48 protein-coding genes and 1 riboswitch (1 of these 49 only partly in view) are annotated in these 57,671 nt (G+C 57.9%); of the genes, 15 read left to right on the top strand and 33 right to left on the bottom strand.

The window, feature by feature from the left end; all coding sequences use genetic code 11:
* The 5 genes from ACO6BQ_RS00475 to ACO6BQ_RS00455 all read left to right on the top strand — a co-directional run.
* Positions 1-2,748, top strand: the 3' portion of a protein-coding gene (locus tag ACO6BQ_RS00475; protein WP_489118595.1) for a TonB-dependent receptor plug domain-containing protein. The gene continues 2,043 nt to the left of window position 1, outside the view; only the last 2,748 of its 4,791 coding nucleotides appear in the window; the start codon falls outside the window, past its left edge; the stop codon is at positions 2,746-2,748.
* 750 nt (positions 2,749-3,498) lie between these two features.
* Positions 3,499-4,431 (top strand): NAD(P)/FAD-dependent oxidoreductase, encoded by a 933-nt coding sequence (locus tag ACO6BQ_RS00470; RefSeq protein WP_489118593.1) that lies wholly within the window; start codon positions 3,499-3,501, stop codon positions 4,429-4,431.
* Positions 4,432-4,612: 181 nt separating this feature from the next.
* Positions 4,613-4,843, top strand: coding sequence for a glutaredoxin family protein (locus ACO6BQ_RS00465; RefSeq protein WP_315451576.1), 231 nt, complete (start codon positions 4,613-4,615; stop codon positions 4,841-4,843).
* A 10-nt stretch (positions 4,844-4,853) separates the two neighbouring features.
* On the top strand, positions 4,854-5,090 hold the full coding sequence (locus ACO6BQ_RS00460; protein ID WP_489118590.1) for a glutaredoxin domain-containing protein: 237 nt from the start codon (positions 4,854-4,856) through the stop codon (positions 5,088-5,090).
* 151 nt (positions 5,091-5,241) lie between these two features.
* Positions 5,242-6,633, top strand: coding sequence for a GntP family permease (locus tag ACO6BQ_RS00455; protein WP_489118588.1), 1,392 nt, complete (start codon positions 5,242-5,244; stop codon positions 6,631-6,633).
* Positions 6,634-6,744: 111 nt separating this feature from the next.
* On the opposite strand, the gene ACO6BQ_RS00450 is transcribed toward ACO6BQ_RS00455, so the two are convergent.
* The gene (locus ACO6BQ_RS00450; RefSeq protein ID WP_489118586.1) at positions 6,745-8,004 is read right to left on the bottom strand and encodes a diaminopimelate decarboxylase family protein; all 1,260 of its coding nucleotides are present in this window, start codon (positions 8,002-8,004) and stop codon (positions 6,745-6,747) included.
* Between the two features lie 154 nt (positions 8,005-8,158).
* Between ACO6BQ_RS00450 and ACO6BQ_RS00445 the strand changes: the two genes are divergently transcribed.
* The 6 genes from ACO6BQ_RS00445 (at position 8,159) to ACO6BQ_RS00420 (ending at position 13,703) form a co-directional block, all read left to right on the top strand.
* Positions 8,159-9,331, top strand: a complete 1,173-nt coding sequence (locus ACO6BQ_RS00445) for an ABC transporter substrate-binding protein (RefSeq protein WP_489118584.1) — start codon at positions 8,159-8,161, stop codon at positions 9,329-9,331.
* A gap of 71 nt (positions 9,332-9,402) precedes the next feature.
* Positions 9,403-10,287: a branched-chain amino acid ABC transporter permease gene (locus ACO6BQ_RS00440; protein WP_185981018.1), complete on the top strand. Its 885-nt coding sequence runs from the start codon at positions 9,403-9,405 to the stop codon at positions 10,285-10,287.
* Positions 10,288-10,299: 12 nt separating this feature from the next.
* Positions 10,300-11,250, top strand: a complete 951-nt coding sequence (locus ACO6BQ_RS00435; protein ID WP_489118582.1) for a branched-chain amino acid ABC transporter permease — start codon at positions 10,300-10,302, stop codon at positions 11,248-11,250.
* Positions 11,250-12,020 carry an ABC transporter ATP-binding protein gene (locus ACO6BQ_RS00430; protein WP_489118580.1) on the top strand — a complete coding sequence of 257 codons (771 nt, stop codon included), beginning with the start codon at positions 11,250-11,252 and terminating at the stop codon, positions 12,018-12,020. The genes ACO6BQ_RS00435 and ACO6BQ_RS00430 overlap by 1 nt, the downstream gene beginning before the upstream one ends.
* A gap of 1 nt (position 12,021) precedes the next feature.
* Entirely contained in the window at positions 12,022-12,759 is a 738-nt protein-coding gene (locus tag ACO6BQ_RS00425; RefSeq protein ID WP_489118578.1) for an ABC transporter ATP-binding protein, read from the top strand.
* A 299-nt stretch (positions 12,760-13,058) separates the two neighbouring features.
* Positions 13,059-13,703, top strand: a complete 645-nt coding sequence (locus tag ACO6BQ_RS00420) for a CBS domain-containing protein (protein ID WP_489118576.1) — start codon at positions 13,059-13,061, stop codon at positions 13,701-13,703.
* Between the two features lie 68 nt (positions 13,704-13,771).
* Here the strand turns inward: ACO6BQ_RS00420 and ACO6BQ_RS00415 are convergent, their stop codons facing one another.
* Positions 13,772-14,818: an FAD:protein FMN transferase gene (locus ACO6BQ_RS00415; protein ID WP_489118574.1), complete on the bottom strand. Its 1,047-nt coding sequence runs from the start codon at positions 14,816-14,818 to the stop codon at positions 13,772-13,774.
* A gap of 33 nt (positions 14,819-14,851) precedes the next feature.
* On the opposite strand from ACO6BQ_RS00415, the gene ACO6BQ_RS00410 reads away from it, so the two are divergent.
* From ACO6BQ_RS00410 to ACO6BQ_RS00400, 3 genes are all read left to right on the top strand, one after another.
* Complete coding sequence (locus ACO6BQ_RS00410; protein WP_489118571.1) at positions 14,852-15,238, top strand: GtrA family protein; 387 nt, start codon at positions 14,852-14,854, stop codon at positions 15,236-15,238.
* 447 nt (positions 15,239-15,685) lie between these two features.
* Positions 15,686-16,453, top strand: coding sequence for a DeoR/GlpR family DNA-binding transcription regulator (locus ACO6BQ_RS00405; protein ID WP_489118569.1), 768 nt, complete (start codon positions 15,686-15,688; stop codon positions 16,451-16,453).
* Positions 16,454-16,556: 103 nt separating this feature from the next.
* Positions 16,557-17,444: a radical SAM protein gene (locus ACO6BQ_RS00400; RefSeq protein WP_489118567.1), complete on the top strand. Its 888-nt coding sequence runs from the start codon at positions 16,557-16,559 to the stop codon at positions 17,442-17,444.
* A gap of 252 nt (positions 17,445-17,696) precedes the next feature.
* Here the strand turns inward: ACO6BQ_RS00400 and ACO6BQ_RS00395 are convergent, their stop codons facing one another.
* From ACO6BQ_RS00395 to thiC, 30 genes are all read right to left on the bottom strand, one after another.
* Positions 17,697-20,363 carry a cation-translocating P-type ATPase gene (locus ACO6BQ_RS00395; protein ID WP_489118565.1) on the bottom strand — a complete coding sequence of 889 codons (2,667 nt, stop codon included), beginning with the start codon at positions 20,361-20,363 and terminating at the stop codon, positions 17,697-17,699.
* An 18-nt stretch (positions 20,364-20,381) separates the two neighbouring features.
* Positions 20,382-21,674, bottom strand: a complete 1,293-nt coding sequence (locus ACO6BQ_RS00390; RefSeq protein WP_489118563.1) for a PepSY-associated TM helix domain-containing protein — start codon at positions 21,672-21,674, stop codon at positions 20,382-20,384.
* 122 nt (positions 21,675-21,796) lie between these two features.
* The gene (gene hpf / locus ACO6BQ_RS00385; RefSeq protein WP_489118561.1) at positions 21,797-22,342 is read right to left on the bottom strand and encodes a ribosome hibernation-promoting factor, HPF/YfiA family; all 546 of its coding nucleotides are present in this window, start codon (positions 22,340-22,342) and stop codon (positions 21,797-21,799) included.
* Between the two features lie 511 nt (positions 22,343-22,853).
* Complete coding sequence (locus ACO6BQ_RS00380; protein WP_489118559.1) at positions 22,854-23,054, bottom strand: cold shock domain-containing protein; 201 nt, start codon at positions 23,052-23,054, stop codon at positions 22,854-22,856.
* Between the two features lie 149 nt (positions 23,055-23,203).
* Positions 23,204-25,942 (bottom strand): glycosyltransferase, encoded by a 2,739-nt coding sequence (locus ACO6BQ_RS00375; protein WP_489118557.1) that lies wholly within the window; start codon positions 25,940-25,942, stop codon positions 23,204-23,206.
* Positions 25,939-26,829: a tetratricopeptide repeat protein gene (locus ACO6BQ_RS00370; protein ID WP_489118555.1), complete on the bottom strand. Its 891-nt coding sequence runs from the start codon at positions 26,827-26,829 to the stop codon at positions 25,939-25,941. Before ACO6BQ_RS00370 ends, ACO6BQ_RS00375 begins: the two co-directional genes overlap by 4 nt.
* The gene (locus ACO6BQ_RS00365; RefSeq protein ID WP_489118554.1) at positions 26,816-28,309 is read right to left on the bottom strand and encodes an O-linked N-acetylglucosamine transferase, SPINDLY family protein; all 1,494 of its coding nucleotides are present in this window, start codon (positions 28,307-28,309) and stop codon (positions 26,816-26,818) included. The genes ACO6BQ_RS00370 and ACO6BQ_RS00365 overlap by 14 nt, the downstream gene beginning before the upstream one ends.
* A complete protein-coding gene (locus ACO6BQ_RS00360; protein ID WP_489118552.1) occupies positions 28,266-30,983 on the bottom strand; it encodes an O-linked N-acetylglucosamine transferase family protein in 2,718 nt (905 codons plus the stop codon). Before ACO6BQ_RS00360 ends, ACO6BQ_RS00365 begins: the two co-directional genes overlap by 44 nt.
* 58 nt (positions 30,984-31,041) lie before the next feature.
* Positions 31,042-32,694, bottom strand: coding sequence for an O-linked N-acetylglucosamine transferase, SPINDLY family protein (locus tag ACO6BQ_RS00355; protein WP_489118550.1), 1,653 nt, complete (start codon positions 32,692-32,694; stop codon positions 31,042-31,044).
* On the bottom strand, positions 32,691-34,169 hold the full coding sequence (locus ACO6BQ_RS00350; protein ID WP_489118548.1) for a glycosyltransferase family 2 protein: 1,479 nt from the start codon (positions 34,167-34,169) through the stop codon (positions 32,691-32,693). The genes ACO6BQ_RS00355 and ACO6BQ_RS00350 overlap by 4 nt, the downstream gene beginning before the upstream one ends.
* On the bottom strand, positions 34,166-38,098 hold the full coding sequence (locus tag ACO6BQ_RS00345) for a tetratricopeptide repeat-containing glycosyltransferase (protein WP_489118546.1): 3,933 nt from the start codon (positions 38,096-38,098) through the stop codon (positions 34,166-34,168). The genes ACO6BQ_RS00350 and ACO6BQ_RS00345 overlap by 4 nt, the downstream gene beginning before the upstream one ends.
* 127 nt (positions 38,099-38,225) lie before the next feature.
* The gene (locus ACO6BQ_RS00340) at positions 38,226-39,554 is read right to left on the bottom strand and encodes a flagellin N-terminal helical domain-containing protein (protein WP_489118544.1); all 1,329 of its coding nucleotides are present in this window, start codon (positions 39,552-39,554) and stop codon (positions 38,226-38,228) included.
* A gap of 269 nt (positions 39,555-39,823) precedes the next feature.
* A complete protein-coding gene (locus ACO6BQ_RS00335) occupies positions 39,824-40,168 on the bottom strand; it encodes a flagellar protein FliT (protein ID WP_489118542.1) in 345 nt (114 codons plus the stop codon).
* Entirely contained in the window at positions 40,158-40,574 is a 417-nt protein-coding gene (fliS, locus tag ACO6BQ_RS00330) for a flagellar export chaperone FliS (protein WP_489118540.1), read from the bottom strand. Before fliS ends, ACO6BQ_RS00335 begins: the two co-directional genes overlap by 11 nt.
* Before the next feature lie 18 nt (positions 40,575-40,592).
* Complete coding sequence (gene fliD, locus ACO6BQ_RS00325) at positions 40,593-42,233, bottom strand: flagellar filament capping protein FliD (protein WP_489118538.1); 1,641 nt, start codon at positions 42,231-42,233, stop codon at positions 40,593-40,595.
* 21 nt (positions 42,234-42,254) lie between these two features.
* Positions 42,255-42,692 (bottom strand): flagellar protein FlaG, encoded by a 438-nt coding sequence (locus tag ACO6BQ_RS00320; protein WP_489118536.1) that lies wholly within the window; start codon positions 42,690-42,692, stop codon positions 42,255-42,257.
* A gap of 71 nt (positions 42,693-42,763) precedes the next feature.
* Positions 42,764-42,982: a carbon storage regulator CsrA gene (csrA, locus tag ACO6BQ_RS00315; RefSeq protein ID WP_489118534.1), complete on the bottom strand. Its 219-nt coding sequence runs from the start codon at positions 42,980-42,982 to the stop codon at positions 42,764-42,766.
* Positions 42,982-43,428: a flagellar assembly protein FliW gene (gene fliW, locus ACO6BQ_RS00310; RefSeq protein WP_489118532.1), complete on the bottom strand. Its 447-nt coding sequence runs from the start codon at positions 43,426-43,428 to the stop codon at positions 42,982-42,984. The genes csrA and fliW overlap by 1 nt, the downstream gene beginning before the upstream one ends.
* A 12-nt stretch (positions 43,429-43,440) precedes the next feature.
* On the bottom strand, positions 43,441-44,025 hold the full coding sequence (locus tag ACO6BQ_RS00305; RefSeq protein ID WP_489118530.1) for a DUF6470 family protein: 585 nt from the start codon (positions 44,023-44,025) through the stop codon (positions 43,441-43,443).
* 41 nt (positions 44,026-44,066) lie between these two features.
* Complete coding sequence (locus tag ACO6BQ_RS00300; protein WP_489118528.1) at positions 44,067-45,413, bottom strand: flagellin; 1,347 nt, start codon at positions 45,411-45,413, stop codon at positions 44,067-44,069.
* Positions 45,414-45,423: 10 nt separating this feature from the next.
* On the bottom strand, positions 45,424-47,154 hold the full coding sequence (flgK, locus tag ACO6BQ_RS00295) for a flagellar hook-associated protein FlgK (RefSeq protein WP_489118526.1): 1,731 nt from the start codon (positions 47,152-47,154) through the stop codon (positions 45,424-45,426).
* A 46-nt stretch (positions 47,155-47,200) separates the two neighbouring features.
* Positions 47,201-47,692, bottom strand: coding sequence for a hypothetical protein (locus tag ACO6BQ_RS00290; protein ID WP_489118524.1), 492 nt, complete (start codon positions 47,690-47,692; stop codon positions 47,201-47,203).
* Positions 47,693-47,698: 6 nt separating this feature from the next.
* The gene (locus ACO6BQ_RS00285) at positions 47,699-48,187 is read right to left on the bottom strand and encodes a flagellar protein FlgN (RefSeq protein WP_489118522.1); all 489 of its coding nucleotides are present in this window, start codon (positions 48,185-48,187) and stop codon (positions 47,699-47,701) included.
* A 15-nt stretch (positions 48,188-48,202) separates the two neighbouring features.
* Positions 48,203-48,484 carry a flagellar biosynthesis anti-sigma factor FlgM gene (gene flgM, locus ACO6BQ_RS00280; RefSeq protein ID WP_489118520.1) on the bottom strand — a complete coding sequence of 94 codons (282 nt, stop codon included), beginning with the start codon at positions 48,482-48,484 and terminating at the stop codon, positions 48,203-48,205.
* Between the two features lie 115 nt (positions 48,485-48,599).
* Positions 48,600-49,019: a flagellar protein gene (locus tag ACO6BQ_RS00275; RefSeq protein ID WP_489118518.1), complete on the bottom strand. Its 420-nt coding sequence runs from the start codon at positions 49,017-49,019 to the stop codon at positions 48,600-48,602.
* 129 nt (positions 49,020-49,148) lie between these two features.
* Positions 49,149-51,260 carry a heavy metal translocating P-type ATPase gene (locus ACO6BQ_RS00270; protein WP_489118516.1) on the bottom strand — a complete coding sequence of 704 codons (2,112 nt, stop codon included), beginning with the start codon at positions 51,258-51,260 and terminating at the stop codon, positions 49,149-49,151.
* Complete coding sequence (locus ACO6BQ_RS00265) at positions 51,257-51,976, bottom strand: HMA2 domain-containing protein (protein WP_489118514.1); 720 nt, start codon at positions 51,974-51,976, stop codon at positions 51,257-51,259. Before ACO6BQ_RS00265 ends, ACO6BQ_RS00270 begins: the two co-directional genes overlap by 4 nt.
* Positions 51,973-52,284, bottom strand: a complete 312-nt coding sequence (locus ACO6BQ_RS00260) for an HMA2 domain-containing protein (RefSeq protein ID WP_489118512.1) — start codon at positions 52,282-52,284, stop codon at positions 51,973-51,975. The genes ACO6BQ_RS00265 and ACO6BQ_RS00260 overlap by 4 nt, the downstream gene beginning before the upstream one ends.
* A gap of 140 nt (positions 52,285-52,424) precedes the next feature.
* A complete protein-coding gene (locus ACO6BQ_RS00255; protein ID WP_006693097.1) occupies positions 52,425-52,625 on the bottom strand; it encodes a hypothetical protein in 201 nt (66 codons plus the stop codon).
* 286 nt (positions 52,626-52,911) lie between these two features.
* Positions 52,912-54,216 carry a phosphomethylpyrimidine synthase ThiC gene (thiC, locus tag ACO6BQ_RS00250; protein WP_489118509.1) on the bottom strand — a complete coding sequence of 435 codons (1,305 nt, stop codon included), beginning with the start codon at positions 54,214-54,216 and terminating at the stop codon, positions 52,912-52,914.
* A 53-nt stretch (positions 54,217-54,269) separates the two neighbouring features.
* Positions 54,270-54,364: riboswitch (TPP riboswitch) on the bottom strand.
* A 250-nt stretch (positions 54,365-54,614) separates the two neighbouring features.
* Between thiC and ACO6BQ_RS00245 the strand changes: the two genes are divergently transcribed.
* Entirely contained in the window at positions 54,615-55,748 is a 1,134-nt protein-coding gene (locus tag ACO6BQ_RS00245; RefSeq protein ID WP_489118507.1) for a YibE/F family protein, read from the top strand.
* Between the two features lie 62 nt (positions 55,749-55,810).
* Here ACO6BQ_RS00245 and ACO6BQ_RS00240 read toward each other — a convergent pair whose 3' ends face one another.
* Positions 55,811-57,631, bottom strand: coding sequence for a glycosyltransferase (locus ACO6BQ_RS00240; RefSeq protein ID WP_489118505.1), 1,821 nt, complete (start codon positions 57,629-57,631; stop codon positions 55,811-55,813).
* Positions 57,632-57,671 lie beyond the last annotated feature (40 nt).

The following is a 57,671-nucleotide window of genomic DNA, read 5'->3' as shown; positions in this document are numbered from 1 at the left end:
AAAACCACCATGCGGCTGAATCTTTTCCGCAATACGATTCGCAACTACATGACCACCTACTACACGGGCTACAACATTGACTTCCACCCGAATCTCAAGACGGCGGAGAAGCTCGGCTATCCGCCCGATATGCTGTACAGTTTCAAGAACATCGGCAAGGCGCAGATTACAGGTCTAGAGATGGAGGTTAAGCAGAGATTCGACAAGCATTGGTCGGGCAAGCTCGGCTATACCTACCTGCATGCCATCAACAAGAGCGATCCGAACATGCCGCGCCAGCTCCTCGACAAGCCGAAGCACAAGGTCGACATCGGCATCGACTACGAAAACAAAGCCAGCGGATTCCGTGCATCTCTGTGGGGTGACTACTACATCCACATGCTCGACAGCAATTCTGTCACGGGCAATGCAAACTACATGACGATGGACAGCGATATGCAGGGCGGCTATATCTTCGAGAACAAGTATGCACAGCCGGGCGCACAGCGTTACCAGCGTAAGACATTCGGCATCTGGAACCTCATGCTGCAGCAAAAGTTCGGCGAGGATGCAATGGCATACATCGGCGTTGACAACATCTTCAATCATCGCGATGATGACCGCGCACAGCAGGCGCGCGTCTACCGCCTCGGCGTCAACTTCAAGTTCGGTCCGGACAGCAACACGCAGCCAAAGCCGCCGCTCACAGAGGAGGAAAAGGCGGCGCGTGCGGCACGCAATGAAGAGGCGGCGACAGAGTTCTTCGCACAGTCCATTGGAAGCTATGCGAAGAACTCTATCGAGGCATTCCTCAGCCCCATCTTTGACACAAAGAAAGAGCAAGGGATTCGCTTCCTCGGCGACTATGCGATGGAGTGGGATGCACACGGCGGTACGAATCGCCCGCCCCTCAAGATGACGGACAACTCCTCGGTCGGCTCTGCCGAGCGAAATATGCGAGACAGCGCTGACCACGGCTTCTCACAGCGGTTACGCCTCGGCGTGGATGCTCGTCTGAACGAGCACCTGAATGCCACCATCCTTGCTTCTGCATCAGGTAAGGACGGTGTGGATACGCGGACAACGACTTCCACCTCGCATGGCCTCAACAACCTCAGGATCAACAACCTGGACGTAACCTATCACGAGGGATCGTTTGACATCTCCCTCGGGCGTCTGCAGGAACGCATGGGCGTCACGGGTTACTACTTCGGCAAGGACTTCGACGGGATCCGCGCCGCATGGACAAACGACCGCACGCAGGTGCGCCTCGGCTACGGTACGTTCAAACACAGCACGGGTATATCGGACTCCGCCTACACCCATGCGACGCACGCCGTCTTCTACCGCCCGCCGACCATCGCCGAGTTCATCGGACTGAACCGCTCGCTCTTCGGAAGCACGTTTGATACCCCCGCCCCTGTCGCCGACGCAAACGAAAACATGAACTTCTACCAGCAGCTGACGGCGGCAAAGGAACGCGGCGCGAGCGTCGCGGAGCAGGCAGCCATCGTGAAGCGGATGTACGACATCGCGACTGCCGCATACGGCGATGCTCTGCTGCGAAAGAACGAGCAGGACGATGCCGAGCGTATGCAAATGAACGCCCCCGCTGCTGTCAACTATCAGTACCTCGATGCGAGCAACACGCTTCAGACAGGAATCATCGGCTCCTTTGACACGCTCGTCTGGGGATTCGACCATCCGGAAGACAAGGAAAACTTCTACATGACGATGGCGGACTATCCGGGCGTCCTCGATGGCGACGGCTCCGCGGCGCTACAGAAATGGTGGACGGCAAACAAGACAAAAGTCATGACGATGTACGAAAGCATCGCCAAGGCGAATGCCGGCACCGGCGCGACAAATATCACGCTCACCACATCCGAGAACGACGTTTACAATGCACTGTTCAACGACAACTTTGTCAGTGAAACAACGGACGATGCGCTCCCGGGAGCATACAACTACCCGAAATCCATCACATCGTTCTTCAATGCACTTGGCAAGCGTCTGTACTGGACAGAGTACGCAAGCGCCCTGCCCCGCGACGCTCTTGCAAAATATACCGGAACCCCCATCCGCGAAGAGGGAACCGTCCTGCAGAGTGACCGTATTCCTGCCCTCGAAAGAGCGTTCTTTGTGCAGACGAAGCACGCACTCACCCCGAATGTCGGCCTCTCCCTCTGGTATCTCGGTTCGACGGGCAACCGGACATTCCACGCGGACTACGCCAACGGTACAAGCAACGACTCCTATGCGTTCGACAAGCTTGCGAGCGTTATCGGTGTCGGCGCACGCTGGAAGATCGGCAGCAATGCCGCTGTTTCGTTTGACTATGGACAGAACCGCACAAACTTTGCGCGGCACATGAACGGTCACACAATCTACGAGCATATATCCGGAACAGATCGATTCAATATCAAGGGGCACGCAAACGGCGGCACACCACATTTCTGGACAATACGCTTTGACATTGGCCGAAGCGATATGGATGTCAAGGGAAGCTGGAACGTATTTGCTGACTACAAGCATTTCGAGCATGGATCCTTCTTCGGCGGAAACGGCACGGGCTACCTCCCGGATCGCTACCTCGACGGCATCCGCAGCTTCAGTTTTGGTGCAGGCTACGTCCCTGTAAAAAACCTCTTGGTGGAACTATTCTACACGTTTGATGCAAAGGGCATTAACACACGTGATACCCTGTATGGAAGCGAACACTTCTCGCTTGGCAACTACACAAGTATGCGCCTCACCTACCGGTTCTAAGAAAAACTTTCCGCACTCCATATTTCGCTGAAAATTTTTCTCAAAAACCTATTGATTTTCACTCTCAGATGTGCTATATTTTATTCAGGCTTTCGTTAGGGAATGTCCTCGGATGTTTCCAAAGCTCTCCTAAAATATAATACACAGCAAAGATAGTCCACAGTGGAGTGTGGGCTATTTTTGTGTGCGCTAGGATAAAACAGACCAAAAAAAACCGCCCACAGCGTCCAAACTGTTGCGGATTACTTTCCCAAAAATATGAAAATCTGACCGTTTTTTATGATACAACGCATCATAGCAAAAGCCAAGCACTCGTGCTATAATGCTTATAGCGTTGCCGTGTGTAGCAAGCTATGCGGTAGGCGGTCAATCATAGCCCTAGCGGGAGGTGATTGTCTATGAACGAAACAAATGTAACACTTTTGTTGTTCATCGTTCTAGTGCTACTTTTGACAAAAAAGTAACCCGCCCATAGCGTCCAAACTGTGGCGGGATTACTTTTCCCAAAATATAAAGGGCTGACCGTATATCACGGCAACGCTTTTTCTGTTGATATTATAACGCGAATTTGTCTCCGCGTCAATTATGAAGTACTGTTATAACAAAGAATAATTTCTTTTTGCGAGATACTATCCAAGTATTGACATCTGTGTTATAATAAATCAAAAGGTCAATATGACTACAAAGGTTTCAGACAGATATGTATTCCCCCCGCTCCCCGATGAGCGGGCAATCAAAGGAGATGAATCTATGGCAAAGGAACATATTCAAAAGGATGTTGTCATCATCGGTGCGGGCATGGCTGGGCTGACCGCTGCACTCTACGCCGGGCGCATGAACCTCCGCACGCTTGTCCTTGAGAACTCGCTCGTCGGCGGACAGATTGCGACGGCGGCGGACATTGAGAACTACCCGGGCTACGAGCGTGTGAGTGGGATGGAGCTGATCGGGACGCTCGAAAAGCAGGCGACGAATTTCGGTGCGGAGATTGACGAGTTTGACCGCATCGAACGCGTTGACCTCCGGAGCACGCCGAAGATTGTCGAGACGGAGACGTACATCTACGAAACGCCCGTCATCATCATCGCGTCGGGCATGAACCGCCGCAAGCTGCCGCTGCCGCAGGAGCCGCACTACTTCAATCGCGGCGTGCACTACTGCGAGCTGTGCGACGGGCACACGTATCAGGACAAGGTGATCTCGGTGATGGGCGGCGGCAATGCGGCGGTGGATGCGGCGAACTTCCTCACGAAGTACGCATCGCATCTCTACCTCATCCACCGCTCGCAGCTGCGTGCGGACAAGTCCTCGCAGGATGCACTCTATGCGAATCCGAAGGTGACGGTCATGCTTGAGACGGAAATCACGCATCTGAACGGTGAGGATCGGCTCACGTCCGTTGACCTCCTGCACAAGGACACAGGCAAAAAGGAGACGCTGCCCGTGGACAGCATCTTCGTCAACATCGGAGTTCTCCCGAATACCGACCTCTTTGTGGGGCAGCTTGCGCTCACGGGGACGGGCTACATTGCAGCGGACGAGAACTGCCGCACGGAGATCCCGGGGGTCTTTGTCGCGGGCGATATCCGCGTGAAGGAGATCCACCAGCTGACGACCGCCGCCGCCGACGGTACGACTGCCGCGCTCCACGCGGAGAAGTATCTTGCAGGTTTGAAGAAATAATGAGGGGCGCCCCTTCCACCATGCTGCGCACGGTCCCCCTCCCCCGCTGTGGCAGGGGAGGCTTTCGAAAACGGCATATTAGCTTCCCCCGTCGCTACGGGGGAAGTGGCGAACGCAGTGAGCCGATAGGGGCGTTCAGAAGTAACGAACTATTCGATACAAACAACAAGGAGGAAATCCCATGATTCAGGTTTTTTCGTTCGACGCGTGCCCGTGGTGTACGAAGGCAAAGAAGTATCTCGACAAGAAGGGCGTCGCCTACACGGTGCGCGACATTGAGAAGGAGCCCGCCGCCTACGATGATCTCGTAAAGCTCACGGGCGAGGGCGCGTGCCCCGTTATCCTCGCGGACAGCGGCGAGTATGTGCGCGGCTTCGACCAGCCCGCCATTGACCGTCTCATCGGCGCATAAGGAGACAGCTATGGTAAAGGTCTACTCCATCACGGTCTGCCCATGGTGTGTCAAGGTCAAGAAATACCTCAAATATCGCGGTATCCCCTACGAGGAGTTCAACATCGAGCAGGACGAGGCTGCGCGTGAGGAGTGCCGCCGTCTTTCGGGCGATACCATCGTCCCTGTCACCACGGCTGACGGCAAGGATTTCGCACTCAGCTATGACCGTGAGAAGTTGGACAGGATTCTCGGGATTACAAAGTAATTTGATACAAAACGGATGCAGGATACTGCATCTGTTTTTTTATGTTCCTGCTTGCGAAAATTTTTGAATGGCATTAAAATAGCAGTGCAGGGACGTTTTGTTTAGAGGGGCGGCATGGGATTGCCAAGCCCCGATGCAAGGAGGTTTTGACATGACAGGATTACCGCTTATCCTCGCGTTTTGGCTGGCGATCGTCATCATGATCGTCATGATTTCAAAGCTGCGCATCCATCCGTTCATCTCCATCATGTTGGTCTCGCTCGGTCTGGGTCTGGTCGCAGGAATTCCGCTCATCGACCATAGGCTCGCGGACGGCACAGTGCAGCACGGGCTTGCCACCGTCATCGGACAGGGATTCTCAGGGACGTTCACGAGCATCGGCATCGTCATCATCCTCGGCGCAATGATCGGCACGGTGCTCGAAAAGACGGGCGGCGCGCTCAAGCTCGCGGACATGATGATCCGCCTCGTGGGCAAGGACAGTCCCGTCCTCGCCGTACAGCTCATGGGCTGGGTGGTCTCAATCCCCGTGTTCTGCGACTCGGGCTTCGTCATCCTCGATCCGATCCGCAAGGCACTTGTACGCCGCACTGCTGTCTCTGCCGTCTCTATGACCTTTGCCCTGAGCTCCGGTCTCTTTATCTCACACGTCTTTATCCCGCCGACACCGGGGCCGATTGCAGCGGCGAGCACGCTCGGCATCGGCGACTACCTCCTGCAGGTCATCGGGATGGGGCTGCTCTGCTCGATCTTTCCGCTGATCGCCGGCTATTTCTTCGCACGCTGGATCGGAAAACGCGTGCGGTCAAAGGACGAGGTGGATCCGGATGAGATCGCACGCGTCTACAAGGATCTCATCGCCTCCTACGGCAAGCTGCCCTCAGGGTTCAGCACACTCGCGCCGATCATCGTCCCGATCTCGCTGATGGCGATTTCCTCGGTGGTTGTGATGATGGGGCAGACGGGCTTTGTCGCGGAGCTCCTGCGCTTCCTCGGCACGCCGATCATCGCACTCGCGGTCGGTATGGCACTCGCCACGCTGCAGCTCTTCTCCGTGAACCGCTCGCATGAGTTCTACGACATCTGCAATTCGAGCCTCATGACGGTCGGTCCGATCCTCTTCATCACGGCGGCAGGCGGCGTGCTCGGCAAGGTGATCGCCGTCTCGGATATGGTGCGCTACATCTCGGCACACGCGGATGTATTCGGTGGGCTCGGGATCTTCTTCCCCTTCCTGCTGGCTGCCGTTCTCAAGACTGCGCAGGGCTCCTCGACGGTTGCGATGATTACGACGGCGGGCATCATCGCTCCCCTGCTCCCGGTGCTCGGCTTCCATACACCGATCCAGGCAACGCTCGCCTGTATGGCAATCGGCGCGGGTGCGATGACCGTCTCGCACGCGAACGACTCGTACTTCTGGGTGGTCTCGGAGTTCAGCGGTCTGACGCCAGATCAGGGCTACCGCGTCCAGACGATGGGCACGCTCGTGCTCGGCATTGCGGCGATTGTGGAGATCGCACTGCTGAGCATGGTGCTGAGCTGATATTGTTTGGATGCACAGATAGAAAAGGCTGCTGCGCGAAGTCTGAAAAACCTTCGTGCGGCAGCCTTTTTACAATGCGCTTCGGAGAAAAATCTGCGCCAAGGACAGACTTTATTTCATCAGCCCGCCGTCGTATTTCAGCGTTGCAAAGTAATCATCAATCGTCTGTGCGCGGCGGATCAGCTCGATGCTGCCGTCCGTGCGGCGCAGGAGTTCGGCACAGTGGAGTTTGCCGTTGTAGTTGAACCCCATCGCACTACCGTGTGCGCCCGTGTCGTGGATGATGACGATGTCGCCGATGTCGATCTTCGGCAGGGTGCGGTCAATGGCAAATTTGTCGTTGTTCTCGCAGAGCGAGCCCGTGACGTCATAGATGTGGTCAGCGGGCGCGTGCTCCTTGCCGAGCACGGTGATATGGTGATATGCGCCGTAGAGCGCGGGACGCATGAGGTTCGCCATGCAGGAGTCCAGACCGATGTAGTGCTTGTAGGTGTCCTTCCGATGGAGGACGGTGGAGACGAGCCAGCCCGCGTTGCCCGTCATGGCACGCCCGCTCTCGGTGCGGATGGCAGTATCACCGAGCCCTACAGGTGCAAGGATGTGATTGTAGAGACGCTGCACGCCCGCCCCGATTGCCGCGTAGTTGACGGGCTCCTCCTCGGGACGGTACGGAATACCGAAGCCGCCGCCGAGGTTGATAAACTCGGGCGTGATATTGAGCTGTGCCTTGAGCTCGGCTGCGAGCTCGAACATGATGCGCGCAGTGAGGAGGAACGCCTCGGTGCGCAGCTCGGACGAGATCACCATCGTGTGCAGGCCGAACCGCTTCACACCCATTTCACGCGCACGCGCGTAGGCCTCGAAGAGCTGCGGGCGCGTCAGCCCGTATTTCGCCTCCATCGGCTTCCCGATGATATCGTTGCCCTCAATGAGGTCGCCCGGGTTGTAGCGGAAGCTCAGCACTTCGGGCAGTCCTGCGTGCTTTGCCACGTAGTCGAGATGCGTGATATCGTCAAGGTTGATCACAGCACCGAGTTCGATCGCCTTTTGGAACTCATTGTAGGGCGTGTCATTCGACGTGAGCATAATCTCCTCGCCCGTGACCCCCGCCGCCTCGGAGATCATGAGCTCGGCGATGCTGCTGCAGTCCGTGCCCGCGCCCTCCTCGTGGAGAAGCTGAACGATGCGCGGGTTCGGCAGTGCCTTCACGGCGAAGTGCTCGCGGAAGTGCGGTGCCCATGCGAAGGCATCGCGCAGGCGGCGGAAGTTCGCGCGGATCTTCGCCTCGTCGTAGATGTGAAATGGAGTCGGATATCGCTCGATCAGGCGCAGCGTTTCTTCCTGCGTGAGCGGAAACAGCTTTTCGTTCATGGTATCCTCCCTCTGTAAGCTGCCCCATTATAACAACGGTGAAATAAATATGTCAAATTGTATACCTTGACGAAAATCTGTCTCTCCCCTATAATGGGGGCTATCTTTTTTCTTACATATCTATATGGAGAACTGATGAAGGGGGTATCATTGTATGATATTTGGAGGAAAAACCCTGCGTCTCGCGGCCGCACTCGTCGGCACGGCACTCCTCGGCTCCGCGCTCACAGGCTGCGGCGGCAATGAGGCAAAGTCGGATGAGATCCGCATCGGCGCAAACTTCGAGATGACGGGCAACACGGCGAACTACGGTATGTCGACGCTCGAGGGTCTGAAACTCGCCATCAAGGAGGTGAACGATGCGGGCGGCATCAATGGCAAGAAGATCGTTCTCGTCGAGGCGGACAACAAGTCCGAGGCGGCGGAATCGGTCAATGCGGCGACAAAACTGATCTCCGACGATCACGTCCGCGCCATTGTGGGTCCTGCAACGACGGGCAACGTCATTGCAGAGTCGCAAGTCGCGACGGACAATAAGATTCCCGTCATCGCCCCGGATGCGACGGCAGTCGATGTCACGGTAGAGAACGGCAAGGTAAAGCCGTGGATCTTCCGCAGCTGCTTCATCGACCCGCAGCAGGGCGATGTCATGGCGAAGTTCGCCCTCGAGACACTCAAGGCAAAGACGGCGGTCATCTACATCGACAACTCGACCGACTACTCCAAGAGCCTCGCTGCCGTGTTCGAGAAGGTCTTTACGGCGGGCGGCGGTCAGGTACTTATGACAGAAGGATTCCTTGCAAAGGATCAGGACTTCAAGGCGACGCTCACGCGTCTGCGCGCGGCAAATGCGGATGTCATCTTCGTTCCCGCCTACTATGAAGAGGTCGGCAAGATCGTCAAGCAGGCACGCGAGATCGGCATCACAGCCCCCATCATTGGAACGGACGGCTGGGACGATCCGAAGGTCGCCGAACTGGCGGGCGCAGCGGCTCTCAACAACACGTACTTCAGCACGCACTACTCCGACAAGGATGAGTCCGTACGCCCCTTTATCGAGGCATTCCAGAAGGAATACAACCACGCGCCGAACGTCTTCGCCGCACTCGGCTATGATGCGGGCAAGCTGCTCGTGGATGCGCTCAAGCGCGCGGGCTCGGATGATCCCGAGGCACTCCGCAAGGCAATTGAGGAGACGAAGAATCTTGTCGTCGGCACGGGTACGATCACGATGGATGCGCAGCACAACCCGATCAAGCAGGCGGTCATTCTCGAGAACAAGGACGGCGACCGCGTTGTCGTCGCAAAGATTATGCCGAGTATGTAATCCATTCGGCTAAGAGTGCACAAAGAGCCGCAAACTGCGGCTCTTTTTTATCACATGGAGGTGGTTATTCTATGGAGTTTATGCACCAGATACTCCAACAGCTGATCAACGGCATCTCACTCGGCAGCATCTACGCGCTGATCGCGCTCGGCTATACGATGATCTACGGCATCATCAAGCTCATCAACTTTGCACACGGCGACATCTACATGGTCGGCGCATACCTCGGCTTCTACGCCATCACGCTCGGCATCCCCGTTGTGCCTGCGATCCTCATCGCGATGGCGGTCACGTCACTGCTCGGCGTTCTCGTCGAGCGGTTCGCCTACCGTCCTCTGCGCCACGCGCCGCGCATCTCCGTGCTCATCACGGCAATCGGCGTGTCGTTCCTGCTCGAATACGTCATGATGGCGGTCGTCTCCCCCACGCCGCGCACCTTCCCCGCAACGATCAGCGACGTGTCCTTTGACGTGGCGGGGCTCATCATCAGCGGGCAGCAGCTCCTCATCATGGGCGTGACCTTTGTGCTTATGCTTATCCTCACCTACATCGTGCGCTCGACCAAGATCGGCAAGGCAATGCGTGCCGCGTCGTATGACACAGAGGCGGCACAGCTCATGGGCATCAATGCGAACCGCATCATCTCGGTCACGTTCGCCATCGGCTCGGCACTCGCGGCGGTCGCGGGCGTGCTCATCGGCATCTACTACAACTCCATCGATCCACTGATGGGTCTCATGCCCGGCATCAAGGCATTCGTCGCGGCGGTGTTCGGCGGCATCGGCATCCTGCCGGGCGCGGTGGTCGGCGGGCTCGTCCTCGGCATCGTCGAGGCGTTTATCTCAGGGTTCGGCTTCTCGATGTTCCGCGATGCGGCGGCGTTCGCCATCCTGATTCTCGTCCTGCTCCTCAAGCCCGCAGGAATTTTCGGAAAAAATGTCAAGGAAAAGGTCTAAGGAGGTGCGCAGATGAATTCATTGCAGAAAAATGATCTCAAAATGCTCGTCTTCGCCCTCGTCATTTACGGCATTATCATGGGGCTGACAAGCGCGGGGATGCTGAGCGCGTTCTGGCAGCTGAACCTCATCTTTGCAGGCATCAACATCATCCTTGCGGCGAGCCTCAACCTCATCAACGGGTATACGGGACAGTTCTCGCTCGGACACGCCGGATTTATGGCGGTCGGCGCGTACGTCGGCGTCGTGCTCACGACGAATTTTCAGATGGCATTCCCCGGCGCCATTCTCGCGGGCGGTGTCACGGCAGGACTCCTCGGTGCACTCATTGGTCTGCCGACGCTGCGCCTGCGCGGCGACTACCTCGCCATCGCAACGCTCGGTCTCGGTGAGATTGTCCGCATCGTCATCATCAACGTCCCCTATGTCGGCGGCGCGGCGGGCTTCAAGGGCATCCCCCACCACACGGATTTTACCTGGGTCTTCTGCCTGATGCTCGTCACCCTCTTTATCATCAAGAATTTCGTAAACTCGCGCCACGGCCGCGCGTGCCTCGCGATTCGTGAGAACGAGATTGCGGCGGAGTCGATGGGCGTGAACACGACGCGCTACAAAGTGCTCGCATTTAGCATCGGCGCGTTCTTCGCGGGTGTTGCGGGCGTGCTCTTCGGACATAATATGTATATCCTCAGCCCCGCCTCGTTCACGTTTATGCAGTCGTTCAACATCCTCATCATGGTCGTCATGGGCGGTCTCGGCTCGATGACCGGCTCGATTGCAGGCGCACTTGTCGTCACCTTCCTCTCGGCGGCACTCGCGAGCTTCCCGAACGCGCGCATGATTATCTACGCGCTCGCGCTCATCCTGCTCATGTTCTACCGCCCGCAGGGGCTCTTCGGCTATGTCGAGGTCACGGCAATGCAGCCGCTCCGCCGCTTCTTTAAGAAGGGAGGCGAGGCATAATGGCAAAGGAACTCTTAACAGCGACCGATGTCTCGATGGTCTTTGGCGGGCTCAAGGCGATTGTAGATTTCAACGTCCATATCAAGCGCGGCGAACTGCTCGGCCTGATCGGGCCGAACGGCGCGGGCAAAACGACGGCGTTCAACCTCTTTACGGGGGTCTATCAGCCGACCACGGGCGAAATCCTGTTCAAGGACAAGAGCATCGTCGGGCTGAAGCCGAACCAGATCACGGAGCGCGGTATTGCGCGTACGTTCCAGAACATCCGCCTCTTCGGCGAGCTCTCCGTGCTCGACAACGTCAAGATCGCGTACCACTGCCACATGAACTACGGCCTTCTCGAATCGGTGCTGCGCCTCGGGCGATACTGGGAAGAGGAGCGGAAGCTGGAGGAGGAGGCATACCGTCTGCTCGAGATCTTCCGCCTCGCGGATGTCGCAGGGGAAAAGGCGAAGAACCTCCCCTACGGCGCACAGCGGCGGCTTGAGATTGCGCGTGCGCTCGCGGCACAGCCAAGCCTTTTGCTCCTCGACGAACCGGCGGCGGGCATGAACCCGCAGGAGACCCTTGAACTCATGGACATGATCCGCTGGGTCAAGAAGGACTTCGGCATCACGATCCTCCTCATCGAGCACGACATGGCACTCGTCATGGGCATCTGCGAACGCATCTACGTCCTCGAGTACGGTGCAATTATCGCGAACGGCACCCCCGAGGAGATTCGTTCGAACCCCGAGGTCATCCGTGCATATCTGGGAGCGGAGGAGTAAGATGGCAAACGAAACGAATATGAAAAGCGCCCCCATGCTCCGCGTCTCGGAGCTGGAGGTCTACTACGGCGCAATTCACGCGCTCAAGGGGCTGTCGCTTGAGGTTCATGCGGGCGAGATTGTCACCCTCATCGGGGCGAACGGCGCGGGCAAGTCCACGACGCTCCGCACCATCTCGGGACTGATCGCCCCACGCGGCGGAAGCATTGAATTTGAAGGAAAAAACATCGCAGGAACGGGCGCACATGAGATTGTTCGTGCGGGGATTTCCCAAGTGCCCGAGGGACGGCGCATCTTCGCCGAGATGACTGTGCTCGAGAACCTTGAGCTCGGTGCATTCACACGCAGTGACAAGGACGGCATTGCCGCCGACATGGAGATGGTCTTTACGCGCTTCCCGCGCCTGAAGGAGCGCATCGCTCAGCAGGCGGGCACACTCTCAGGCGGCGAGCAGCAGATGCTTGCAATGGGGCGCGCACTCATGAGCCGCCCGCGTCTCCTGCTCCTCGACGAGCCGTCAATGGGGCTTGCACCGCTGCTCATCAAGGAAATTTTTTCGATCATCGTCGACATCAACAAGGCGGGCACAACCGTCCTCCTCGTCGAGCAGAACGCGAACATGGCACTTTCCATCGCCAACCGTGCCTACGTCCTTGAGACGGGACGCATCACCCTCGCGGGCGATGCAAAGGAGCTTGCGGCGAGTGAGGATGTGCGGAAAGCATATTTGGGCGGGTAAAGGAAGCACTGATAAATTCAGCCACGCCATCTTAGCGCATCTTTTTTGCCCGCTTTTCGTTAGCAAATCCTCCACATAGCTTTGGCTATGCGTCCGGTTTGCTGCCTCAATCGGACGAAAAAATCTACGCCAATCTGACGGACTTCATTTTATCAGCGATTCCTAAAATCGCCCGGGTTGGGCATCTTTTCCGCCCGATCCGAACGATTTTACATTTTCCGAAAAGGATATTTCATCCATTAAGGCGAATATAAAAATATATCGTATCGCACGTATCCATTGGCAAGGAGGAAGCCTTTATGTTTATTGCCAACTGTATGACCAAGAATCCCGTTACGATTGCGCCCGATGCAGGTATGGACGAGGCATCGAAGCTCATGGACAAAGGGCATTTCCGTCGTCTCCCCGTCGTGGAGCACGGAAAGCTCGTCGGCTTTTTCACGAACCGCGATCTCCTGCGCGCCTCGCCGTCTGCGGCAACCACACTCGATCGCTACGAAGTACGCACCCTGCTCTCAAAGATCAAGGTCGCCGATGTCATGCAGAAGAACGTCATCACCGTCACCGATACGATGACGATTGAGGAGGCCGCGCTCGTCATGGAGCGCGAGAAGATCGGCGGCGTCCCCGTCCTCTCCTCGGCTCAAAAGCTCGTCGGCATCATCTCCTCCACGGACATCTTTCGCGCCTTTATCGCCGTCATGGGACTGGACAGCGGCAAGACGCGACTCACGATCGACGTTTCTGACCGCAAGGGCGTTCTGCGCGACATCTCGACCGTCCTTGCCGATCTCGACATCAGCATCGACAGCATGGTCACACTCCCGCAGCCAAGCGGCACCTATCAGATCATCATCCGCGCCGACATCGACGACGTGGATACCGTCAAGGATCGCCTCTGGGCAAAGGGATTCAAAGTCAGCCACGTCATCCAGATTGGCTGAACACACCTTCCTTCATCCATACAAAAACTCTGCCGCAGCCAAAGCGGCAGAGTTTTTGTATGCTTTTTTCACTCCCCAATGAGTCTCCCATCCGTCCCGATGAGAATGACGCGTGCGGGCGGAAAGTCCGCAAGCAGAGCACGTCCCGCCTCTGGCCCGAGCACAAAGACCGCCGTCGACAGCATATCCGAGAGCAGCCCCATATGTCCCTGCCATGCGGGCAAATCCTCTGCGCTCAGCGGCAGTGTCACCACCACCGAAGCAAGCCCTGTGTCCGCAGGATAGCCTGTGCGCGGGTCGATCAGATGATGATACCGCCGCCCCTCATAGAGAAAGAACCGCTCATCATCCCCCGATGCCGAGAGAACTTCATTGGAAAGCGGAAGAACGGCGAGCGCATCCCCCGCTCTCTCGCCGCGCGGATTGCGGATCCCGATCTGCCACGGCTCGCCCGCCGCATTCACCCCCATGCCGAGAATCGAACTCGTGCCAAGATCGGCGAGCGCGTTTTTGATGTCAGCCTTTTGCCATGTGCTGCGGATGCCGTCGAGTGCCAGCCCCTTGATGAGTGCGCCACGGTCAATCTTCATCCCTGTGCGAAGGAGACGCGCTTGGTATCTTTTTTGTCCGTTTTCTTCCACCGTATTCAGTTCTAGGAACTCATACCCGACACACGCACGTGCCTCGGCAATCTCCTCGGGAGACGGCGGCAGTTTCTCCGCACGTGCCCGCTCCCAAAGTTCCGTCAGCGCACCCGCTGTTACATCGAACGCGCCATTCGAGCGGTGCGCGAGCTCCTGCGCGAGGGTCAGCGTCTCATAGAGTGCGGGCGATATCTCCCGCCATTCGCCCGTCCCCGCCGCAGCCTCAAGGTCGGCAATCGCCGCCCCGTCCGCATCCCGCTCCACCTGTGTGAGTACGGCAAGCCCGTCACGCAGAGCCGCCTGCGACGTGATCTCGTCCGCGCGCACCGTGAGCCGCGCCACCGTTCCCATCACCAGCTTCGTCTCCTCTGCCGTCACCGCTTCATTTCTTTCGCAGCCACCCAAAAGGAATGTCGCACAAAAAAATATAATGGCAGGGATTTTAGATAATGCGAAGAATTTTGATATCATATACATGCCTTTCCAAACTATGCGAGGTGCTCTATGCCGCGTTCCAGACTCTACGAAATCGCCAGCTTCGTCCTCGTCGGCGGCGCGTGTTTTATTCTTGACTACGGTCTGCTCTACGTCCTCACCGAGTACGGCGGACTGCACTACCTGCTGTCTGCCGGCATCTCCTTCACTGTCTCCGTCTTCGTCAACTACTGGCTCTGCCTCGTCTGTGTCTTTCGCGGAGCAAATGCACAAACCCGCCGTGCGAAGATGCTCTTTTTCGGCTCAAGCATCGCGGGGCTCGGACTCAACCAGCTGCTCATGTGGATACTCGTCGATCTAGTAGGCATCTACTACATGATTGCCAAGCTCATCGCTGCCGGTATCGTCATGGTGTGGAACTACATCCTCAAGCGCCGCGCCGTACTCGGCAGATAACGAGGCGTGTACCGATTTGATGACCCAACCAATTCTATCACGTGAAATTGCGTCGCGCAAACATGGCTTTTGTCCTTTGCCATGCACATTCAAAAATATCAATCAATAATCGTTCGCAAAAATGTACGACTGTCCATGATTCCCTCGCTCGTCAAAGAGGTCGAATATCGCCGAAAAGACCATATGATTCGGCGCACGAAGAAGGGATTTATGGGCAGTTTTTCTTCCAATTTATCTATAATTGCAATTTAATAAGAGTAAATAGAGGATATTGTCTATTATAATAGAATACACTTAATGAATTCACTCTTATAAATTCGCTTCAATAGATAAAATTGTCTTGCTATTTTATCTATTTTGAGGTACACTGAAAAAAAGGCTAGACGGCTCATTGACCGCAGATATGTGAGCATTGTCAATTTCATCTGCGTAAAGGGAGTGAATATCATGTTTCTGGAGGAGCGCCAAGAGCTCATCGTCCGCATGGTGGAGCGCGACGGTAAGGTCAAGGTCAAAGAGCTCAGTGCTAAATTCAAGGTTACAGAGGACTGTATCCGCAAGGATCTCGGTTCACTCGAGCGGCAGGGGCGGCTGAAACGCACCTATGGCGGTGCCGTGAAACTGACGCAGAGCGTTCATATGATCGAGGTCAGCCGTCATCGTCACATGGATGTCGAGGCGAAGCACCGCATTGCGCAGGCTGCGGTCTCCCTCATCCAGGAGAAGGACATGGTCTTTCTCGATGTCTCGACGAGCAACCTTGCGATTGCAGAACTCCTCATGAAGAGCGACCGCGACCTGACGGTCGTGACGAACATGGTCGATGTGCTCGGCGTGCTCGCACGCAATCCCCGCATCGAGCTAATCTTTGCGGGTGGGCAGATCAATCGCGGACGTGACGGATTCTGGGGCGGCATGACGCAGGACTTCATCGGCAGGCTCAAACCCGACATCGCTTTCGTTGGCGCGGTCGGTGTGGATGTCAAGGGGAACAGCGTGTCCACCTACGACATCGACGACGGGCTGAACAAGGCACGCATCATCGCACGCAGCAAACGCGCTTACGTGGTCGCGGAGGCACGCAAGCTCTCGACGGACGGCAACTATGACTTTACCCCGCTCAATGCGCTTGCAGGGCTCGTGACGGATACGGAACCACCTTCGGACATCCGCGCGGCGGCGGCAGAGCTCGGTGTGGATATCGTACTGCCGTAAGTATCGTAATTGCATCGTAATTTGTAGTATCGTAACAAAAACCGAGACGGTGGCTTGCCGTCTCGGTTTTTTTGTGTGACAATATGGGGAAAGGAGGAGTTTGATGGACGATTTACTCGCGTCCTGCACGCTCTGCCCGCGTCGCTGCGGGGTAAATCGAAATGCGGGCGCACACGGATTCTGCGGTGCGGGGCGCACGGTGCGCGTGGCGCGTACGATGCTGCATGAATGGGAGGAACCGTGTCTGATCGGTGCACATGGCGCAGGCGCGGTATTCTTCGCCCACTGCACGCTGCGCTGCGTCTACTGCCAGAATCACGCGATCAGTCATGAGGGGCACGGTGTGGAGATAGACGAGGACGCGCTTGCCGCGCGTTTCCTTTCCCTTGAGCGGGAGGGCGCGGCGACGCTCGATCTTGTGACCCCGACGCACTATACGCCGCAGATCCTACGCGCACTGACGCTGGCACGCGAACAGGGGCTGACCCTCCCCGTGGTCTGGAACACGAGTGGCTATGAGACGACTGAGAACATTGTACGCCTTGCGGGTACGGTGGACATCTACCTGCCCGACCTGAAGTATGCGACAGAGGAGAGCGGGCGGCTCTATTCGTGTGCGCCCGATTATGCAGCAGTGGTATGGGATGCTCTTGCGGCAATGGTCGCGCAGGTTGGCGCAGTACAGTTCGCTCCCGACGGGCGGCTTCTCAGCGGTGTGCTCGTGCGCCATCTCGTACTGCCGGGACACCGCCACGAGAGCATCGCACTCGTACGACGGCTGTGGGGGGAGTTCGGCGATGCGATTCAGCTCAGTCTGATGCGGCAGTATACGCCGCTCTACCGCGCCGCCGACTTCCCGCCGCTGCATCGGCGGCTCATGACGTTTGAGTATGAGAGCGTAGTCACGGCGGCGCGTGCGCTTGGAATGGAGCGCGTCTATGTGCAAGGCGCGGAGGCGGTGGGGGCGCAGTATGTGCCGGATTTTGCGTGATTGGATTCGATATTATAATGGAGCAGTGTGAACCCAACGCGAACGCTTAGTTACGCAAGTGATCGTGCGCTTGTACGCTTAAATACCGTCGGACTTCTTAAACGCGCTTCGCTTGAACGAAAGAAATCCGACGGGGCGTACCGCGCTCTTTACTCACTTGCTCCACTAGGGTTCGCTTTTGGGTATCACACTGCTCTACGCATATGCACGGCATAACGTCATTGGTTCCCTCAACCACACCAAGCATGTCATTCACCCTCTCACCCGCACAAATCCCTTCCACACTGCCTTTCGCAGCAGATCCGCAGGGATCATGGTCGCGGCAAGAAGAAAGACCAGTGCCCAACCGCCTGCGTGAATCGGGGTGCAGCTGAACATCCCGCCAATCCATGCGCCGACATCGTGCGGGATGTACGGTGCGTTGATAATCGCCGCCATGATGAAGACAATCATCCCCCATACTTTGACAAAGCCGATGTTCTCGCCAAGCCCACGGAAGATGCCGAAGCCCGTGGAGCGCACGTTGAAGCCGTTCATGAGCGAGGCGAGGACGAAGAGCAGGAAGTACGCCGTATAGTGCTCCGCCTGCCCGTCAAAGACGGCGGCAATGCGTGCATCGGTCAAGAAGAAGAAGCTGAGGAGGACGAGCCACGTCCCCATGCAGACAATCTGCACGCTCATCGCGGGGCTGATGATGCTCGCGTCGCGGCGGCGCGGCTTCTCGCGCATATAGCTCTCGTGCGCCGGCTCGTTGCCGAGCATAATCGCACCGAGGCTGTCCATGACGAGGTTGATAAAGAGGAGATGCGTCACGCGCAGCGGCTCGATGATGCCAAAGAACGGTGCAATGGCACTCACGACAACCGCCGCGATGTTGATGACGAGCTGGAAGCGGCAGAATTTCAAGATGTTATTGTAGATTGTGCGCCCGTAGAGGATTGCATCCTTGATCGAGCGGAAGTTATCGTCGAGGATGACAATGTCCCCTGCATCCCGCGCCGCCTCCGTCCCGCTGCCCATCGCAAAGCCGACATCGGCGCGGCGCAGGGCGGGCGAGTCGTTCACGCCGTCCCCCGTCATGCCGACCACGAGGTTCATCTTCTGCGAGAGACGCACAATGCGCGACTTGTCCGTCGGCAGTGCACGTGCAATGACGCGCAGCTGCGGCAGAACGCGCTGTACCTCCTCATCCCGCATCTGGGCGAGGTCGCTGCTCGTGAGGACGAGATCGCCGTCCGCACGCAGCAGCCCCGCGTCGCGTGCAATTGCAACGGCGGTCTCGCGGCGGTCGCCCGTCACCATGACGACCTGCACGCCCGCCGCCTGTACCTCCGTGATTGCCGCACGCGCCTCGGGGCGCACATCGTCGCGGATTGCAGCAAGTCCGATGAGGACGACATCCGTATTGATTTCATTCTTTTGAAAGGGCTGCTCCGAATACCCGAACGCCAAGACGCGCATCGCACGCACGGCATAGGCGTTTATTTTTTCGTTCAGCGCATCTGCATCAAAGGGAACGATCGCCCCATCCGCACGGAGCGCGTATTTCGCCCGTGCCAGCAGTGCCTCGGGCGCCCCCTTGTAGACGACCGTGCCGCGTACGGGCAGCTCCGCCTGACTGAATTTATTGGTGGAGTTAAATGTCTGCCGATGCCCCACACGATAGTTTTCATTGCTCTGCATCGCGCGGTATGTCTCTGCACCGAGGAAGCGCATGACCGCCTGATCGGTCGGATTTCCGCCGACCACCGCGCCCGCCTCGTCATACATGGCGGCGGAGTTCATGCCGATCGCGAGTTTCAGCTTTTCGTGGAGCACAGGATTCTCCGTGAGCGCACCGAGAACCGTACCATCCGCCGTAAAGAAGTCCACCACCTCGAGCTGTCCGCCCGTGATCGTGCCCGTCTTGTCGCTGAAGAGGATATTCAGCGAGCCCGCCGTCTCAATGCCGACCGCACGACGCACGAGGACACCGCGTGCGAGCATTCGGCTCGTGTTCTGCATCAGCACGAGCGAGATCATGAGGGGCAGCCCCTCTGGCACGGCGCAGACGATGATGAGGATCGCGAGCGAGACTGCCTGAATCAGATCCACGAGAATCTGACTCCACCCAAGGGCTACATACGCCTCCAGCCCGCCCGCACGCAGGGCAAAGAACATCATGTAGAGCGAGATGATGACGAGCCCCGAGAGATAGCCGAACGCCGAGATCTGATCGGCGAGCTTCGCGAGCTTCACCTGCAGGGGGGAGTCCGGCTCACGCGCCTGCATCTCCGCCGCCATCCGCCCCATCATCGTCTGCACGCCGACGCGGCGCACCTCCATCACACCCTCGCCGTCAAAGACCACGCTCCCGCGAAAGAGGGTCGCATCGTCCACGAAGGTGTCGCCCGTAATCTCCTCTGGAAATACATAGTGGCTGTCTGCGGGTATCTTCGGGCACTCCTCCGTCTCCCCGTTCAATGCCGTATTGTTCACGCGGAGCTCCCCCGCGACCAGCATGCCGTCCGCAGGAATCTTGTTGCCGCCCTGCAAAATGACATGGTCACCGACCACGATCTCATCCACGGGCAGAACGACCAACCCGCCGTCACGGCAAACCTTCGCCGTATCCTTTGCCGTACGCGCACGCAGGGCGCGGTACTCCGTATCGCTCGCGACATTCGTCCGCGCTGTCACCGTCGCAACGATGATGACGGTCACGATCGTCCCCACCGGCTCATAGATCTCCGCGTGCCCTGCAAAGTACATAGCGATCATGAGCGCGACCATGACGAGCAGGATACGGATCATCGGATCGCGGAACGTCGCCAGAAATACCTCCCCAAACGTCATCCACTGCGGCTCAGGAATCGTGTTCGCGCCGTATTTCAGACGCGACGCCTCCGCCTCAACCGATGTCAGTCCCGTAAATTTCAAGAATGTTCCCCTTTCCCCTCAGCCACGCACCGCACGCACAAAGTAATAGACGAGATAGGCACTGACGGCGAGGGCAATCCCATCCCCGAGACTGCCGTACATCGGTGAAATCAATACGATCAAGGTCAGCACGGCGATGCGTGCGGGCTCCTCCCATGCGGCATTGGTCCGTCTCTGCACCGCAGCCTCCACGGCTTTGGAAATGCGATTACGCCAGCGCGTCAGCCAGAGCACGATCCCCGTGACAATCATCGCCGCCGTCATGAGGATGAGCAGTGCCCAGAAGATTTTTTCCGCCGTCATCTCATGGTTGTGGATGTGCAGATTCAAAAAGAACGGTGCCATCGTCAGCCATGCGGGCACGGGCACAAGGAACGGCTCCCCACCGTCCGATGCGAGATAGACCTGCGTCCCCAGTGCAAAATCCGTCGCGCGTACCGTTGGCTCTGCGATCTGGAACGCATAGAGCGCACTGTCCGCTGTGGGCAGGCGCATCGAAATGACCTCCTTTGCGGGAAATGCTTCCTGCATCTGCGCCAGTGCTTCCTCCGGCAGGAGCAGTGACGCACTCTGTTCCTGTGCGGAAAAGTGCTCTGCCGCCATCGTCTGCGCCGTGCGCTGGTAGTCCCGCATGCCGACGGAGTAAAGGACGATAAAAACGCCGCTCACGCACATGAGGGCTGCCCATGTGCCCGCAAAGACCGACGTGAGCTTATGCCAGTCCGACCAGAACAGTCGGCTGCTCCGCCTCCGCCGCGTGCCAAAGGCAAGCGTTTTCATCATCGGCAGATAGAGGTAGACACCGCTCACGATGGAGATCACGGAGAGCACGCACATTGCCGCGAGGAAGTCGCGGCCGCCCTCCTCCAGCCCCAGCCGGACGTGCAGAATATGCATTGTGTGTATGAACTCCTGCACCGCCTCGGAACGGTAGACACGCTCCTGTCGGTTGAAGACCGTACCCGTGCGCACCTCGTACATGATCTGCTCTCCGCCCATGCGCATATGGGAGCGCCCGGCCTTTCCGCCGCGATCCTTGACGAGAAAGTAGAGTGTCCCGTCCTCTCCATCCGGTGTGACCGCCAGAATCTCCTTTGTCGGGAACGCCTGCATCACGGCTTCTGTCCCCTGCGGCAGACCCGCCCAGATCTCACGCAGAGGCATAGGCTCCCCGCGCGGCGGCAGATTCAGCGTGTTCCACGCGTTGATCTCCTCGCGAAAGAGCAGCGGCAGCCCCGTCAGCGTCAGCAGCAGCAAAAAGAGTGCGCAGATCAAACTCACCCATTGGTGAATAACATAGATTTTCCGCATTGATTGCCTCGATTCCAATAGATGTTACTGTTCCCTATCATAACACAAAATGAACGGAAACGGCGACCAAAAAGAGGACGGCTGCGCACCGTAAATGCGCAACCGTCCCCCAATCTCCTCAATCAGCCCTCTTCGACCTCGATCAAGGCATACTTTCCATCGTTACGTCCATAAACCACGTTGACCTCCTCCGTCTCCGCATTGCGGAACACGAAGAAGCGGTGGTTCAGAAGGTTCATCTGCATGATCGCTTCCTGCACATCCATCGGCTGCAGGCTGAACCGCTTCGTCTTGACGACGGGGAAGACATCATCCTCCTCCGGCACTGGCTGGACGAACGTCTCGACTGCCTCCGCCTTGAACCCGCCGTGACGGAAACGACGCTCGAGCTTCGTCTTCTGCTTGCGAATCTGGCGTTCCAGCTTCTCGATGACGAGATCGATGGAGCTGTACATATCCTCCGAGTGCTCCTCGCCGCGCAGCAGCACGCCGCGCACGATCGGTGCCGTTACCTCAACCTTGTGGTGTTTCCCCTCCACCGAGAGCAGTACGGAGATCTCGCCCACATTCTCGAAATACTTCGTGATCTTGCCGACCCTTTTTTCCACATAATCCCGCAGTGCCGGTGTAACCTCGACATTCTTTCCCCGAATCGTGAATGCAGCCATGAAACACAGCCCCTTTCTATCCACGGGAGCGATCTTCTCTTCCGCCCCCCTTTCCCTTGTATTTCGACATAAACGAAAAAAAACCTGCAAAAGAATTGTACTTTCCCTAAATTCTGATTTTTTATCGTTATTATTTTTTACCTTGGATTGCTGTTTCCTGCTTGAAAAAAAAAGTTTCTCATGCTATAATCACGCATACAGGAATGAGGTGTCCAACTGGACAGCAAAAGCCCCCCGACCGCACATCGGGGGGCTTTTTCATGGGCTGGAAGCTGCCAAGAACTACCTTTCCAACCACTTCTGAATGTAGTACCAAACCGCACACGCTACTACACCAGCAAAAACTGCACTCAAGAATGAGGAATCCAGCATACGACAGCCCTCCTCTCCGTGCCAGATTCGGAGGTTGGCAACGGATACAGTATATCATAATGGGGAGAGAACTGCCACGCCCATATCCACTCAAATGAAAAAGCCCGCTGTGTAAGCCGGGCTTTTCAAACCTTTGTCCTTATTCCTTTTTGACCACGTTGTCCGCCTGGGGACCACGCGCGCCTTCGACGATGTCGAATTCGACTTCCTGACCTTCGTTGAGGGTCTTGTATCCCTCGCCCTGAATCGAGGAAAAATGGACGAATACATCATCGCCGTCCTCGCGGGAGATAAATCCATATCCCTTATCCGCGCTGAACCATTTCACCTTGCCTGTCATGTCGGCTCTCCTTTCACTGATAGAGAAAACCTGTTGCAATCAACATTTCTCCAGTCTCGCACGTATGCCTCTTCTTATTATAAGAGCCGTGTCATTTGCTGTCAATGGTCTATCATCAAAGGATTAGAAAAGCTCATCCGTCCACATGGTCAGAGCTGCGGGAAAAAACTTTCCACCCGTCGGAGGCGTTCGCGCTCGAGCTCCTCGCGCCGTTCAAACATCTCGCGATAGGCGGCGATGTAGTCGTCCAGATGCTGCGCAAGGAGTCGATGTTCCGCCGCATAGCGGTAGGCATTCTCGGCAAGCGTGCGGCGAAGGTCGGCACGTTTGATGAGGAGATCCAGCTTCTTCGCAAATTCCTTCGGGCTGCGGAAGATCAGACCTGTCTCGCCGTCGCGCACGCTGCCCGCATAGACGGTCGGGGAGGCAAGTACCGCCGCCCCGTTACCCGCCGCCTCGATGAATTTCAGATCGGACTTGGCACGGTTGAACTCCGTGTCATTCAGCGGCAGGAGGACGATGTCCGAGGCGTGCAGTGCCGCCGTATAGTGCTCGTAGGGCGCAACAATGGAGGCATCCCGCACACCGCCCGCGAATTCCTTCGCCTCCGTGCGGAGTGCCTGATAAAATCCATGATCCGAAACGACGCGGAAATACAGGCGGTCGCCATAGCGGCGGATCGCCTCGTTGAGCGCGGGCATCAGCGGTTCCCAGTCCGGCCGGCGGTTCAGCGCACCGAAGAAGATGGTCACGCGGTCGCTCGGCATATCATAGCTGCGCGGCGCGGGCAGCTCCGCAAGCTGATTCTCGAAGAGATAGACATAGGGGTTGTATTGCTGCAGAACATCCTTCAAATATTTGGTTGAAGTTTGCACGGCGGAGACGGCACGGAGGAAAAAGTAATTATCCGCCTTCATCTCCTTTGAAATGACCGGGTGGTCGTCTATTTCGTGGAGCAAAATATTCCCATCTCTGCCGTATTTGTATAAGAGGTCCTTGACCCTTGCCGTAGGATCGATAATGAAGCGTTCAAACAGGATAAAACTATCGTGGAGATCACCCAGTTCCTCCAGAGCAATCGCCGCATCGCCCTTTCTCAGTGCGCCGCTCAAGGAGATATATCCACCCGCTGCAAGCTGTGTGAGCGGCTGATCCAGGCGAACCGATGCACAGTCCTCCACGCGGTTCATCACAATGACATGGAGCGAAGGAACTCCCGCCTCATATGCCTGCCGCAGGACGGGAGATACCTGCGGGAGCAGCGGCTCGACGATGTTCCCGCAGTCCTCCTGCAGCTTGGCAAGTGCCGCCCGATAGTCCTCCTCTGTCCTCAGGAATACGCGTCGACGCCAATAGTCCCCAAGCAGACGCCGCCATTCAACCCCTGCGCGAACGAGGGTCTCCGGGGCTCGCCCCTCCTGGCCGCTGTGCACGCGAAAGAGGCTGAGCGGCTGACTGAACACGACAACATTCCCCTTTTCAAGGAGTTCCAGCCACATGGCGCAATCCGATATGGTCAAATACCCACGCGACTCCGCACGCCAATAGTGATGCACCAGATCCCTCCGCCGAAAGAGGACAGCGGACGGCTCTCCCAAAAAATTATCGTGGCTCATGAGGGTAGCGTGACCGACCGCTTCCCCGCTGAAGCATCCATATCGTCCGGGAATGGGCGGCGCACTTTCCCATTGTCCGAGATATGCTCCGTCCCCATCAATCCCGCCGCGTATCGACGTAACAAGCGTGACAGTCGAATCGGTGAGAAAGGCATCGAGCATCCGTGTCGTCTTATCCGGCAGCAGGAGGTCGTCGTCCATGCACCACTGCAGGAACTCACCCTGCGCGAGATGCTCAAACGGCATAAAGTTCTCCGCCTGCGTCGTTGCATCTCTGTTGCGGATATAGCGCACGCGCACATCATCCTGATAGTCCCGCATCATTTCTTCGGTGCGGTCGTCCGTCGAGTTGTCACAGACAATGACCTCAATGTTCGGATAGGTCTGCGTGAGTGCGCTCGTAAGGGTCTCGCGAAAATAGTGCGGGCGGTTGTACGTCGGGATCATGATGCTGACAAGCGGAGCCCTCAGAAGAGCCGCACGCGCCGTTGCACGGATGAGCGGAAGATTGTTCGCCCACGCAATCACACCCAAGGTCTCCTGCAGAATCGTCTCGGGCAGACCGATGTCAATGCCCCAATGATCCATGAGCAGGGGGCGTGCCTCGGAGCGGGTCAGCTCGTAAAGGTCACAGCTGCCCGCATAGCGATGCGCAAAGTACGCGGGGACGCGCAGGATATGAAAGCCCTCGTATTTGAGACGGAAGGAGAGGTCGAGATCCGCACCGCCGCCCATGAACGCCTCGTCAAATCCGCCCGCCAGTGCAAAGGCGGAGCGGCGTACGAGCAGCGCAAAATCCTCCAAAAAAAGGCTTTCCGTCGGCTGCGTCAAATGACGGCACACCCACTGCGCCGCATCCTCCCCGTGTGCCGCCATCTCCTCCGCATTCAGATACTGCCACGCGAATTCTGTATGGTTGGAGAAGGGACCGACGGCGGCAACCTCCGCATCCAACTGGAGGGTCGCAAGAATTTTTTTCAGCCCGTCTGCCGTAAGGATGACCCCCTCCCGCAGAAAGAGAAGGAAGTCCCCTATAGCGGCTGCTGCCCCGGCATTCCAGCGTGCCGCAGGCGACGATCCATCGCAGGGCAACAAGCGACAGGCACATCCATGAAGTGTCTGCCGCACCAGATCCGCATCCGCCGCTGCTGCAGGAACGACCAGCTCCATATCAATGCGAAGGCGGGCGGCGGCGTCAAGTGCCGCCTCTGCCGTCTCACGCAGATATGCGCCCTCCTCCGTGACCGCGAGGATAATGCTGAGCGCACTCATGACTTCAGCGTACACAGCAGTGTGAAGTCCGTCTGCTGCATCTTTGCCGCAACCTGAATTGCCTTGTCCTTTTCCCCCATATCATGCAGGAGCAGTGTCATATTCCGCAGCGTCACATCACAGCCGGGGTCGAGGCGCAGTGCCGCCATCAGCAGCTCCTTCGCTCCCGCATAATCGTCCGCGACATATGCCGCACCCGCAAAGGCATTCAGTGCCGCCACCTTCTCTGAGGGACGAATTTCCTGTGCAATGATTTCTTCCGCCTGCTTTGCTGCATCCACGGATGCAGCAGTGCTCTGTGATGCCGGGGGTACGACGGGCTCCACCGCTTTGGATGCTGCGGGAGCATTCTGCTCGACCGCTTCTACCATCCCCAGCAGCGCGGCGAGATGCGGATACGCCGCCTTGGTCTGTTCAGAGTCGAGCTGCGCCTCCACTCCTGCAAGGCGTCCAATCTCCGCACGCTGCTCATAGGAAAGCGTACGTGCGTGCACCTTGAGGATGTTCTCAAAGAGCTTCAGCGCATCGGCAGGACGCTTTTCACGCTGGCAGATACGGGCGAGGAGAATCCGCACGTCCACATTTGACGCATCCTTGGCGAGGGTATTCGTCACCCAGCTTGCCGCACGCGTATAGTCGCCGAGCTCAAAGTAGGCGCGTGCGACATCGCCGAAGCACTCCTCGGGCGGATTGCCCTGCGCCAGCATATCGGCAAAGGTGTTGATGACCCCCGCATACTCCTTTTTCTCCATGTGCGCACGAATCTGTTCCACCGTTGCAATCTTCTTCTCTGCCATCGTCATAGACCCTTTCTCTTTACGCTTTTCTTCACGCCGTGCACGCTTTTTACGCGTGCGTTCGGCGCGGTTCGCTTTACGCTTCTTCATTGAGGTATCGCTCCCAAATCATCTTATATGCCGCCTCCACAGCACGAACATAGTCTCTGCCAGCCATCAGGGGAGAGGCACGCATCATGCGCGGAATCGCCGCATGCAGTGCCGCCAGCAGTTCCCGATCGGACGCGATGCCGACGGCACACTCCACATATGCCGCAGGACTCTCCGCAACCAGTTCATTCAACCCCACATTCGAGAGGAGACCTGCACCAAATCGTGCTCCGTGACGCGCCCCTGCCATTGTCACCACGGGCAGCCCCATAAAGAGTGCCTCGCAGGTCGTACCGCCCCCCTGATAGGGATAGGTGTCGAGGATGATGTCCACATCCATATAGTCGCGCAGATAGTCCCTCGTCCCGGGTCGCAGTACAAGCCGCTCCACATCTATGCCGGCACATTCGGCACGGATTCGCATACGCGCCAGCGCCTCCCTGCTCGGATGGACATTTTTGAGCAGCAGCCGCGCCTCGGGTACACGCTGCAGAATCTCTGCCCAAAGCGTCAGCATCGCATCCGTGATCTTCGCGAAATTGTTAAAACTCGCGAACACAGGCGGATCATTCGGCACACGATGCAGCTGCTCATAGGGCTCAAACCGAACCGACGGCGTAAAGCAGAGATGCGTGTGCGGAAGCCGCAGGATCCGCTCGGTAAAGAGCACATCCATCTCCGGAGGATCGACAAGGGGATCGCCGAGAACGTAATCCATCGCGGGAAGACCCGTCGTGTTGAAATAGCCAATGCCCGAGATCTGCACAGGTGCGGGCTTATAGGCAGCGATCTGAAGCGTCGTCCCCCCCGCCGAATGTCCCGCAAGGTCAAAGAGGATATCAATCCCGTCCGCATAGATCCGCTGTGCAGCCGCTGCAGGCGTGCAGGATGAGAGGTTGGCATAGTGATCCGTCATTCCTGCCAACCAGTCCGTCACCTCACTCTGCTGCGCCCCGATATCGTAGAGGGACACCTCGAAATGTATGCGGTCATAAGCGGCAAGGAGCTGAATCACAAAGTTCAGCACGATGTGATCCGTAAGACTTGGCGAGAGATAGCCGATGCGCAGCTTCTCCCGCCGCTGTTTCGTATGTGAGAACTGCGGCAATTCGCCCATCATCGTCCCGTACATCCGATGAGCCTCATACATCTCCTCATCTGAGATACCGTCGACATAGTGCAGATCCATGAGATAGTTGCTCAGCGCGGTAAGACGCATCTGCGGCGTGGGACACGGCAGCTGCCACACGAGCTTCAGATGCGGCAATGCCGCCTTGAGATCAGAGAGACGGAGAAGGAGATGCCCCATGATTTCATGCAGTTCCCAGAGCCGTTCCGGGGGGAACAGCCCCTCCCGCTCCATCGTTTGAAGGCGGCGGAGCGCATTCTCCGAACGCCCCGCAGCAAGCTCTGTGCGTACGGCATCAAAGGCGCGTTCAAACGCCCCCTTCGCGCGCTTCCCACGCTGCCCAGATCGCACGATAACAGTCCTCCATTTCACGAATATAGCGTTCTTGATCCATGACGGGCGATGCCTTCATGCGATCGCGCAGTTCCCGGTGCAGGGCATCCAGCAGGTCAATATGATTGGCAAGAGCCACCGCTGTCTCGATATAGTCCTCGATGCGCGTCGAAGCGAGCTCCCCCAGCCCGATATTCGCGAGCAGACTGTAGGTAAAGCGCGTGCTGTGCCGCTCCGAATAGTAGGACACAACAGGTACGCCCATGTAGAGCGCGTCGCAGGTCGTACCGCCACCCGGCCACGGATAGGTGTCGAGCGCAATATCCACATCGAGATAACGCTCCATATAGTCGCGCGTAGCTGCCTCGAACTGCACGCAGTTCATATCAAAACCGAGGTGTTTCAGGCGTTCATGCGCCAGCGCAGTGACACCGCGCTTTCCATATGCCTTATTCTTCAGTAACAGCCGCGCATTCGGCACACGTTCCATGATCTCGCGCCATGCCAAGAGCATATCATCCTGCAGCTTCGCATACTGATTAAACGAGGCGAACTGGATATAGCCCCGCGTGCGTGCAGGCGTTCCTGTCGAAGCGGGCAGATGTGTAAACCCATTATAGCAGAATTGGCTCGTCAGGCGCAGTAATTTTTCGACGTAGACCGATTCACTGCCGCTGCCCACAGGATCACAGCAATGATCCGTTACGAAATAGTCCACAGCAGGCAGCCCCGTCGTCGCCATATAGCCGAGCCCCGAGATCTGAACGGGGGCAGGTTTCCATGCAAGTGCCGCCAGCCCCGAACCTGCCGTATGCCCCGCGAGGTCAAAGAGGATATCCACCTCGTCCGCATAGATCTCACGTGCGATGCGCTCCATATCCCGCGCATGATCCGAAAGATTCCGCCACGCTGTGACAAGCCCTTGCAAAAATTCCGAATACTGGTCATGCTTGCCGAGGTTGTAGACGTAGACCTCGAATTGAGCGCTGTCGAACCCCGCGAGAAAGGGCCATACGAAGTACAGCATCACATGAGCGCAGAAGTCGCCTGAAATATAGCCGATGCGGATCTTGTCCTTTTTCCGCCGTCCGTGATGCGTGTACGGCTGCACATCGCGGAAAAGGTCCGCGTAGCCAAGGCTCTTCTCATAGACCTCCCGCGCCGAAAGATCGAGCGCATTGAGTTTGAACAGCGCCGCACCGTAGTAAGCACGCTGCAAAAACGGTGCAGCTGCTTCCCGTGCATACGCCATCGCATAGCGATAGGAGAGCTCCGGTTCGGGGGAAAACGTGGCATAGTCCGCACACGCCTTGAGCAGCACGGCGTGAACCTCAGCCTCCGCAGCAAGTCCGCCCTCGATGAGCGCAAGCCCGTGTTTGGCGCGTGCGTAGCACTCCATCGGCGTGCCGAGCGGTGTCGGACTGACGAAGGAGAGGTAGAGCCGTGCTGCCTCCCGATCGCGCGTAATGCCCTCGGCAGCCAGCGCCCAACGCCCCGCCAGTGTCGGGGCATCCGAAAAGAAATACGCCCATGCGAGCGTCATGCGCTGCTCAAGATTCAGACATTCCATACCGTCCAATTCATGTGCAGTATGCACGACCATGTTCCAATCCTCATGCGCGCCAGCCCGAGCGAGGCGTTCCGTCACTTCTTGAACAGACTGCTTGCCCCCCTCGGCAAGAACGCGCTCGTAGGCACGCTCCACAGAGAACATAATCGCCTCCGCATCGGAGAGGTCAAAAAACCGCCAATGCAGAAGCTGATGAAGCTCCGTGAGACGGGATAAGTCGGAACAGAGTGTGGATGCCCATACAGCAGTTTCCTCTGCCGTTCGCGCAGGTGGCAGTCCGAGACGGTTCAAGAGATGCGCAGAATAACGCGACACCAAAGACCGCGTCGTGAGGAGCGGCACGCCGCGCTCGGACGCATGGCAGACATCGACGAGATCCGCATGAATGCCCAACAGCAGGTCGAGCTCATCATAGGGGAGTTCGTCCACGAGATCCAGAGCGGAATCCTCTGAGCCGAGTGCTGCGATGCGCTCGATATCCGCAGTCGAAAGCTCCGCCGCAATCCGCGCCGGCAAAATCAGACGAACGGTGCGCAGCTGCGACAGTAAGTGCGTGAGGAGTTCCACAAGAACATCCGCCCCATTGCCGGACAGCTCGCCCACAATTCCAATCGCCGGCACCCCCGTATCGAGCAGCGGTGTGCGATAGGTATAGGGCGACGAGGTTCTCTGAAACTTCATCCAACAGCAGGGGAAGATCTCCTTGCCCTCAACGAGAGGAAGCCCTCGCGCCGCTGTCGGACATTCCTCCGCAAGCGAGATGATGTGTGCGGCAGGCTGCCGTTCCAGGATGGCGCGTACCGCGTCATCCGTCCCGCAGAGCGCGAGATCGACGAGCAGATCCATGCGGTCATGGCGCATGCGCTCTGCCGCCTCGGCAGGAGTATCTCCACCAATGTCCCGCAATACAGCCGCATCGGAAAAGATTTCGATAGTGCTCCTGCTTCCCGTATGATATACAAAGAGCTCATAGCGCAGCGCATCATAGGCGGCGAAGAACATAGGCAGGAACTCCCGCAGCCGCACGGCACTGAGCGCCGAGATGATATAGCCGAGTCGAACTTTTCGATCTTGCTTCCCCCGCTTCTCCACAAGTTTGCGTTTTGCTTTCTTTTTCTTCATCATCTCTCCCCTATACAGAAGTTCCTATTGAGATTATCGTGTTTCGTACACGGTCTCTTTAGTGCTGTGCATAGGCAGCCCAGACCGCCTCGTATGCCGCGCCGACATCGCTGCCATAGCTTGCCGCATCCATAACGGGCGAATTCTCCATCATTCCGCGCAGCCCTCTATGGAGGGCATCGAGCGCAGCGGCATCTCCTGCGAGCGCAACGGCAAGCGAGATATACTCCTTCTCCGTACGCGCAACAAGCCCCCCTGCGTCGATGTTTTCGAGCAGTGACGCCCCGAAACGGCTGCCGAGACTCTCCCCCGCAAGGGTGACGACAGGCACACCCATATAGAGCGCATCGCAGGTCGTGCCACCCCCGGGATAGGGAAAGGGATCCAGTGCGATGTCCACGCGATTGTACGCGGCGAGATAGTCCCGTGACGCTCCCTCCGCATCCACCCGATCGCACGGAATCCCCGCCGCCGCAATGCGTTCCAGTGCCTCTGTGCGTGCATCCGCACAGGAAAAGACATCCGTCTTGAGCAGTAGACGGCTCTCCGGCACGCGGCGCAGAATCTCTGCCCAAATGCGAAGTACATGATCGTTCAGCTTTGTAAAATTGTTGAAACTGCCAAAGACAATGGTACGACCCGCCGCAGATGCGTGCGCGGGTGCAGGGGCTTCGTGCAGCGGCCGCCAGCAGAAATGCGAATGCGGCAGGACGAGCAGTTCCTCCGTAAAGCCCTCCTCCGCGCCTCCTGCCGCAAGCACGGGATCGGCAAGAAAATAATCCACGGTGGGAAGCCCCGTCGAAGCAAAGTAGCCGATGCCCGAAATCTGCACGGGCGCAGGACGATAGGCGAGAATGGGCAGCGTCCTGCCCGCCGTATGCCCCGCGAGATCGACGAGGATATCCATACCGTCGCGGTAAATCGTATGCGCTGCCTCCTCTGCCGACAGCCGCGCCAGATTGCGAAAATGCGCGACCGCCCCCCTCACGTGTGCCGTATAGCCGTCCTCGGCGTTCAGCGCATAGACCGTCACATCATAGCGTGCGGGGTCGAGCGCCGTCATCAGGGCATACGAAAAGGAGAGCACGACGTGCTCCCTCACATCGGGTGAAAGATAGCCGATGCGCAGACGTCGCTCCCCCATATCATGCGCCGTATGGTCGAAGGTACGCACATCGGCAAAGAGTGCGCCGTACCCCTCCGCCGCCCGCTTATCCTCCGCCGGCGATGCGGCCAGATAGTGACGGTTAAAGAGCACATTGCTCGCATTGAGCGCACGCAGCGTGCGGTCAGGTGCCGCCTCACGCGCCTGCTCGTAGAACTGTACCGCCTCCTGCGCACGCCCAAGAAAACGCGCACACTGCCCCGCGAGATTATAGACCTTCTCCGCAATCGCAGGCGGCATCTTTGCATCGAGGAGAGGTGTGAGCAGTGCCAACGCGGCACAGCGTTCCTTTGCCATGAGATGAATACGCGCACGCAAAAAGACCGTATAGGGGTCACGGGGGGCAAGACGCCCACATTCCTGCCACGCTGTCAGTGCCTCCTGTGTGCGTCCCGCCTCGATATGGAGTGCCGTGAGAAGCCCCGCAGCCTCGGCGGGCAGGAAGCGATGCAGCTGTTTCAGCCCCTTCTTTGCCGCCCTCTCATCGCCCTGCGCGAGTGCGGTGAAGATGCGCTCGCGCAGGATCTCAAGTTCCGCTCCGCTCATGGCAAACCTCCTGCGAGCCGCCCAATTCGCCGCAGCATCCGCACATCCTCGGGAGCTGCAGAGAGGGTTTTGCAGGAGTTTGGCAGGAGGAGCGCAAGTGCGCCCTGCTCGTTCGGCGCAAAGCCCTCTCCGCACGCCGCCGCAACCGCCGCCGTACGCTCCATCTCGTCGATCAGGGACGCTGCCGCCGCACACGCATCCCCCGCAAGAAGGAATTGCCGCCGCTGCGGGAACTTCAGCGTGCTCTTTTGATCGTAATAGAGTGCGGCCAAACGGAAGGAAGTCCCCGCAAGCACCGCAGCAAGAAATGGCGGATCGACGTTCTCTTGATAAAAGGCATTCAATGCTTCGATGACGGTGGCATCATCCGCCCCGACACAGTCCAGCATTCGGACGAAACGAATGAGCACCGGAGCCGTATGCGGACTGAGCCGCAGCGCGTGCTCATGGAGGTGCAGAGCCTCCTCCATATCCCCCCGAAGCCGCGCAGCCTCCCCGAGACGCGCATAGGCACTCGGTGCGAGAATGCCTGAGAAATCGCCTTCGCGGTAGTATTCCTCATGCAGGCGAATCCCCTCGCGATACGCCGCACATGCCGTAGAGATAAACCCTTGATCCCACGCGTATGTGCCATAGATCAGAGGAAAATCCGCCTTTTCAGGAAGGGCCTTCCGCGCCGTCTCGTATGCTGCACGAATCTCATCATCTGCCGCCCCCATCAAGATGAGCGATTGGAGCAGAACGGCGTGCGGTCGATCCTCCGAGCCGACGGGCCGATCTGCGCCGTCCCGCGCCAGACGCGCGTAGCGTGCCGCTGCAGGATAGTCCTCAAGGGAATAGTAGCAGTCCATCAGATGATATTCGTCGAGCTTTTTGTGCTCCCCGCGTGCACGCCGCGCCAGCAACAGTTCCAGATCGCGGCGCGACTTCCCCTTGATGATGCGCGGCGAATAGCCCGTATGGTAGAGCGTCAGCCCGGGAGCCATCGTCATTTCGCGCCCCGCATCGCCGCTGAGATTCTCCACGTGCTCATGGATGCTCCCGACAAAGCGGATGTGCGGCGCACGGCGAAAAATGCGCTGCACCTGTGCCGACGTACCGAGCAGTTCTCCCGTATCCATATCGATATTGACGAGATGCACGATGAATCCGTCGAAGTTCTTTCTTCGACTGTACTCCTCGATTAGCGGACGCACGCGCACCGCACTCTCCTCCGTGAAATACTCATCTGCATCGGTAAAGACAACCCAGTCCCCCACCGCCTGATCGAGCGCGAAATTCTTTGCCGCCGCAAAATCGTTGATCCAGTCGAAAGGAACAACCTTTGCCCCGCCTGCGCGTGCAATCTCAGCGGTCGCATCCGTCGAGCCCGTATCGACCACGATCATCTCGTCGGCAAAGACACGCATGGACGAGAGCCAGCGCGGCAGATTTTCCGCCTCATTCTTTGCGATGACACATGCAGAGATCTTCATCGTATCAGCTCCCATAGTTCCTGTGACGTTCGATGTGCGCCATCCAAGGCAAGCGCACGTGCGAGAGCGTGCTCCGCCTCCGCCCGCATCCCGAGCTGCAGCGCAGCGTGCGCCATCCCGCAGAGATCATCCCCCGTTTCACCCGCCATTTCCGACAGCAGCGAGCGACCGAGGAGCACGCCCGCCCATCGTTCATGTGCCGTAAACTCCTCCACGAGAGCACGCAGGACAGAGCTGCCATATCCCGCCGCCGCACGCAGAAATCGCTCCGTCTGCGCTGCATCCGCATGATGAACGAAGGCATCCCGCACGAGGTCATACCCCTCCTGTGTCTTTGGCAGAGGCACGGCATCCGGTTCGTCATAGTGCCGCCAGAACGCCCGCATCGGTGTGGGGAGCAACGTGCGCAGACGATGATAGAGCATTGGGCTCTCCGCCTTGCGCTCGTTCTCCAGACGCAGCAGGATCTCGGGGATCTCGCGCACGGACTGTGAGAGCGCGGCAACAAGCTGCGCACCGAGGACGGACGCTGTTTCTGTTCGCACCTGTTGATAGATCGCAGGCGCATCCTCGGCGCATCCCGTCAGACGCGTAAGCTCTGCACGCGCCGCACACGCAAGGGATAGCCAACCGTGACTGTCCGCAAAGCGCGTGAGAACGCCGACCGTCTCCGCATCGTCCCCGAGCAATTCCCGCAGCGTGGTAAGCACCTGTCCCGCATCCTCTTTGCAATGCAGTTCCACATAGACATCAGGAGCCTCCTCATGCGCCTGGTCCAGTGCAAACGCACGCGTGAGTTCCTCCTGTGCCGCCACCGTCTCCCCCGCCTCCATCAGAAGACGCGCACGCGCAGCAGACACCGCCCCTGCCCATGTGGAAAATTCGGATGCCTCTCCCTTCGCATCCGCAGGGTACTCATCGAGCTCCAGCGCACGCGTCAGCGCATCGAGCGCCTGCCCATCCCCAAGAGCAGTGAGCAGCAACCCCAGTCGTCCGTGAAAATCGGGCAGCACGGGAAACAGAAGGCATGCCATACGCGCCGCCGCAATCTGCTCCGCGAGCGGAACGCGCTCCTTCTCCATCGCATTGAGCAGGAGATGGTGGAGATGGCTCTGCGCACCGAGCGACACGACATCTTCTTTTAGCGCGGCACGCGCATAGATGAGTGCAGAGGCATATTTTCCAAGCCCGTAATAGGTATCGGCAAGATAACGAGAGTCGCCCGGCTGCAGTCCCGCCTCCTCGATGCGCTGCTCCATCAGCGCGAGATTGCGCTCGTGCTTGGCACGGATGCGTGTGGAGGAATAGCCCACATGACGGATGGCAAGAGCCACGGATTCATGATAGAGAACAGGTTCTCCGCCCTCCTTGCGCAGTGCCTCATGCACGCGTCCTTCGTAGAAGAGACTGCGCCCCATCCGCAGGAGACGGATATGCGGCGCACGTCCCGTCTCGCGCTCATCCGCATCCTCATCCACGTGTACGATGGGCAGAAGAACCGCATCCACGTGCGGCATCGTCACATCGACCATCGCAAGATATGCCCGCACCTCCGACGGATCGAAAAAGGATTCATCCGCATCCAAAACCACAGCCCAGTCGCCGCGCACTGCATGGATCGCAGCATTGCGGGCGGCGGCAAAGTCATCCCGCCACACAAAATCAACGATGCGTGCGCCCGCCGTCTCTGCAAGTCTGCGCGTCCCGTCCGTCGAACCTGTATCGACAACAATGCGTTCATTCGCATAGACAGCGGTATTTGCGAGCCATCGCTCCATATCCCGTGCATCGTCGCGCACAAAGACCGCCGCAGAGATCTGCAGCTCCTCTGCACGCGCTGCAATGTGCTGCCAGATCGCCATGCGCCGCTCCAATCCCTCACGCATATCATCCGTAAAGTGGGAGATCTCCACGCTCCCCGCCGGCAGATCCGCAGAGAGTGCACGCTGCGCTGCTGCGATTGCCTCCTGATAGCGATGAAGCGCCGCCAATGCCTCCGCATATTCCGCGTGCATCTCCGGGAGTTCCGGGAATTCGTGCGACGCCTGCGCAGCAATCGCAAGGCGATCCTTTCTGCGTGCAGGCTGTGCGCCATAGATGCGCAGGAGAATCCGCCAGCAAAGACTCGCATAGACCACACTGCGACGCCCAAGAGCCACATCGAGGAGGGCGTAACGCTCCGCCATACGCTCATCACCGAGATTGTCATACGTCTCGGCAAGATAGCGCCAGCAGCGTTCGGGCTCGTTTGAATGTCGCACCTCATCGAGCAGGAGACGCAGATTGCGCTCCCCCTTTTCGCGTGTGAGTGCAGCCGAATACCCCGTATGCACAAGGGTCAACTGTGTCGGTGCAAGAATGCCGGCGCACGGCACAGTTCCATCTGCGTCACGCAGCTCCTCATGGATCCGCCCCACATAGGCACGTCCCGCCCGTCGGCGAAAGATGCGCGGCGCGAAGGAATCAAGCATTGTCTCCCCCGTCGCCTCGTCGATGTTGTGCCACGGAACGAGCATCACCTCAGCCCCCGCCGCATCCGCCTCTGTAATCACCGCACGCAGATGCATACGCGTCTCGTCCAAAAAATATTCATCCGCATCGATAAAGACAACCCAGTCCCCCGTCGCTTTGGCAAGCACGGCATTCCGTGCCGCCGCAAAATCATCCGCCCACGGAATATGACAGACTTCCGCACTGCATGCGGCGGCAACGGCGGCAGAGTCGTCCCGCGAGCCCGTATCGCCAACAATCAGCTCATCCACTTGATCCTGCAGACTTTCGATGGACTTCTTCAGATGATGCGCATCGTCCCGCACAATATAGCACGCCGTAATACGCAGCTTTGACACCTCACCTTGCACCCCATCTTCCCCTCGATACTGCCGCACACGCTCCGACCAAAAATGCGCCCGCTCCGCATCTTCCAAATGCACATAGATCTGCGCTACACGCTCCGCTGCCATCGCAGCCACACTGTCGTTGAAAAAAGAGGCGTTTTCCGTCCTTGCCCCACCTGCATCATAGCGTTCCAGTGCTACGGCAAAGCTCTCCGCCGCCGCCGCATAGGAAGCGAGCCCACAGAGAATCATGCCGCGCTGGGCGTAGAAATCTGGCAACGCAGGATACTTTGCAAGAGCCACCTCGGCAAGTTGCAGCATCTCCTCATCGGGGTAGTGAAGCGCACGCATCGACTCAATCATTTGATGGTAGATCTTGCTCTCCTCACCGATAAAAATCGCTTCTCCATCGAGAGCCTCCTGCGAGAGTGTAAGCACCCGCGCATAGTCCTTCAGCCCGAAATAACAGTCCGCCAAATAGAAGGCGTGCATTTGCGTCCGTCCGTGCAGTGCGGCATCGCGTTCAAGCATTGCAATATTGCGTCGAATTTTCTCCTCTCCCCGCTCGATGAGATACCCTGTATGTCCTGCACTCAGACGCTCGTCTGCGTATTGAAGCACACGCGCTCTTTTGTCGTCACGCACGAGCTGTTCATGAATCATGCCCGCATAGCGAATCCCGTGACGACGAAAGATACGGGGGCTTTGCATCCAGTGTGCATCGCTCAAAGAGTCTTTCGTTATAAAGTTACAGAGTGGAATCATAATGATATCGAAGTCTGTGTGATCGCGGATGGTATCCACAATTCCCGCCCGCACGTCCTCCGGATAAAAGAAATACTCGTCGGCATCGAGAAAAATGACAACATCACCTGTCGCTCGTTCGAGCGCATAATTGCGTGCCGATGAAAAATCATTCTGCCAAGCATACTCATAGCATTGTGCATCAAAAGTTTCGCCAACTGCCGGTACCAACGCATCTCCTGCCGTTGAGACAATGATGATCTCGTCGACCGCCGCCCGTAAAGAGAGAAGGGAACGGCGCAGTTCCTCCACTTCGTCTTTGACAATATAACAGGCAGAGATCTTCATGCGGCACATCCTTTCATTCTTCTCCAAAGAATCATTATACGCGATTCCAGGTATTTTCGCAAAAGAAAAAGAACCCCTCCCCATAGGGGAGAGGTTCCTGTCATCCATCTGTAACAGCCGAAGCGAATTACTGGAGGAGCGAGAGGACAGCCGAGCTGTTCTGGTTCGCCTGCGCGAGCATGGACTGCGCAGCCTGGAGCAGCACGTTGTTCTTCGTGTAGTTCGTCATCTCCTTCGCCATATCCGCATCGCGAATCACCGACTCGGAGCTCTGGACGTTCTCGGACGCCACCGTGAGGTTCGAGCTCGTGTAGTTCAGGCGGGTCTGGACTGCACCGATGTTTGCCTGCTCGTCAAGAGCCTTCTGGAGCGCCGTCTCAATCGTGTTGATCGCAGCATTTGCCTTGTCCTGCGTCTGAACGCTGAGAATCTGACCGTCCGTACCCTTGAGACCAAGTGCGAGCGAACGCATATCCGTCATGCTGACCTTGATCGCCTGGTTTGCCTTCGTGCCCGTCTGGAGGACGAGAGCGTTGTCAGCGGACGCGTTCTCTGCACGAATGCGCTCGTTGAACGCATCGAGAGCCGTGTTCGCCGTCTTGCGGATAGCGCCCGTGTTATCCGTGATCGAGAGCGTGAACGAGGAGATCTGAGCCGTCGTACCCGCGCTCTTTGCCTCGATCGAGAGCGCCGTCTTGTTGTCTGCCGTGTAGACGCTGTTCTTCGCCTTGTCGTAGCCGATCAGAGCCTCGTTCCTCGTTGTTCCCAGGAGCGTCGAGCCCGCGAAGGACTCCGTTCCGTTGTACGCGTTTTTGGCAAGGATGGTCGCAAGCGTGCTGTCTGTGCTGACTTGGAACGTCGTCGTGTAGGTACGACCCTGGCGAACGTAGGAAATCGTGACGTTATCCGTCGACTGGATGTTGAGGCTCTCGTCCGTGCGGCTCTTGAGGGTCGTCAGTGCCGAATCCCACTTCGTTGACGTGCTCATCGCATCGTTCGTAAGCGTCGTGCAGGTCGCCTGCCCCTGGCTGTTGCGCGAGCCATCGACGAGGTACTTGCCGTTGTAGGTTGCAAGTGCGTTGTCGTCGATCTGGTCAACCATCTGGTTGATCTCTTTCTGGATCGTGCGGCGATCCTCATCCGTGTTCGTGTCGTTGGCCGCGTTGATTGCCTTCTCCTTCAGGGTCTTGAGGATCTCAACCGTGCTGGAGACAGCACCCTCGGCGGTCTTCATCATGCTGTTGCCGTTCTGTGCGTTCTGGTTGTCCTGATCGAGCGAACGGATCTGGACGCGCATACGCTCAGAGATGGCATAGCCCGAAGCATCGTCGCCGGCGCTGTTGATCTTCATGCCCGAGGAGACCTTCTGAAGGCTCTTCGCAAGTGCCGACTGGTTCTTGTTCAGGATGTTGAGCGTGTTGACCGCCGACATGTTGTTCTTAACTACCATTGCCATGTGTAAATTCCTCCCTGGTGTGGTTCCGGACTTGCCGGAAATTAAATGTATGTGCGGACATCCGTGCCCGCTGTATAATAGGCAAGTGACGCGTCTATCCTGATTGGCTGCTAGCTAGCCATCCATGGCAGCCGCCCCGCTTGCTTATTATCGCCTTACTATAGAGTATATCGTCACGATGAGGACATACTTAAGTATTTGACTAGAAATATTTTACTTTTTTTATCCGCGTTTGTCAAGCGCGGAGACGATTCCACAAAGATTCGTCCTCAGTAGTGGCGGTTCAGATGACTGCCGAGGGGGTTCGCGCCCGTGAGGTCGTAGCTGTGGACGGCGGCATTCTGACGGCGTGAGCGGTTCAGCCAGGCCCGCGCCTTGTACTGGAGCTGCATCTCGAGCGGAGTCAGTTCCGTCTCCAATGCCGCCCACTCTGCGCCGCCCCGATAGGGATCGGTGGGAAGTGCCCTGAGCAGCTCCACTACCTGTTCGCGCTGATCGACGAGGTCGATGAACATATCGATCTCGTCCGCATCGACGAATTTGAGCAGCTCATGCGTGAGGACGCGGTACTTCTCCCAGAGCATGCGCGCCTCCTCGTATGCATCATCCGGCATAGACGCCGCTCCCTTCCATGCCCTGCGAACCCTTCTCCTCACGCGCCTTCTTCATCGCCTGCGCCCATGCGTCGCGCAGCTCCGTCATGATCTCGGTCGCCTCTTGGATCATCGCCGTATCGCTCTTCATATTGCCCTCGACCAGGCGATCGTACGCATAGTTGTAGAGCGGCAGCAGCTGATGAGAAATCTCGTAGTCCATATTGAGCGTAATGCGGAACTCGGAGATGATGTTCTGTGCCTTTTGAAACGAGGTGTTTGCCGCCTCGAAGTTCTTCTCCGCCAGTGCCTCTGCGCCCTCCTTGATGAACTTGAGACAGCCGTTGTAGAGCATAAGGGTCAGTGCCTCGGGCGTCGCCGTCATCACCTGCTGCTTCTTGTATGCCTCTGCAGCACTGTTTACCATATGGGAATCCCCCCTGCATCATTGTCCGTGGAAGAAATTGAACTGTGTCGAGAGACGCGAGATTGCAACCTCCATCGCGTTGTACTTCTTGTAGAGTTTGCTCTCGAAGGACGACATGAGTTTCTTGAAGTCACTCATCTGTTTCTCGTAGTTCTGGATCAGCTTGCCCAGCTCGCTCATGTCCGACTTGTTCGCCGACACGCCGGAGTATGCCTCCATGCGCTTGAGACGACCGGTGAGCTTGTTGTAGAGACGCGTCGCGACACCGCTGTTGCCGTAGTCGTTGTTCTCATCATTGAAGGAGATGAGGCGGTTCACCGCATCCGGCTCCGCCGAGATGGCGTTCTTCAACTTCGTCTCGTCGAGCTGCAGGTGTCCGGTCTGATTTTTCGCCGTAATGCCGATGGAGGACATCGTGCTGTAGCGTCCGGGCGCAGACTGGACACGATTGATCACAGCATCGCGGAGATCACTGATGAGGGAACGAAGCTGGTCGTCACGGAAGAGCAGGCCTTCCTTCGCCTTTGCGTTCCACTTCTCAATCTGCTCCTTCGTCATGCCCTCTTCCTGCGACTTGGTAAGCACGCCGTAGTCTCTGTTGGTTTTCTGTCCGTACTGTTTGACAAGATCATCGAGCAGCGTGTTGTACTCCTCGACAAATTTCTTGACGTTCTCTACGAGTTTATCCTGATCCTGCGCAACATTCACCGTTGCAGGCGTCCCCACAGGAGTCGCTTTCTTAAACGTGTAGGTAACACCGTTCACTTCGAGCTTGTTGTCCTGCAGGTTGTTGTAGGTACGCCCGTCGATCTTGACCGTCGCATTCGTCCCCTGCGCCTCAAGCACAGAGGTCGTTCCGCTCGTCGTGAACGCCACAGGCGAACTAATCGTACCGTTCGCGACCGTGCCGAGTTTCAGATTGTTCAGCAGGTTCGTCGTATGTGTCGCAGGCGAGGATGTCGTGTCCACAGAGAGACTGATCTTATTCGAGTCGCCCGTCTTGTTGTGGAACAGGGAGAACCCGTCCGACACGGAGTCATAGCCCGCACGGATGTCAAGTGCAGTCTTTTTGCCATCCGAGCCGATATAGCGTGCGTTGTTGATGCGTGTCGCGAGGTCGTTCAGCGTGAGGTTCTTCGTAAAGACTTCCTCCGCTGTGAACGTCACCTCTGCCGATCCCGCACCGTTGGAGATCTTAAAACGAAGTGCCGTATCCCCTGCCGCCATGCCCGCAGGCATCGTGCCCCCGAACGCTACGTCTTTCAGCATCGTGCTGGTCGGAGCAGCGGTATTCGTGCGCTCGATCTTCTGGCCCGCAGCTGTCATAAAATAGGCGTTTGTCGCCGTTTGCGCGACCTCAACGGAGTGCGCCATGACGCCCGCATTTGCGTTCGCCGTCGCCGTGACGGCATCGGCGTGCGAGCTCGTCGTCGTCATGGGCTTGGTCTGGGTGCTCAAGCGGTAGTCCGACATACGGCTTTTGAACGTGTTGACCTTGTCGTAGACGTTCGCATAGGCTTCCTTACGCCATTCCGTTTCAACTTCTTTTTTATAAATGCGATCGTATTTTTTCTGTTCGGAGATCATTCCGACCTTGACCAGAGACTCAACATCGAGCCCCGAGCCGGAGAGTCCGTAGATGCCCTTTGCTCCTGCCATATATACTCCTCCTTCGCGCTCCTACGCCGTCTTGTCCAAGAACGCACCGATCCAGTCATGTACCTTGATCATGTGCTCCACCATCGCCTCCGGCGGCACCTCGCGGAGCACTTCGCCGGTCTTCTTGTCGAGCATGCGCACGGACATGAAGTTGACCTCCTTGTGGTACTGGAACTGCAGATCGACGTTGATGTTCCGCATGATCTCGTTGAGCTGCTCCGTGATAAACGCGGTCTGCTCCTCGTTGAGCGGCTCGTGATGCGGCTGCTCCTCGTGGAGGTCTTTCTCCTCGTTATTGTCCTGCAGCCTTGCGGAGGACGCGGCAGCATTCTGCTGTACGGGATCTGCCTCCTGTGCAGAGAACGCCCCCGTATTCACATCCGCCGGCGCATTCGTCCCCTTCATTCCACTGACAGCAACCGCCGCCAGCATGACATCCTGAACACTTCTTACGGTCATAAGCTACCCCTCCATGTGTCGCGGGGAGTGCATCCGCCACTCCCGCTGCGTTCTTCCTTGATGATTCGTTGTCAGCTCTTTGGCAAGCTGCTGAGATCAAGCACTGCGGGTGCTGCCGCACGCTTGTTCTCCTCCTGAATCGCCCGATAGATCTCGCCGCGGTAGATCTTGACGCTGCGCGGCGCATCGATGGCGATGCGCACGTTGTCGCCCTGAACCTCCACGATGTTGACGACGACATTGTTGCCGATCATGATCTGCTGTCTTGGCTTGCGTGTGAGTACGAGCATTACCTGCCCTCCTTCTCTGCAGAGAACAGGCGGTGTTTCGTCGTATAGGGACTGCGGTCGAGAACAATCTGTTTCCCGCGCCGTGTCTTTGCGTTGATGACAATCGGTGCCATGAGGTTTGCGGTCAGATCACGGATCTCGCTGCCCGCAAGGGTGAGGATCGCGTAGATCAGCACCTCCTCGGGGGAGGTCAGACCGAGCGCCGTTTCGACATCATCGTCGATGGTAAACTCATAGTCCGGAAAGAACGTGAGCGGCATTGTCATGAGGAAAGCAAGCTCCGGTGTCCGAACCGACTGCAAAAAGACGTACGGGCTCTCCTCCTCATAAGGGATGATGATGAACTCCCGCTCCTCCTCGAAGGCGGGAATCCCCGCTGCAAATTGGATGATGGATTCCTCTGCCGCCTCGATCTCGCCAAAGCGGCTCGTCATAATCTTCTTCATCAAGAACTCCTGTTATGCGCGTATATCGTATTTTCCTTCGCTGACCCAGCGGTGGATCTCGCCCTTCTGCTGCAGATAGGTTTCGATGCTGCCGCGGTTGTAGCGGATGCGTGCCTGTCCCTCCGTATTCCAACGGGGTGACGTGTGTCCGATCGTCGGCTCACCGACTGCGCGACCCACGTCAAAGTGGATCTCCGGGTCGGGAATCGCTGCTGCGACAAGCGTTCGCTGCTTCTTTGCAATGCTCTCCATGTCGCGCTTGGCGAATTCGATGCCGACCTGCCGCCCCTGCTTTGGTCCGTCCTCGGCAAGCGCCCACGCCATCTGCGTATGCTTCGAGGTTCCCTTCTGCACATCCGCAAAGCCCTGCTGTCCGTGCTCGCGGGCAAAGTCCGTGTGGTTTGTATAGCCGTAGCTGTGCCGGCTCGGGTAGCTGTCGATCGTGAGTTTCGGCTGTGTCACGCCGCGATTCGAGCGTGCCTGCTGCGTTTCCTGCTCGTAGCGCGGCTGGTTGATACTGCTGTCCAGCGTATTCCGCTGCACGCGCATCCCGATCATGGGAAGCGTATGCCGCGTATTCAGATAGAGCATGGGCATAAAGGGCATCCTTTCCCGTTATGAAATGCGACGAAAAGCTCTTACCTCAGATACTCCACAAGCGAGAGCGGCAGGATGCGCGCTCCCATCGCAAGCGACATGCTCATAATCGTCTGCTGCTGCATCATCTTCGTCGCGAGTTCCGCAACATCCGTGCCGGAGACGTTCGTGATGTCGCGTGTGATATTTTCCTTATGATTCGTAAGAATATCGGTCATGTCATTGTAGAGACCGCTGCGCGAACCTGTCTCCGTATGCGCCTGCAGCGTTACCTGATTCGCCACATCCGCGAGCGTCACGCCGTCCGAGCTGAGCCAATGCGCATCACACGACTTCGTCTTGGCATAGACGGTCAGCATATTGTTGACCATCGCCGTCCCCGAAGCTTCGTTGCCCGAGTTCTTGTCGTCGAAGAGGTCGCGCCCGAAGATGTCCCGACCGGTCTTGTTCACCGTATCTGCCGACGGCTCGGTCGAGCCGTTCTGCTTCACCATCGAGATGTAGCGCATATCGCCATTGTAGGTGACGATCTGCTGGCGCACGGTGGCAAACTTGAGCCTTGCCGCACCGACCGCCGTCGTCCATGCGCTGCCCGCAGGGGTGAGTTCTCCCGTGTTCTTAAAATGATCCTTAATAAAGGTCTTCGGCACAACGCCCGGTGCTGTCCCGACCGAGGTTCTCTCACCGGCAGCCGCAGCCTCCGCTTCGGTCTTATACCCTTTGGCGATCATGTCCTTGTAGCCTTCCTGCACGAATTCCTTCGTGTAGATCTTGCCGTTCAAGGTGTTCATATAGTAGGTATTTCCGTCATCGCCCTCAAGTGTGAGCATCTGATGCAGGAAATCTGCGCTGTCGTTGTCGCTGGCATCCGTAAAGAATGCCGACTGACGGTCGTCGAGCGTCTTGGACACGCCGCGCAGCTTGAGATCCGCCTCGCTCGACATGGCAAAAGGCTGCCGAAGATCTGCCTGTCCCGAGAAGATGTAACGGTCGCCGAGCTGTGTATTCCCGAGGGAGACAATCTGCTCGATGCCCGCCTTCATCTCGCGGGCAATCGCCGGCCAGTCGCCGCCCTTCTCATCCTTGTCGTCGTTCGCACCCTGGATCGTCTTCGCCTTGAACGTCTTCTGGATGTCCTCCATGCCCGTGAGCGCGGTCTGCGTCGAGTTCATCCATGAGATGCCCGCCTTGACGCTGCTCTGATAGCGGTCGTTCTCGCCCTCACTGATGTCGTAGCGCAGATAGCGCGAATAGTCCACGGAGTTGTCGGAGGGACGGTGGAGCTTGCTGCCGTCGCCCTGCTCCATGAGCTTCGTCTTCGTGTTGTCGAGCGCGTTCAGGTCTTTCTGATAGCGCTGCACCATATAGTTACTGCTGATGCGTACCATGTGTCACCTCTTACCTTCCGACGACGCCCGTGCTGTTGATCAGGCGATCCAGCATCTCATCCATCGACGTGAGCACGCGCGAGCACGCGCCGTAGCCCGTCTGGAACTTGAGCATATTCGTCAGTTCCTCATTCCAGTCGACCCCCGACGTGGACTGGCGCCACTGCTCGATCTGGGTCATGAGATCGTCCTGCTGCTTGAGTGTCTTGTCCACATTCTCTGCATCCGCACCGAGCCTGCTCATCATGCCGTTGTAGTACTGGTTGATCGAGACATCCGTGATGGCACGGGTCGTGCCGCGGGGGTTCATCGTGCCCGCCTGATCGATGTTAAAGAGTTTGCTAAGTTCAACCGCCATCGTGCCATCGCCCGTGCCGTTGACCCATTCGTCATTATACGTATAGGATGATCCCCCTGGCCCCAGTGTCGGTACGAGTTTCTTGCCAGTTGCCGGATCAATGATTTGGCGTGCGGCAACGAGGTTCTGCCCCCCCTGTGCCATCAGCTCATCACTCACCTTAAGTGCGTTGATGATCTGCATGGACTTCAGTCGATCCTCTGGAGTCGCCGCGGTCGCCGCCGTTGTCACCGTTGTCTGTGCGGGCGGACCGGCCACCTTTGTGCGATTCACGGTCGCACCGACCGCTTCCATCCAGCGCTCTCCCGTCGCAGGATCCACATGCCAGGTATACTGCATCTGATTGTAAGTCGTGCCTGACGGCGCAGTATATTTGTTGTTTCCGAAGAAATTCAACCACGAGGTCTCCTCTTTGTCGATACCGACACCGAGCTTATGCACGTCGTTGAAGGTCGTGAGGAGCGTCGCGGAGATGTCCGCAAGCTTGTCGATATACCCCTTGTCCTGCACGATCGTATCCTGCAGAGCCTTGAGAATACCGCTCATAGGAACATAACCGATGCCGCCCGCCTCTTTGATGCGCAGGGTATAGTCCGAGATCCCATACTGCTTGTTGTTGATCGGCGGGCTCATCTCGACCGTCAGAGAGTTCTCGCGCTGCACGAGCGACATGCCGTTCGAGACAACCGTATACTGACCGTTTGCTTCCTCATAGACGTTGACATTCGTGATCTCCGAGATTTTGTCCACGAGGAGGTCGCGCTGGTCGCGCAAGTCGTTCGCCTTGCCGCCGTTCGTCTCGGCGAACATGATGTTCTTATTGAGGCGGGCGATCTCTTTCGTGAGACCGTTGAGCTTCTCCACCTGTATGCGCATCTCATCGTACTGTGCCGTGATCTGAGCCTGCAGCTGTGTCGCACTGGTCTTGATGCGGTCGACGAGGTTGTTTCCCTTTGTCAGCACTGCCGTACGAGAAGCGGCATCGCTCGCGTAGTTGGACAGGTTGACCCACGCGGAGTAGAACTGCTGCATGGCATTCAGGATGCCGGTTTTCTTCGAGTCGTTGAAGACCGTCTCAACCTTGTCGTAATTCGTCTTGTACGTCTGGTAGAGATTCCTCGCCGAGTTCTCCGACCAGTACTGCTTGTCCGCGTAAATGTTGCGCGCACGGTTGAGCGCGACGACATCCACGCCGCCGCCGACGTAAACGCCCCCGTAGAGTGCGGCGCGTTCCTGGTAGTTCGTCGCCGCCGAGTCGACGCGCTGGCGCGAATACCCCTCCGTCGAGGCATTCGTGATATTGTGTCCCGTGGTGTCGAGCGAGAGTTGATTGTTCTGGATGCCCCGCACCATCGTATTGAGTCCCGCAAAAGTTGACCGCATAGATCCCTCACTCTTTCCCTGTTCGTTTCACTTCTTTATCGACAGCTCATACGTCTGCGTCAAACATGGCAACCGCACGCCGCACCCCCGGCGCAGGCCCCGCGACGGGCTGCGATCTGCCGTAGGTGTCGTCGGCGACGGTGCCGGAGATGACGTTGAGCTGATAGCTCACAAACTCCGCGCTCGCCTTCAGGAGTTCCCCGCAGCTTTGAACCAGTGTGCGCAGCTCCTCCTGTCGCAGGACAACAGCACGCAGCACGCGCTCCACGGCAAGTCGCTCGCGCAGATCCGGCTCGCGCACAATCACATCGGCGAGACGCGAACTCTGTGTCCGTGCCAGGAACTCCTCCTGTGCCCGCATGAGCGTGCGCACGGAGGCAAGACTGCGCTCCGCCTCCGTGGTCGGCGCGGCGATCCCGCCGCCCGAAGAACTTTGCGTGAGTGCGTCCCGCAGTACGCCAAAACGAAGCACCGCCTCCTCCGAGGCATTGAGCTGTGCCTTCAGGAGGACAAGTGCCTCACGTGTCTCATTCGTCATCGCCGCTCACGCCTTATAATCCAGATTTTTCTTCAGATGCCGCACCTGCTCGCCGCCCGTATTCCCATAGACGGGGTCAACGACGGCACCGCCGATCCTGCCGAGCTGTCGGTTCACAGCGATGAGCAGCCCTTCCATGAGGAGAGCGTTCGCCTCGCTGCGTTCCTGCACCGCCTTGACAAGGAGACTGAGCTTTCGGCTCGCTCCAAGGACAGCGCGATGAATCTCGTCGGTCGGTGCGAGCAGTGCCAGCTCCTCCATCGTCGTCTCAGGCGTTACGCCCGGTGTCTCCTGCGCGATCTGTGCGAGCTGCGTGAGACGCTGTTTCTCGAGTGTCTGCACCGCTGTTGCGAGAAAAGACTCCTCAGCGGTCAGTTTCTCAAGAGCCTCCATATCGAGCGCAACAAGTACACCCCGCTTTTTTTCCTGAAGCGCGTGAATCTTTTCGTACTGCTGATGGAGCTGCCCCAGTGTCGCTGTGAACGTATCCCACATGAGTCCGCACCTATATCAATAGCGCATCGCAAGCATCTTCGCCGCGATGTCCGAGGAGGTCGGCGCATAGCTGCCGTCCGCCGCATTCGCCCGAAGCGCATCCACGCGCTCAGAGCGAACATCATCCATGCCGCGCAGCTTTTGCAGAATATCACCAAAGCTCTGCGCCTCTCCGGAGAGCTCGAGCGCATCCGGACGCTGCACGCTCCCCGCCGCATCGACGCGGCGTGTTCCTGCGGGCTGGCTCGCCGCATAGAGACGGCTCACAGCCGCAACTGCATGATTGCTGATCAACATATTTTTCACCACCTATTTATTGCCCCCGAAAATGGTTGGAGTGCTTTCACATTCTTTATCGGAAAAAAAGACGCGTACTTAAGAGTATTTTCTTAAAGTACGCATCTCTTGATGATTACTTGTTGCCGAGCGTCACATATCCGCGCCGACCGCTCCCGCCGTCGCCCGTCGTGCGCATCCCCGAAGCGGACTGCTTGGCGACCACCGCCGTCAACTCGTCGCGCATCTCCTTCTGGCATTTGTCGCAGTACTGTCCCTTCTGAATCGGAGAAGCACATTTCTCGCATGGGTAGAAGAGATCGACACCCGATGAGAGGAAGCGACCCTCGCGGATCATGCGGCGAATCACAGGCTCCTGCACTCCCGTCGCCTCGACGATCTCAGTGATCTGACACTTCGGATGATCGCGCACATACTCGACGATCACCTTCTCCCACTGCTCTTCCTTCTCGCGGCAATCCACACAGATACGGGAATTGTTGATGGAAATGAACACCTTCCCGCAGCTCGAGCAGTTCTTCATCTTTCCTGCCATGGGCAAAACTCTCCTCTCGAATAGCGGATCGGTATAAGAATGATCCGAGACTATCTATGTATTCTCTCGTATTCTACAACAGGTTGCTGGAAAAATCAATACTTCGACATCGAAGCACACTTCATCCCGTCAGTGCACGCTGCGCCGCGCGAAGATCCCGCCCTCCGGCGTCAGGATACGGCAGCTGTTCAGCACCACCGCGAGCGTCGCCGTGTTGTGGATCGCCGCCGCCGCGAGCGGGCTGATCGCGCCGAGTGCACCGAGCAGCATCGCCGACGAGTTGACGAGCAGTGTCGCCTTGAAATTCTGGTGGACGAGGTGCATCGTCCGCTGTCCGAGACGCAGAGCCTCCACGAGGCGCGTTGGATCCTCCGAGTGAATCGTCACCGCCGAGGACTCCGCCGCAATGTCCGTCTGCCGCCCGCCGAGCGAAACGCCCACGTCCGCAAACGCGAGTGCGGGCGCATCGTTGATGCCGTCGCCGACCATCATGACCGTGCCGCGCTGACGCAGCTGGTTGACGTAGTATGACTTGTCCTCGGGCAGGATCTCCGCATGATAGGAGTCCACATCCATCTCGCGCGCCACATCCGCAGCAACCGCCTTTGCATCGCCCGTCAGCATGACAATCTCATCCACGCCGCAGCGGCGCAGCTGATTCAGCGTCTTTTTCATCTTCGGTCGGATCGGATCCTCGATGCCGATAACGCCGATCAGCTTCGTATCACGCGCCACATAGAGGAGGTTCTTGCCCTTCACCGACGTGATGAGATCCTCCGCGTCCACAATGCCGTTTTCCTGCAAAAAGCGGCGGCTGCCGACGCGCACAACACCGCCTGCAAAGCCCTCGAAATCCGGCACCTCGGCGAGCATGCCGCGCGCGACAATCGTCTTGGAGGAGCGATGCTGCGGGGTCTTCCACGCCTGCTCCTCCACATATTTCTGAATCGCCACCGCGAGCGGGTGAACAGAGTGCTCCTCCGCCGACGCCGCAAGCAGGATGACCTCTTTTTCCTCCACGCCCGCTGCCGTGCGGATGAACGTGATCTCCGGCACGCCGACGGTCAGCGTCCCCGTCTTATCGAGCACAACCGTATCCGTGCGCGCGAGCGCCTCCACATAGTTGCCGCCCTTGACGAGAATGCCGCGCTTTGCCGCAGCGGCAATGGATGCCGACATCGCCGTCGCCGTAGAAAGCTTGAGCCCGCAGGAGAAGTCGATAAAGAGCAGGTTCAGTACCCGCCCCCAGTCGCGCGTCGCCCCGTAGACAATCGCCGCCCCGAGGAAGGACACGGGCACGAGATAGTTCGCCATCTGATCGGCGAAATTCTGCACGGGCGCACGGCGTGTCTGCGCCTCCTCGACGAGGTGGACAATGTGCGCAAGCGACGTATCTCCGCCCACCTTCTCCACCGCAATGACGAGCTCACCCGCCTCGACCACGCTGCCGGCGTAGACCGGCGCACCCTCGTTCTTCATCGCGGGTGCGGATTCGCCCGTAATAGATGCCTGCGTCACTGCCGCATCACCGCGCAGGACGCGCCCATCGATCACAATCTTCTCGCCCGCATGCACGGCAATCGTATCGCCCGGACGCACCTCCTCGACAGGCACCTTGCGCTCGACCTCGCCCTCCGGCGTCATCTCGACGAGCCAGACATCGCGCTGCCCGAGTGAGAGCAGTCCCGAGATGTGTGTGCGTGCCTTCTCCGCCGCATAGCTCGTCAGCATCTCCGCGCCATTGCTCAGTGCGAGGAGCATGAGGCTCGACTCGGGCTTGCCCGCGAGCACCGAGGCAATGACCGCCGTCGTCGTCAGCGTGTCCGCGTTCGGCTGGCGATCCTTGATCAGCCCGCCCAGTCCGGACTTGATGAAATTGCGCGAAATCCCAAGGACGAGCAGAGAGCGCAGCACCTTCACCGAGGCAAAGAGCGCAGGAGCCCCGCGCCTGAGGAGTTCCATCGCCGCAAAACTCGCCAGAGAGATCACGGCATCGCGTCGGAACTCCGCAAGCTGCTCCGTCGGCGTCACCGTCTTCTCTGCCGCATCACGCACGGCACGCTCTGCAGCGGCAAGGATGCGCACCGCCGGAATCGCCCCCTCATGCCAGAGATCGACACAGCCGTCGCGCACGGATGCCGCCGTCACTGCGGGGAAACGGCGTATGCGCGCCGCAAGGCGCAGCGCATCTTCACGCGGCAGCGTGCCGTTCAGACGAATGCGCGTATGTACGAGCTTCATACCTTCCAACCTCTCATCAGCGTCAGAGCCCACCAGAGCATCTGCGATCCCGACGGCGTGTTATTCGTGAGCACCAGCTGGCGAATGCCGCGCAGGACGAATACGCCCGCGACCACCGAGCTCAGATCGAGCGCCCCACCCGTGTTCCGCTGAATCCATCCGCTGAAATCATGCACCGAACGGCGTACGCTCTGTGCGAGCGTCGCGGGAGGCTGTGCGGTGCGCCCCTCCGCAAAAATCGCCAAAAGCTCTTCTGCGAGCACGTGGATATGTGCCTCGTCCTCCGGCGGATAGACAAACAGGATACTGCCGGCAACCGCGTTTGCACGCACCTCTGTCACAAACGGCAGACGTGGGAGAAGCTCCTCGAGCACCTTCCCGAACTCCGGCGTCAGATACGGCGTCCGATAGCGACGCCGTCCCGCCGAGGCGTGCACGCAGACAAAGGGCGGCTCCGCCGATGCCTTCCTCTGCGCCATCCCCGCAGAGGAGACTCCCCCCTTGCGTCCGCCGCCAAGCAGACCCGTGAGTGCTGCCCCCCCGAGGGCAAGCCCGCCGGCGGCAGAGGAAAATCCGGATGCTCCGCCGCCCTGTGCACGACCGCGTCCGCCCCCCATTCCGTTGGCGGGGTGGGACGTCTCCCCCGTCCCGCCCATCGACTGCCGCAGCATATTCACCAGTGACGCGCCAAGCATCAGTCCAGAGACATAGTTCATGATGCCCTCCTCCTCGCATGCGTGCGCATATAGTCCTCCACGCGGCGCAGCTCTGCATTCGCACGCAGACGCTCCGGCTCATAGGTGATAAGGATCGAGCCCGTCTCGATACTCGTCTCCACGCGCTCAATCTCCACGAGTGTTCCAAGATGCGCCTGTACCTGCGCTTCAAGTGCAGCGTTGTTCACAAGCTGCTTGCTGTAGAGACGCACACGCCCCGGCATATAGGATGCGATATCCGTCGTGCGGACGAATACATCCACCGCCGACTGCGGTATCGCATTCTTGATCGTATCGAAAATATTCATGGGGAAATCGTTTCCTCCCTTTCTTTTTATGACTATTTTTACATCTATAATATTCTGCAGCACCTGTACCGCAGGGTCTTTTTGAAAAAGGGGCTGTGCGCGATGCCGCGCAACAGCCCTGAGCCCAGTGGAACGCTTGTTTACTTCTCCGATGCAGACTGCGCCGCAATCAGATCCTCAAGCTCCTCCTTCTGACGCTGGAGCTCCGCCAGCGAAAGATCCGCCTGACCTGCCTCAAGAGCCGCAAGCTGCTGCGTGCGCTCCTGCATGAAGCGGTAGCCAAAAATACCTGCCACCGCACCGACCGCAAGGCCAATCCAGAAATCTGTCTTCGAGAACATGATAATTCCTCCTCTTTACATATCGCCCGAATGGGTAGTTTGCATTGCGGCGCCTTGCCTCAGAACTGAGTGATCGCAAAACGAATCCGACGTTTGGAAAAGAAAAGCCGCCACGTGGCAGCTTTGAAGGATCCCCCCGCGATGACAATTCCTGCGCCATGAGAACGAAGGCTGCCGCCGCCATCCTCTCCGGAATCATCTCGTTGTTCTCAGTATATGTGAGAACACCACCAAAGTCAATAGTTTCGTTGTAATCAGGAATAACTATTGACATCATAGATAAAGATTAGCAGCATCCCTTTGCGGGCTTCTCGAAATACTGTCCGAGCAGCTTCACCGAGCAGTAGTTCCCGCACATCGAGCACGCCTCCTCACCCTCGACGTTGCGTGCGCCGCGCTTTTGCCGTGCGAGATCCGGATCGATTGCAAGCTGCATCTGTGCCTCCCAGTCGAGATCCTTGCGTGCCTTCGCCATCGCAAGATCCCACTCCCGCGCCCCCGGCACCCCGCGCACGAGATCGGCGGCGTGTGCTGCGATCCGTGCCGTGACGACGCCCGCGTGCACATCCTCGATTGTCGGCAGCCCCAGATGCTCCGCCGGCGTCACATAGCAGAGGAAGTCCGCACCGCTCACAGCGGCAAGCGTCCCGCCAATCGCCGAGGTGATGTGATCGTAGCCCGGCGCGATATCCGTCACGAGAGGACCGAGCACATAGAACGGGGCGTTTCGGCAGAGCCGCTTTTGGATCTGCATATTGGCGGCGATCTGGTCGAAGGGAACATGACCGGGTCCCTCCACCATCACCTGAACCCCGCGAGCCCATGCACGATCCACAAGCTCGCCAAGCGTGATGAGCTCCGTAATCTGGCAGCGATCCGTCGCGTCCGCGATGCAGCCGGGGCGCATACCGTCGCCGAGGCTGATCGTCACATCATATTTCTCACAGATGTCGAGGATATCGTCATACCGCTCGTACAGCGGATTCTCCTTCCCGTGATGCAGCATCCAGCCCGCGATGAACGACCCGCCGCGGCTCACAATGTCCATCACGCGCCCTTCGTGCTTCATCCGCTCAATGGCAGCGCGTGTCACACCGCAGTGCAGCGTCAGGAAGTCCGCGCCGTCCTTCGCCTGCTGCTCGATGACGTGAAAGAGATCCTCATCCGTCATCTCAATCACCGCTCCGTGCTTTTGGATCGCCACCACCGTCGCCTCGTAGAGCGGCACCGTTCCGACCATGATCGGGGAATGTGCGATGATCTTTTGGCGCGACACATCTATGTTGTCGCCCGTCGATAGATCCATCACCGCATCCGCATCGCAGCGCACCGCCTCGTCGAGCTTTTCCAACTCCGGTGCGATATCAGGGAACACATTCGACGTGCCAATGTTCGCGTTCACCTTCACCCGCAGCCCCGCGCCGACACCACGCGGACGCAGATTTTTATGTCCCATATTCGCAGGGATTGCAATTCGCCCCGCCGCCACGCCTTCGCGCACGAACTCCTCTGTGACATGCTCCTCCGCCGCCACAATCCGCATTTCCTCCGTCGTCTCTCCAGCACGCGCACGCTGCATCTGTGTTGCCATGATGATCGCCTCCAAAAATAAATCAGCCGTCCGGCATAGACCGAACGGCAAACAAACAAATCAAGCCACTTTCCTACGCAGGCATTACCCAACAGGTTCCAAGGGTCGACCCGAAGATCTCTCAGCAAACGCTCCCCCAGTGGAAATATTCAGTTTTCCCATTCATTATAGCATTGGCGCACACGAAAGACAATAGCGTGCGTGTCTTTCCGCCTCCGCTCTTCATCAAAATATCATCATTCCTCTGTATGATGATTGCGATCATTCTTGAGAATCACCGATAAAACAGCTATCAGATTGGCGCAGATTTTCCGCCGGAGTGCTGGCAAAAAGATACGTCAAGATGGTCTTGCTGAATTTATCCGTGCTTCCCTTGTCTTTACGAAAGGCTGACCTCCATGAAAATCCATCCGCAGCGGCTCACGCGCTTTCTCGGCATCTGCCTCGCCCTTGCCGTCCTCCTCTATGCACTCGCACACCTGCCTGGCGGTGAGGACGGCGATCCGCCGACCTACAAGGCGGAGGTGCTCAGCGTCACGGAGGTGGAAAACGAAATCACGGCATTCGCCCCGGGCAGCAAACAGTACGAAGTGCAAATCCGCTTAGACTCAGGGGCGGCAGAAGGTACAGAAACGACGATCACACATCGAACCCTGAACAATCCCGCCTTTGACATCCACCCGCAGGAGGGTGACAACCTCATCGTGCGCGATGAAAACGACAGCTACGCCATCGTCGACTACGACCGCCTGCCCGCGATGCTTGCACTATTCCTCGGCTTTGCCGTCCTCCTCATCCTCTTCGGCGGCATGACGGGTGCAAAGGCACTCCTCGTTCTCCTCTTCGCCGTCCTCCTCATTGCAAAGGGACTCATCGCATTCATCCTCTTTGCGCCTTCGCACATTCTCCTCTGGACCATTCTCATTGGCACCATCATCACACTCGCGACCCAGCTCATCGTCAACGGGTGCAACGTCAAATCAGCGGGAGCCATCATCGGTACGATCGGCGGCATCCTCGTCGCGGGACTGCTTGCCATCCTTGCGATCCACTTTACCTATCTCACGGGCATCGACGAGGAGCAGGCAGGGATGCTCAAGGTACTCTACCTGCAGGACGTGGACTTTCGCGAACTGCTCTTTGCGGGCATCGTCCTCGGCGCGCTTGGCGCAGTTATGGACGTAGCCGTCTCCATCGCCTCCGCCCAGTACGAAATGAAGCTGCTCGCACCGAAAACAAAGTTTCAAACGCTCGTCACCTCAGGGCTGAACGTCGGACGCGATGTCATGGGCACGATGGCGAACACCCTCGTCCTCGCGTACATCGGCGGCGCACTCCCCCTCATCCTCCTCATCTCCGCACAGCCTGACCTCCCCCTGCTGCACGTCATGAACCTCAACATGATCGCAACCGAGGTCGTCCGCTCCCTCATCGGCAGCATCGGACTCCTCTGTGCAATCCCCATCACCGCCTACGCCACCGCCTTTCTCATCACCGTCCGCCCGCAGCGCAAACAAAAAACGGAGGTCTAACCTCCGTTTTTTGTTTGCGCTGTTCAATCAATCCAACGGACTTCATTTCCAAACGACTCCTATCATTTGGAAATGCCAAGGAAGAACATCCGAACCGAGAGACTCATCTCCAAATCCGACGGAGCATCCTCATCATGGCGAAGCAGCGGCTTCATCCGTCGTACGATTTCGTCATCCATTGCCATCGAAATGGAGTGAACCCGATATTGGTGCAGAAAGGAGTGTGCATGAAGCCTTTCCAAGATCCGGCGATAGGGAATCACCGCATAGCGCAGTGCCTTCGGCTCATACACATCCCGCATCCCCGCGTGCATCATGCAGTCCAGCTCGTACGCGCTGCCCGGATTCCGCACGGGCAGAATAATGATGCCGCCCGGTGCAAGGAGCGCATAGAGCCGCTCCAGATCTGCAACCACATCCGTTGTCGGCAGTTCGTCCAGATAACAGCCTGCCGTGATCACATCGTACCGCTGCCCTGCGCACTGCGCCGCAATATCCGCAATACTCGCAGTCATCATCGTCTCATCAAAGAGGTAGTCCGTATCCGGCAGATAGCGTTCATCAAAAACAGCAGCCGTCATGTGGGGTACAAATCCGCTGCGTCGATAGGCATTGACCAGATCACAAGCAAGGTCACCGAAGCGAGGCTCCATGACAAGCACTCGTTCCCCTGCATGAAATGTATGCCAAGCCCAGGCATTCTCGCTGTCGATAAAGCCCCCCCGTGAATCCCACGCATCCACGCCCCATTTCTCATAATAGACACGTCGCATCTCGTCGAGTGCATTTCCCACCGCCTTGCGGCGTCCCTCGCCGAGTGTTACGCCGCCGAAGTGGTGCAGGAAGGTATCTTTTAGAAGAACCTGCCGCCACCCTGTGCGCCGCAGGAGTGTCGATAAGTCATCGTCCACGAACTCCCCCCGCGTATAGATCGGATCGATCAGCCCCAACTTGTAAATATCCGAGCGGGTAATGGCAAGAAAGGGCATCAATACGCTCCGCTCTTCCCAAAGGGCGGGATCGAGATGATTGTGCGCTGCCGCAAATTCCTGCATTGCTCGCATCCCCTCAAACGTATTGGCATAGGGAACAGGGACACCTTGGTCATTCGTTATGCTCTCCTCGTTGCAAGTGGGAACAACCATCGCAATACGTTCATCTGACTCCATCGCCGTGCGCATATGCTCCAACCAATGCGGTGTGGCAACGACATCGTTGGAAAATCCGACGATGTATTTTCCTTCCACGATATGCTGCCAGGAATTGATGCCAAGAATATTGTGTTTGAGATTGAGTTTCTTCCTATGCGGCAGTGTCTCGAAATATTCCCGTGTGCCATCATCCGAACCGTTGTTGATCGTAATGAGCTCAATCCTGTCGCTTGAAAAATCCGTATGGGCAAAAATGCTTTCAACGGCTTTTTTCGTATACTCCAATTTATTGTAGGCACAAAGGACAATCGACACATCATACGGATAATGCGTGCGGGGCTCACCGTGTACGTCCTTCATCGCCTGCATCAGCCGCTCCTGATGCCCTGCCCGCGCTGACGCATCCGAAAGCACCTCCGTCGCAAGATGCCAAAGCCGCTGCATTTCGAGGACAAACGGGCGAATCTCACAGGAGAACACGCGTGTAAATAGGGACGGATCACGCTGCAGTTCTTCCATCGATGCTTGAATATTACGTGCATACAGATAGACCTTTTGCAGGAGGCCATCCGCCCCCTGTAGCTCTGCTTCGACCGCCGCAGCGATCCTGCACAGATTGTCCACGAGTTCCCCAACGGCAGAATCTTCCCCACCACGCCCGAGTGCCGCCTGTATATAGTCCGCTGCTTCCACAGAAACATCCAGCAGCGACCGCATCTTTTCCTGTTCCATGGATTCCCCTCTCAAACGCCGATATACATTTCGCTCCTTG

The organism is Centipeda sp. (in: firmicutes), from assembly GCF_057271695.1.
Note: the sequence above shows the minus strand (reverse complement) of the source record. Positions and strands in the feature narration are given on the sequence as shown.

Bases quoted from the DNA above. Each gene is read 5' to 3' on its own strand.
- ACO6BQ_RS00470 (WP_489118593.1), top strand. From the start codon at position 3,499: ATGGCAAAGGAACATATTCAAAAGGATGTTGTCATCATCGGTGCGGGC.
- ACO6BQ_RS00465 (WP_315451576.1), top strand. From the start codon at position 4,613: ATGATTCAGGTTTTTTCGTTCGACGCGTGCCCGTGGTGTACGAAGGCA.
- ACO6BQ_RS00460 (WP_489118590.1), top strand. From the start codon at position 4,854: ATGGTAAAGGTCTACTCCATCACGGTCTGCCCATGGTGTGTCAAGGTC.
- ACO6BQ_RS00455 (WP_489118588.1), top strand. From the start codon at position 5,242: ATGACAGGATTACCGCTTATCCTCGCGTTTTGGCTGGCGATCGTCATC.
- ACO6BQ_RS00450 (WP_489118586.1), bottom strand. From the start codon at position 8,004: ATGAACGAAAAGCTGTTTCCGCTCACGCAGGAAGAAACGCTGCGCCTG.
- ACO6BQ_RS00445 (WP_489118584.1), top strand. From the start codon at position 8,159: ATGATATTTGGAGGAAAAACCCTGCGTCTCGCGGCCGCACTCGTCGGC.
- ACO6BQ_RS00440 (WP_185981018.1), top strand. From the start codon at position 9,403: ATGGAGTTTATGCACCAGATACTCCAACAGCTGATCAACGGCATCTCA.
- ACO6BQ_RS00435 (WP_489118582.1), top strand. From the start codon at position 10,300: ATGAATTCATTGCAGAAAAATGATCTCAAAATGCTCGTCTTCGCCCTC.
- ACO6BQ_RS00430 (WP_489118580.1), top strand. From the start codon at position 11,250: ATGGCAAAGGAACTCTTAACAGCGACCGATGTCTCGATGGTCTTTGGC.
- ACO6BQ_RS00425 (WP_489118578.1), top strand. From the start codon at position 12,022: ATGGCAAACGAAACGAATATGAAAAGCGCCCCCATGCTCCGCGTCTCG.
- ACO6BQ_RS00420 (WP_489118576.1), top strand. From the start codon at position 13,059: ATGTTTATTGCCAACTGTATGACCAAGAATCCCGTTACGATTGCGCCC.
- ACO6BQ_RS00415 (WP_489118574.1), bottom strand. From the start codon at position 14,818: ATGATATCAAAATTCTTCGCATTATCTAAAATCCCTGCCATTATATTT.
- ACO6BQ_RS00410 (WP_489118571.1), top strand. From the start codon at position 14,852: ATGCCGCGTTCCAGACTCTACGAAATCGCCAGCTTCGTCCTCGTCGGC.
- ACO6BQ_RS00405 (WP_489118569.1), top strand. From the start codon at position 15,686: ATGTTTCTGGAGGAGCGCCAAGAGCTCATCGTCCGCATGGTGGAGCGC.
- ACO6BQ_RS00400 (WP_489118567.1), top strand. From the start codon at position 16,557: ATGGACGATTTACTCGCGTCCTGCACGCTCTGCCCGCGTCGCTGCGGG.
- ACO6BQ_RS00390 (WP_489118563.1), bottom strand. From the start codon at position 21,674: ATGCGGAAAATCTATGTTATTCACCAATGGGTGAGTTTGATCTGCGCA.
- hpf (WP_489118561.1), bottom strand. From the start codon at position 22,342: ATGGCTGCATTCACGATTCGGGGAAAGAATGTCGAGGTTACACCGGCA.
- ACO6BQ_RS00380 (WP_489118559.1), bottom strand. From the start codon at position 23,054: ATGACAGGCAAGGTGAAATGGTTCAGCGCGGATAAGGGATATGGATTT.
- ACO6BQ_RS00375 (WP_489118557.1), bottom strand. From the start codon at position 25,942: ATGAGTGCGCTCAGCATTATCCTCGCGGTCACGGAGGAGGGCGCATAT.
- ACO6BQ_RS00370 (WP_489118555.1), bottom strand. From the start codon at position 26,829: ATGAAGAAGCGTAAAGCGAACCGCGCCGAACGCACGCGTAAAAAGCGT.
- ACO6BQ_RS00360 (WP_489118552.1), bottom strand. From the start codon at position 30,983: ATGAAGAAAAAGAAAGCAAAACGCAAACTTGTGGAGAAGCGGGGGAAG.
- ACO6BQ_RS00355 (WP_489118550.1), bottom strand. From the start codon at position 32,694: ATGAGCGGAGCGGAACTTGAGATCCTGCGCGAGCGCATCTTCACCGCA.
- ACO6BQ_RS00350 (WP_489118548.1), bottom strand. From the start codon at position 34,169: ATGAAGATCTCTGCATGTGTCATCGCAAAGAATGAGGCGGAAAATCTG.
- ACO6BQ_RS00345 (WP_489118546.1), bottom strand. From the start codon at position 38,098: ATGAAGATCTCTGCCTGTTATATTGTCAAAGACGAAGTGGAGGAACTG.
- ACO6BQ_RS00340 (WP_489118544.1), bottom strand. From the start codon at position 39,554: ATGGCAATGGTAGTTAAGAACAACATGTCGGCGGTCAACACGCTCAAC.
- ACO6BQ_RS00335 (WP_489118542.1), bottom strand. From the start codon at position 40,168: ATGCCGGATGATGCATACGAGGAGGCGCGCATGCTCTGGGAGAAGTAC.
- fliS (WP_489118540.1), bottom strand. From the start codon at position 40,574: ATGGTAAACAGTGCTGCAGAGGCATACAAGAAGCAGCAGGTGATGACG.
- fliD (WP_489118538.1), bottom strand. From the start codon at position 42,233: ATGGCAGGAGCAAAGGGCATCTACGGACTCTCCGGCTCGGGGCTCGAT.
- ACO6BQ_RS00320 (WP_489118536.1), bottom strand. From the start codon at position 42,692: ATGACCGTAAGAAGTGTTCAGGATGTCATGCTGGCGGCGGTTGCTGTC.
- csrA (WP_489118534.1), bottom strand. From the start codon at position 42,982: ATGCTCGTACTCACACGCAAGCCAAGACAGCAGATCATGATCGGCAAC.
- fliW (WP_489118532.1), bottom strand. From the start codon at position 43,428: ATGAAGAAGATTATGACGAGCCGCTTTGGCGAGATCGAGGCGGCAGAG.
- ACO6BQ_RS00305 (WP_489118530.1), bottom strand. From the start codon at position 44,025: ATGCCCATGCTCTATCTGAATACGCGGCATACGCTTCCCATGATCGGG.
- ACO6BQ_RS00300 (WP_489118528.1), bottom strand. From the start codon at position 45,413: ATGGTACGCATCAGCAGTAACTATATGGTGCAGCGCTATCAGAAAGAC.
- flgK (WP_489118526.1), bottom strand. From the start codon at position 47,154: ATGCGGTCAACTTTTGCGGGACTCAATACGATGGTGCGGGGCATCCAG.
- ACO6BQ_RS00290 (WP_489118524.1), bottom strand. From the start codon at position 47,692: ATGACGAATGAGACACGTGAGGCACTTGTCCTCCTGAAGGCACAGCTC.
- ACO6BQ_RS00285 (WP_489118522.1), bottom strand. From the start codon at position 48,187: ATGTGGGATACGTTCACAGCGACACTGGGGCAGCTCCATCAGCAGTAC.
- flgM (WP_489118520.1), bottom strand. From the start codon at position 48,484: ATGTTGATCAGCAATCATGCAGTTGCGGCTGTGAGCCGTCTCTATGCG.
- ACO6BQ_RS00275 (WP_489118518.1), bottom strand. From the start codon at position 49,019: ATGGCAGGAAAGATGAAGAACTGCTCGAGCTGCGGGAAGGTGTTCATT.
- ACO6BQ_RS00270 (WP_489118516.1), bottom strand. From the start codon at position 51,260: ATGAAGCTCGTACATACGCGCATTCGTCTGAACGGCACGCTGCCGCGT.
- ACO6BQ_RS00265 (WP_489118514.1), bottom strand. From the start codon at position 51,976: ATGAACTATGTCTCTGGACTGATGCTTGGCGCGTCACTGGTGAATATG.
- ACO6BQ_RS00260 (WP_489118512.1), bottom strand. From the start codon at position 52,284: ATGAATATTTTCGATACGATCAAGAATGCGATACCGCAGTCGGCGGTG.
- ACO6BQ_RS00255 (WP_006693097.1), bottom strand. From the start codon at position 52,625: ATGTTCTCGAAGACAGATTTCTGGATTGGCCTTGCGGTCGGTGCGGTG.
- thiC (WP_489118509.1), bottom strand. From the start codon at position 54,216: ATGGCAACACAGATGCAGCGTGCGCGTGCTGGAGAGACGACGGAGGAA.
- ACO6BQ_RS00245 (WP_489118507.1), top strand. From the start codon at position 54,615: ATGAAAATCCATCCGCAGCGGCTCACGCGCTTTCTCGGCATCTGCCTC.
- ACO6BQ_RS00240 (WP_489118505.1), bottom strand. From the start codon at position 57,631: ATGGAACAGGAAAAGATGCGGTCGCTGCTGGATGTTTCTGTGGAAGCA.